Raw genomic sequence first — 49,345 nt, 5'->3', positions numbered from 1 at the left:
GGCATTTGTGGACGGCTACCGGGACGCTCCTGGCGTCGGTGACGTTCACGGGGGAAACGGACTCGGGCTGGCAGCAGGCGACGTTCTCCTCGCCGGTGCCGATCGCGGCGAACACCACGTATGTGGTGTCCTACTACGCCCCGAACGGTGCGTATTCGGCCAACAGCGGCTACTTCAGTTCCGCCGCGGACAAGGCGCCCCTGCATGGCCTCGCGTCCGGCACGGACGGATCAAACGGCGTGTACCGGTACGCCACCTCGACGGCGTTCCCCACGGACAGCTACAACAACACCAACTACTGGGTCGACGTCGTCGTCAGTCCACAGCCGTGAACGGGAAGAGTGGAACACAGAAGACAGCCGTCAAACGGTTCGCGGCCGCAGGGCTCGCCGGGTGCATGGCACTGATCACCGCGTGTTCGGGCAGCCCCGTGGGCGAACGGCGGGAAAGTGCGCCCCAACCCGCGTCAAGCGGCCCTGCTGTGTCCGTTGCCCCCAGTCCCGACGGTCCGGAACGCTTCCAGACGGTCTCGGGACTGGGGGTGAACGCTAACGTACACAGCTGGGACAACGGCCGGCTCCGGCCCGCGATCGACATGATTGCCGATCTGGGCGAGGTCAACTGGCGCGTGATCATCGACAAGGCCGACTGGGAAGCGGAAAAGGACCCGTCCGACCCCGCCACTATTGACTGGAGCCGCTACACACCCATCTACGAGCGCGGCAAAATGGCCGATCTGTGGAACACCATCGAGTACATCTCGGCCAAGCCCGGACAACAGGTCATGGTCAACGTCATGGGCGGCGTGCCGGAGTGGATGGGCGGCAACCACATCGACACGGCAGCCGAAGACCAATGGGTCCGCATGATTGCTTCCATGGTCGCCTACGGCCGGAATGTCCGGAAGCTGGACTTCACCTTGCTCAGCCCCATGAACGAGACCGACTGGAACGGGATCGAAGGGCCCCAGGTGGCGCCGGAACAATACGTGCGGCTCCTGCACAAACTTGTAGTCCGCCTGGACGGACTGGGCCTTCCCGATATGCGGCTCGTCGGACCGGACACGGCGTCCGCCGCCAGGGCCAGCTCCGAATATCTGCAGGCACTGAACGCGGATTCCTTGGTCATGTCCCGGATGGCGTATTTCGGGATCCACAGCTACGACGGAAGCTCCGGCGGCGCGGCGGAGGCACTGGCTAAGTCCTCCCATCCGGGGCTGGACTACTGGGTCACTGAATTCTCCGGGCCCTGTCCGGGCTGCGACACGGGATCACCGAACCCCGCCGACTGGTCATCCGCCGCGCAAACAGCCTCCCTGGCGATCAAGCTCCTCCAGGAGGGCGCCGCAGGACTCATGCAATATGACGCGTGGGACGGCTATTACGAGCACCACGAAAGCACCGGCTACTGGGGCCTCCTCGCCTACGACCCGGACAAGCGTACCTACAGCCCACGCAAAACCTACTACGTCCTCCGCCAACTGGTCCGCTACACGCCGCGGAATGCGGTCCGCATCGCGGCGTCCTCCAGTGACCAAAGCGTCGACGTAGTGGCCTTCCAGGACCCCGCGTCAGGACGAGTCTCGGTCTTCGGGCGGAACACGTCCGAGTCGCCGGTGAAAGTCACCGTACGCCTCGCCGGACTGGGCGGGACGATACCGCTCGCCATGTTCATCACCGATTCCGAGCGCGACATGAAGGCCGTCGACGACGTCCTGATGGCCGAAGGGACAACAAACCTGACGGCCGGACCGAACTCGGTCTTCACACTGACCGGAAGCGCAACGAAAGGATGAATGGCATGTCTGTGTCTGGTTCTCTGGGATTCAATGTGGATCACGTACTGCTGACCCGCTTCAACCTGCCTACTGCGGGCAGGGAGAGCCAGGTCCGCGCACAGGAGGGCTGGCTCAGGAGCAGGGTTGACCTCTTCGAGCGATTCTGCCTGCCGTCTGTCCGGGCCCAGACTTCCGGGGACTTCCACTGGATTGTCTATTTCGATCCCGAGAGTCCGTCATGGCTGAAGGAGAGGATCCCGCGGCTGGCCGGCGATGGCGGCTTTGTGCCGATCTTCAGGCCAAGCGTCAACCACGACGAGCTCGTGGCGGATCTGATCACGGTTGTGGGAAAACCGCGGAAGCGATTGGTAACGACAAATCTTGACAATGATGATGGACTGGCCGTGGATTTTGCCGAAAGACTTCAAATGCAGGCCAGTATCCCGACCGTCAGGACGGCGATTTACTTTTCTCGCGGCCTGATACTGACCGGGAAAGACCTCTACTCACTAATAGACCGCCGAAATGCGTTTTGTTCAGTGGCCGAATCTTGGGAGGAGCCTGTCACCTGCTGGGCGGACTGGCACAATCTCCTCGGAAAAAGCATGCCGGTCCGGGAAATTGCTGGATCCCCGGCCTGGTTGCAGGTAGTTCACGGAGGAAATGTGAGCAATCGGGTTCGCGGAAGAATGGTTTCATCCCTGGTTCATTTAAAAAGATTTCCGGTTATTCCACCCGATACGGGCTATCCTTCTGACAGAGCACTGCGCTGGGAAAACTTAGTGGTAGCTCCCGCTCGATATCTGGGCGAACGTGGCAGATCGACAGTTAAATGGCTCATGATAACGGTCTTGGGCAAGGATGGTCTCAGCAGGGTCAAGGAAGTGCTGTCTGCCGGAAAGGCTAGCACTGTGAGGGGGAAAGCAGATGCAACTGAAGGAACTTATTAAGAGCCTCGCAAGACGCTGGTACGTAGTGCTGGCCGGCCTCGCCCTGACTGCAGGGGTGTGTGCTGTGGTCTACGAGAAGGTTCCTGCCACATATGAAGCCAGCGGCAGCCTCGTGCTCATGCCTCCGTCCGCGACGGTGGGGACCACCGGTAACCCTTACCTCTACCTCGTCGGGATGTCGCAGGCACTTGACGTCCTGACACGACGGGCCAATGCGGCAGAGGTGCGCGGGCCCATCCTGGAGAATTTTCCAGCCATGACCTACAGCGTCGACGCCGACCGGTCCACCAGCGGGGCAGTCGTTGTTGTCAAGGTCTCCAGCCCTAGTCCCAGCGAGACGATGGGCGGGCTGAAGGCCGCTTTGGCGACAGTGCCGACCACACTCAAAGCCATGCAGGACGAACTGTCCGTCCCGGATTTCTCGAGGATCAACCTCAGGACCATCGTCGTGGCTCCCGAGTCCACCATGGAGAACAAGGCTCAGCTGCAGCTCATCATCGTCACCGCAGGAGCTGGAGTCGTAGGCACTGTGCTGTTGGCCAGAATGTTGGACGGGCTGCTGCTTGCCAGGCGAATGACGCGTGGAAGCCTGGAACGTCCGGGCCCTGGAAGTTCGGCCGAAACGCCGGATCCGGCCCCGGGGCGAAAGCAGCGGCGGCCGCGACGGTCGAAGTCACCGGAATCCCGGCCGCTCCCCCCGGACACCGGGGATGAGGGGTCCGCGGAACCAGCCCATAAGGCCAACGTTCGCGCCACGATCCCATGACCATGGCGCAGCTGCTCTCCCTGCTGATACGACGCTGGTACGTCGTCGCAGCAGGGGTTGCCTGCACGTGGCTCGTCTGCACGGCGCTCATGCTCACTCCCCGCGTCTATGCGGCGCAGATGGATGTCGTTTTTGTCGTGCCAGGCGGGGTGGCGTCGTCGAGAACGGACGATGCGTTTGCTGAACCCCTGATCAATTTCACCAGCGTGGTGGCAGTAAGGGTCAACGCGGTAAGACCCTCCGTGAAGCTTTCTTCGCCGACGGCCGAGCTGTATGGACTCGGTGTCCGGGAAGGAGTTTCCGTCACGATGGCTGATGCTGGTGGACAGTGGGAACGCATTTTCAACGCGCCCGTCATCCGAATCCAGGCGGTCGATTCAAGCCCCGAACGCGTGACTTCTGCCCTGGATGAAGTCGTTGCCGACATATCTTCGGCATCGACCGCTATTCAAGACGAAAGCGGGGTCGGGCAAAGCGTAAGGATAGGCATAGAGACCGTGCCACTGCGGCCGGAGGTCTTCGCGTACTCCCGCACACGGACGAGTGAAGCCAAAGCCGCCGCCGCCGCTTGGGTATTGGGCCTGAGTCTCACAGTATCCGCAGCGGCCCTCTCTGACAGATGGGCGCGAACACGTCGCCGCTCGGAAAGGACGAGGCACCGTGCCACCAAAACTACGGCGCAGTCTGCGACCACAGCCTGAGATTTTCCAGGTGAAGCGTCCCGGATGGGACGCTACATCATTCCTGACGGTTTACCTCCTGCTTGTCTGCGCCCTCCCCTCATACCTGACTATTCCGGTGTTGGGATCAGCAGGCCGGCCCTCCACGCTCTGGGGCCTGGTGGGCCTTCTCTGGTGGGTGTGGAACAGAGTGGGTGTGGTCGTTCCATATAAGGGAGGTTCCCGAGTTATACGGACGGCCTTGCTGGTGTTCGTCGGATGTGTTCTGGCCAGCTATGCCTATGCAAACTTCCGTGGTCTGCCCGGTGCAGAATCGAGTCCGGCCGACAGTGGGATGCTGCGGCTGGCGGGATGGGTCGGCATTGCCCTCATAGCCGCCGACGGGATTGAGACGCGGGAACGCCTGCAAACTCTTCTCGGGCGCATCGTGCTTGCGGGCACCCTGATGGCCTCGTTGGGACTCGCCCAGTTCTGGACAGGGCAATCGCTCATTGACTGGATCTCACTGCCTGGGTTTGCTGTGGATTCCTCCCTTTCCGGCGTCGAGGGCCGAGGCGGGTTCATCCGGCCCCAAGGTATGGCGGCCCACCCGCTGGAATATGGGGTAGTGCTATGCATGACATTGCCGATTGCGATCTCTTTGGCCATCACCGAAACCCGGCGCGCCATGTTCCTTCGCTGGCTTCCGGCGGCGGTGATCATGTTCGCCTCCATGCTTTCGGTTTCCCGCTCGGCGCTTCTTGGCGTTCTCGCCGGCATTCTGGTTCTTTCACCCCGCTGGTCGCCGCAAGTCCGCCTGTATGCAGTTTTTGCGGCAGCCGGCTTGGGGACCATCATGTATGCGGCTGTCCCCGGCATGGCGGGAACGCTGAAGGGAATGTTCCTTGGCGTCGCCGATGATTCCAGCACTGCTTCGAGAACGAATTCTTATGCCGCCGCTTTTGAAATAGCGCAGCGAAGCCCGTTCTTGGGCCGCGGATTCAGCACATTCCTGCCGCAGTATTTGATTCTTGATAATCAGTTTTTGGGTTTGCTGATCGAGGTCGGCGTGCTGGGTCTTGGAGCGTTCCTCGTTCTTGTGGTGATGTCAATCATCATTCCGTGGACTGCTACGCGCCGATCCACGGATGCCAGCCTCCGCCAGTCAGGCGCGGCGGTCTCCGCGTCCGTGGCGGCCATTGCCCTGACGTTCGCATTCTTCGACGGTCTGGGCTTCCCCATGTCAGCAGGGCTGCTGTTCATGATGTTCGGGGTATCAGCTTCAATGGTGCGATCGGCGCGGTAATATCGGACGTCCTGGACGCGGGGGCCATGCCCACCAAGCCCGCAGCTACCGTGTCGGCGCAATGCCCGAATAAGTGAAAGGCCCACGCGAAGGGCTACGCGGCGTTGCGGGTCCGCAGCAAGCCGAGAAGCAGGTCTGCGTGCCGCGCACTTACTCGGTCATAGGTAAAGGCCTCGGCGTCCACTGCGACCCGTCGTCCGAGGGTTTGCCGCAGCCGGTGGTCTGCAGCCAGCCGGCGCAGGGCCGCTGCCAGGCTGGCGGCATCGCCGGCCGGGACGATGAGCCCGTTGCGTTCGTGCTCGATGAGACGGGCCGCCCCCATCGGCGTTACCACTAAGGCCAACCCGAATCCGCCGGCCTCCAGCGTGACCTGCGGTCCCCCCTCCTCGTGGGTCGGCATGACGAACACGTCGCACGTCGCGTAAAAGGACCCCACGTCGTCCGTGAAGGGGACGTGGACTACCGACCCCCGGCCGACGGCGGCATCGAGGAGGTCGCGTATAGAGGGTTCGGCGTCACCGACGACGAACAGCTCACCGGGAGCCCCGGAGAGTTCCCAGGCCTCCAAGAGTTCGGGGACCCCCTTGCGCAGCCCGGCTCGCCCGACGAAGAGGAACCTGAGCGGCCGGGAGTCGTGGACGCGGCGGGTGCCATCCACGCGCCCGAAGCGCTCTGGCGACCAGCCGAAGCTCGTCGGCACGATCCGGTCCGCGGGGATCCCGATCTCGAGGAGCGACTGCGCCGTGAGAGCGTTCGGGGCAAGCACGTGGTCGTACATCGCGAGCTCGGTCATCTCGAGGGCAACGGCCTGCCGGGAGATGCCGTGCCCGGGCTCGAGCCCGCGCCCGGCATAGGCGCCGTCGAGGAGGCGCTTGGCCATGGCCTGGCCCGAGTTGATCATTTGCCGCACCACGAGGAAACCGCGTTCCTTGGCGGCCGCCACGTGCTCGAGCGAGATCCCCGGCCACGCGTAGACTACGGTGGCCGAGGGGTCGGCCCGCCGCAACTCCCGGCGGTAAGCGCGGTCGAGGGCGGCATCGCTCATCGGTTCGATCAGCCGCCACGGCAGCCGGGACGCCGGGTAGAGGATGCTTTCCACCACGTGCACGCCCGGAGCCATTGACCGGGTGGCGCGCGGGAGCACCACGGTGGGCGGGAGTCCCTGCCCGGGGAACCGGCTGACCATCAACGCGCAGGTCTGGGCCCAGCCGCGACCGTTGTAGGGCATCGAGCAGTGCACGATGCAGCCGAACCCGGAGTCCAACGCCGGCATCTTATTACGCTGCAAGGCTCAGCTCCGGCTCATTCTCTTGGCGAACGTCGCCCGCCAAAGCTCGGTGACCCGGGCCGGTTTTCGCGCAAAGCGCCAAAGAATATGGGCCGTGCCCTTGGACGTTTCCGCGACCAAGTCGATGAAACTGTCATTGAAGTCGAGACCGCAGTTAAAGAAGCGGGCAATACGATGCCCGGGGACCCGGAGTCCGACAATTTCGTTGAGAACATTCCCCCCATGGATGACCTGGAGCCACATGGGATGGGCGGTACGAATATTCCGCACTGGGCCGCGTTCATCGACACGGTAATGGTGTTCTACGAACACTGTCTCCGGCGCGGCCGTTCCTGCCGCTTCGACGAGGGACAGGAAAGGATTCTTGGTGTAAGGGCGCAAATATGCCCTTCCGTCGGCGTACTGGGCGCCGTTTACGAGGTTGATGAATTCAAAGTCCTGACGCTGGAAGCAGTTCTGGATCGTTTGAACGAAGTCCCGCGCGACGGCGTCGTCGTTGTCCACCCTGGTGGTCAGGATGTACGGGGCATCCGTTCGGGCCGCCACGGCTTCCGAAACGGTCTCCGACGTAAATGCTCCGGCGACGTAAACTGTTTCGAATCTTCCCCCGGCATCTTTTTCGATTTCGTGACGGAACCACTGTGGGCTTTGATCATCTACGAAGACCAGCCACAGAAACTGTACGGACGACTGATCGGCCAACGCGGGCAAACAGTACTGGCGGAAAAGCCGCAACCGCTCGCGGAGCCACTCATCAGTCGGTTCGGACGCATGGTAGAAAGAGCGCACGTTGAAGCGGGTAAGGACGAAATGCGACGCTTCGCCGCCGGCTATTTTGGGCGCTGTAGTGACATCACCGTTCACGTTGTTCACCTGCTCCTATTGGTTTTGAATGCGGCGAACCGGAGCCGTAGCAGGCGCGTTCGAGTTCGCCCGCGACAACATGCTGTGCTGGTTCCCACCCGGAGCGCACACTCGCCGCGATCATCGCCAGTCGGTGTGCCGACGGCGGTTCCTCCACCGCGCTACACAGGGCGGCAGCGAGGCCGGCGGGTGTCGGGTTGGCCCAGCTCACGTGCGAATTGCCGAGGCCCATCCGAGCCAGGGGCGAATCATTGACTACCGGGGTCATGCCGGCCGCGAGCATTTCCTCCGGAACAAGGGAAACGTTAGTGAAGGAGAGTGCGAGTCCGGCAGCGGACTGGTTGTAAAGCCTGTTGAGATCGGATGGCGAGAGCCTCCCTGCATGGATATGGGGTACATCCCAGTTCTCCGGGCGGTCCCCGTAACTCGTGATCAACTGCTCGGGATGCCTGGAGTGAAATTCCTCGAGCGCCAACTTGGCAAGAAGGAATCCTCGCCGGTCCACGTCCGGGCGCGCAAAGAAAACGACTCCAGTGCGTGGACCGGTATTCTCAAGGCGATACACGCCGGTATCGCAGCCAAAGGGGGCGACGACGGATGCCGCTCCGGTTTCGTCGCTGATCAGGTGCTGGACCATGTGTCCGACGGCGATGTGCCGGAAGCCGAACCTGTAGGTGTCCTCGGCCAACGCGTAGAGACTCCCGCGCGGATAGAAGTAGGGCTCGAAGTCTTGCACGAAGTAGAACCTGTGCTGCGCGGTCGTCCCCCTTGTGGCCAGTACGTGGGCTGTCTCCCACGAGCTGGCCACGGTCACGTCATATCCCTCGATTGCGGAAGGTACGTAGCGAACGTCTGCGCGGAGCCAGGGCCAATGCTTGCGTATCACGGCGGTGTGATACTCCAGTTCGGCTCCATGGCGGTTGTAGAGCAGCAGGGTGCAGGTGTGGCCCCGCCGTTCCAGCTCCTGCACCATGCGGAAGAGCGTCGTATGGCCTCCGCTCCCAGGCCCGGGAGGCGTGCATAGCCAAGCAATCCGGAGGGGTTCCTTAGGCGGGAGCGATTGAGGGGTCGGCAGCTGCAAGCCCGTCGAGTCGGCGATATCGGCATACAGCAGCGGGAAATCCAGCTCTGAGGTCCGGAACGTCGTCGAGATCTTCCTGGCCGTGCGTTTCGCAAGCCGCTGGGCAACGTCCCTGGCGCCATTGGCTCGCAACCGGGCACCCAAGCGTTGAATCGAAGTCCATTGCCGCTGCACGTTAGAACACCCCGTTCCTGTGCCATTTGCGCCAATTCACGGTGGTGCGGATGCGGGCCCTGACGCGGCGAAGGAAAGGCAGCATGCTGGCGCCCCCAGCGGGCGCGGGGCTTTTGATCCTTCGGGACAGTGTCTCCCACACGGCCGATCCCTCGATCTCGGGATCTACATCTTTCGCGAACGCGCGGTACGCCGCGAACAGGGCCGGATCGGGGAGGCCTCGATCGAGTTCCAAGCCCGCCGTGTAGAGTGCCTCGTTGACCAGCGCCGCCCGGGCTTCGCGAAAGAGCCCATCGGCCCCGGGTATCTCCCCGGCTACACCCCCGAAGAGGGTTTCGAAGACCTCATACCGCTCGCGAAGATCCAGGCAGCCGTCCACTTCCTTGGCAGACATGCTGTTCGGATGGTCCCGGTGCCAGGCCTGGTCTGCCCCGTGGATGTAGGCAATGTCCGCGAAGGCGGAAATGCGAAACCACAACTCCATATCCGGTGTATGGCGTAGCGGCGCCTGATACCCGATGCGTTCAACAACGGAACGGCGCATGAGCACCTCCGGCGAGGTGATGACGTTCTGCGCGGAGCGGCACCGGCCCCTCAGCCAGTCCTGTCCGGGCCAGACGGTCCACGCCGACGCCTGGTTGCGGGACTCCGGCAGGCTCTCGGTGGAAAAGTGGATCGGGTGACCGTAGACGAGTCCGACGGACGGGTACGCCCGGGCCAGTTGCGTTGCACGGGCAAGGGACCCGGGAGTGAGCAGATCGTCCGCGTCGAGCCGCACCAGGAACTCTCCCGTCGCTGTTTCGGCTCCGTCATTGAATGTCGCCACCATCCCCTTGTTGCTGGCGTGCGCCAGCACAGAGACGTTCGGGTTCGCTGCTGCGAGGTCTTTGGCGACTGACAGGCTGGAGTCGGTGGAGGCATCGTCGACGATGATCACGTCGACTTCAACTTCCTCCTGGGCAAGGCAGCTGTGCACGGCTTGGGGAAGGAAATTCGCGTAGTTGTAGCAAGGAACCACTACCGTCACAGTTGCCGGTGGCTCCGGTACGACCCGGGGCTTGACCCGGATCCGTCGATCAACGCTTTGCACCGTATTCTCCATTTTTCTCACTTCTCCAAGGACGTACGCAGTTGCTCCGCGACGAATTCCTGCTGGGACGCCGTGATTCCCGGGTAGAGGGGAAGGGACAGTATTTGCTGTGAGTGCTTCTCTGCCTCGGGAAAGGATCCCCGACGGTGACCCAGGAACCCATAGGCCGGCAGCAGATGGATAGGGAGGGGATAGTGGACCCCGGCTCCAACACCGCTTGCGTTCAGCCGGGCGACAATACGGTCGCGGTCGCGCCCTGGGACACGGACGACGTACAGGTGGAACACGTGTTCGTTGCCCGGCGCCGTCGCCGGCAGCACGACGTCGCCAAGACCTTCCAGAAGCGTGGCGTATAGTCCCGCAGCCTCCGCCCGCTGCTGGTTCCATTGATCCAGGAGTGCGAGCTTGGCAGACAGGACCACCGCCTGAAGGGTATCCATCCGCGAGTTGAAGCCGATGTCGCCATGTTCATAGCGGGTTGTCCCGCCGTGGTTGCGAAGCCTGCGGAGTTGATCGGCAATTGCGGCCGAACTCGTCATGACGGCTCCGGCATCCCCGTATGCTCCGAGATTCTTTCCCGGATAGAAGCTGGTGGCTGCGACGTCGCCCAACGTTCCTGCGCGGGCGCCGAAGCGCTGTGCGCCCTGGGCTTGGGCCATGTCTTCAACGAGAGTCACGTCCGCGTTCGTTGCAACGCGAAGCAATTCCATGGGAGCCGCCTGGCCGAACAAGTGAACGCCTATGACAGCTTTGGTCCGCGGTGTCAGCTTTTCCGCGACGCTCCCGGGGTCCACCAGGAAATCGGCGTCGCAGTCCGCCAGGACAAGTTTGGCGCCCGCACGCATGACGGCGCCGGCCGTGGCAACGAACGTATTGGCCGGCACAATCACCTCATCTCCGGGCCCGACGCCCGTCGCCCGAAGCGCGAGCTCGATGGCGTCGGTCCCGTTTCCCACGCCGACGGCGAACTGCGTGCCGCAGTAACTTGCCCAGGCCTCTTCGAACTCCCCGACCTGGGGTCCGAGGACGAAGCTGCTTTCCGCGATGACCCGGTTGAAGCCCTCACGAATCGTGTCGTCGATCTGCCGCTGCTGTTGGGCCAAGTCGACCAGTGGCACGCGATGAGTAGTCATGATGTTCCTTTTCAGCTCGTCGATGCTGGAGTTTCCGATGCTTCTTCGCCGCGGTCCGGCGTTTCGGTGTCTGTTACCCACCGCGCCGCGGCACGGACTTGCCTGCTGAACCACCGGGCCAGCAGCAGAATGTAGACACCTGCGCCGGCGGCGCCCCCGGCAAGCAGTTGGGCCAGCGGCGTCGGCAGGAGGGAAATCGTGAACATTGCGGCCGCGGCCGCCGGGACGGCCGCGGCCAGGGGCGGCCAGAGCCGTGAGACCACGGCCCGTAGGTCTGCCCCGCTGCGGCTCAGGGACACGGCGTAGGCCGGACACACCACAAGAACGGCGGTTGCCAGGTGGGCTGCGGCCACTCCGGCCGTCCCGTCCAGGCTGATGCCGAGCAGGACGGCAGGTATGAGGCCGGCAATCCAGGCAACCTGAACGAACAGCGTGACCCGGGCTGCTCCCCGCGCGAGGAGATACGAAGCTGAGAGGTCGAAGAGCGTCCGCAGCGCCCCGAAAATTCCGAGCCAGCCCAGGATCAGCGACGCGGGCAGCCATTTGGGCCCGTAGACGAGTTCGACCACAGGTCCGGCCAACACCGCCAACATGAGTCCGGCCAGCAAGGAGACGGCCCACACCGGGCCAAGCATCGCCGCGAAGCTCGTATCCGACCGTCCCCGTGCCAGCCTGGCGAACGCCGGAATCGAAACGGAACGAACCACCTGGCCGAGCGCGCTCATCGGCCAGTTCGAGATATTGAACGCCAGGAAATAGAACCCGAGCGCTACGGGCCCGGCAAGTCGTGAAATGGCGACGGTGTCAACGTTCAACAGCGCCCAGGACAACATGTTGGCACCCGCCACAGGCAGACCGTAGTCCAGAACCCCAGGGGCCACGTGCCGGTCAAAACCGAATCGCGGGCGCTCCCCGGACAGGACAAATTGAAGGACCACCGAAACCGCCTGGGAGCAGAGCCGGGCAATGGCAAGGCCCATGACCCCCCACCCGGCAAGCACGAGCGCGATAGTCAGAGAGGTCCCAACAACAAATTCAACGCACGAGATGACAAACAGCTTCTTCTGGGCGAATTGCCGTTGCAGGGCCGCATACGGCACCACACCGAGGCTGGCGAACAACAGGGAGAGAGACATGACCGCGATGACGGGTCCGGCGTCGTGGCTGCCCAGAAGATCCGCCAGCCCCTGGGCCGACGCCGCCATCGTCACCGTCAGCACGGTTCCGGAGACCGCAGCAAGGGTAGCGACGGTAGGCGCCTTACGGGCCGGATCCTCCGAGCGGACGAGGTCGGCGCTCATTCCGAGATCGGCCAGTGATATCAACACCGCCTGAACGCTTAGGGCCACGGCAAAAACCCCGAATTGAGCAGGCGCCAGGAGCCACGCAAGGACAATGCCCACAGCGAAACTGCTCAGGCGGAGGACGAGGCTGTTGACGCTGCTCCAGGCGAGTCCGTGACCGATGCGCTGCCTGAGTCCGGGGGATGCGGTTGCCGTCATACGCCAAATCGCCTCCAGCGGCGCCACCGCAAGGACCAGCGCCAGCTATCCACCTTGCCGGAGAGCCGGCGCTGATAGACAGGCATGCGGCCGTTCTTGCGGGTGCGGTATGCCTTCCACGGCGCGGTGCCCGTAACGCTGGCGTCTGTCTTTACGGCGAACTCAGCCAGGTCCTTTTCGATACTTGCGTTTATGCCGCCCCTGTCGAGAGCCTGGTTGGCAGCGCGGACTGCTTCAACTGCCAGGGCACGCCGGGCCATGCGGAGGAGCCCGGGGTGCCGGTTCAGAGCGGAGCCCGGTACACTGGCAAGATCCTCGAAAACGTGCCGTCGGGCCTGGATGTCCGCGAGTCCGCCTCCGAAATCCGTCAGGTGCATGTTCGTTCCATGGACCCGGTAGAAGGCTTGGACGCTTCCGTTGGTTCGTCCGACTGAACCGAGATCGGCCGCTCGCAGCCAGAGCTCCATGTCCGCCGCGTGCGGCATGTCTGGCCGGTAGCCGCCGAGACGTTCCATGATGGAACGGCGCAACACCGCCTCTGGATTAACGATGATGTTGGACCCTCGCCGGGACATGATCCGGATCCACTCTTCGCCCGTCCAGACCGACCACGACGGCCTTGTCTCGGGGGTAGGAGGCACCGTGTCGTGAAATTCCTGGGCATAGCCGTAGACCAGCCCGACTTCGGGATGGGCTTCCATCAGGGCGGTGGACCGCGCCAGTGATCCTGGCGCCAGCAAGTCGTCCGCCGACAGCAGGACGACATACTCGCCTTGGACCCGCGACAGGCCGTCGTTGTAGCTCGCAATATGCCCCTGGTTTTGACTGTGCAAAACCACGCTGATTCGCTCGTCTCCGGCGGCAAGCTCCCGCGCAATCTGGGGACTGCCGTCGGTGGAGGCGTCATCGACAATGATGATGTCCAAATCAACGCCGCCTTGGCTCATGACGGATGCCACAGCCTCTGGCAGGTAGCGGGCGTAGTTATAACAGGGGATGACAACCGAAACCAACGGGCGTCGCGTGAGCTTCTTCGGTCGTTCGGGATTTCCGAACCCAAGCCGGATTGACGCGCGGTTCACAGCTGGCCCGCCGCTCCGTTGCGGCCCGCGTGGTCGACCGGTTGTGCCGGGACACCCACCCACGTTTCGCCGTCGGGGACATCGCTCAGGACTGCGGCACCCATGCCGACCGTCGCGTACGCGCCGATCGACGTCCGTTCCCGAACACTGGAATTCATGCCGAGGTGGGCGGCACGGCCTATCCGGACCCCTCCGCCAAGAGTGGTCCCGGCGGCAAACGTCGCGAAGTCCGCCACGACGTCGTCGTGCGTGAACGTGACCCCGGGCATGGCCACCACGTGCGCACCCAAGGTCACAGAGGCGGTCAGTGTTACGTTCTGCAGCAGGATGCTGCCCCGCCCGATCCGGCACCCTTCGGGCATTCGGACCGATGGGTCCAGCACCGTGGCGTAGCGGTTGCGGCCAATGCCGAGGGCACTCAGCCGTTCAACTACGGCCTCGCGGGGTCGGCCGGCATCCAGACAGACCAGAAAGAAAGCGTGCGTGTAGTGGACCGAGTCATCGATGGTTCCCAGGACTGGCGCTCCGTCCACGTCGGTCCCGGCCAGCTCGTCGTCGTCAAGGAAACCAACGACGTCGTAGCGTCCGCCGCTGCGAACGGTCGCCAGCACCTCACGGCCCAGGCCGGTGGCGGCGATCAGCAGGAGCTCACTCACCTGGTCACACCCGCCCGCTGCTTAGGACGCCGGCGCGGGGATGCGGAGCCTGCGCGGTGGACACGGTCGTGAAGTTGGCTGGCAGCATCCGGACGCGGGTTCCGTCAGCTCCGGACGCCGCCAGCTCCTGTTCGCGGGTCCGTTGTGCAGCAACGGACCCGGCAATCCGGCCGGTAGGGGCCGGATTGAATCTGAGATGGGCGGCTGCGGCCCGTGCAAAGCGGCGTTCCGCGCCGGAAACCGGTCGATTTCCGCCGGGTTGCCTGTCCCGACGCGCCGCTGTCCAAACCGCCATCCCCCACCTTCTCTCTCACCGGACCTACGCGGCGCGGCGCCGATTCTTTGCGGATCCAGCCGGCGGTTGCCGGTCTCATGGACCCGGTTCAGCAATTCACTCTGTGTGCCTAGGGAAAAACTAGCGCTGACGGACCGGAAGAAACCGGAATCGGCGGCTTCATGTGGTCCGGGCGGGAGAAGTATGCGGGATCTGCGGGATTGTGGATGTGGCGATCCCTCGGTCGGCTGCGAGCCCGCTCCGGGCAGGACAGGGGCTCCGAGCAGGCGCATCCCTAGACGGCCAGGACGGACGCCTCACGGGCTGGCTCCGGTAATGGAACTGTTCCTCCGGTAGACACAAGGCACGTCAGTTGGGAACGTGACTGGACCCCCAGCTTCCGATATATCGCGGTGAGGCGCACTTCGACCGTCCTGACGGAGACGAACAGCGAGGCTGCAATTTCCTTGTTGCGCCGGCCGCGGGCGACGAGCTGGACCAGTTCGCGTTCCTGGTCCGAGAGCAGCGGCAGCGCCGGGCCGTGGATCTCCGGGACATCCTGCAGGTGGTCGCCGAGAAGCATTGCGTCCACGGTCTGTGTCCACGACGCGGCTCCCGCCTCTTCGAACAGCGCTTTTGCCTTCAGCAGGGCGTTCTTGGCGTCTTTGTGCCTGCCGGAAGTCTCCAGCCGCTCGGCGTAGCAGAGATGCGTCCTGGCACGTTCGAACAAGGAATCATCCTTCTGCCAGGAATTCAGGGCCTGGACGAAGAGTTCCAGGGAGTGGTCTCCTTCCGCGACCAAGGCCCGGGAGCGGGAGACCGCCATCCGCAACCATTGGGACCTCAGGCCGGCGGCCCGGTACTCCATCCCGGTGAGGGCCCGGGCGGCCTCGCGTCGGTGGCCCGTCCGGGCCAGCACCTCCACCAGGTCGGCCTCGCAGCGCAGAAGGGCCGGATTGTTGAAACCGACTCCAATTTCGACAGCCCTCGACAGGAAGGTGCAGGCCTCCTCAAGGTCGCCCCGCATCAGCGCAAAATGCCCTTGGCACGCAAAGAGCTGCGCCGCCGCCGGCGCTGGCGCGTCGGCGCTGACAAACGTTTGAGCCTCGGCGAGGCAATCGTGGGCCGCCACCTGGTCCCCGACCGAATAGGCCCGCCAGAGCAGAAAATTGTTGCGCATCCCGCGGTGGTACTGCTGGCTTGTCGCTGAACTCGCAATTTCATCTATGAGTGCAATGGCGGAGCGAAAGTTTCCGGCGCGGATTTCATTGTCCGCTGCGAAGTATCGCGCCGTCTCACTCCAGTTCGCATCGCTGGCCGCGCTTAAGTTCCGGACAAGGGAAAAGAGGTCGCGGGCTCCCTCGTAATTCTCGGCATATGTCAGAGCGCGCCCCTTGAGTAGTAGCGATGCCGGGGAACTGTTGGCGTCGCCGTCGGCTGCTCGGGATATCTGTTCAACGCTCCCTTTTACGGCGCCGGCCAGTAGTCTTGCGCGCTGGTTCACGGCCAGGGCCTCGCTGGACGCTTCGCCCAGGAAATGTTCCGCGTGCTCCAACAGTTGCTCGGCATCCTCGACCTGCCAGCGCTCGGCCATGTGCAGGGCGCCGATGGAGAGGAGGCAGGCGGAGAGCCCCGGATCATGATGCCCGAATTCCTTAATGAGCCGAAGCATCATGCTCGGCCGCACGGAATTGCCCTTCATCAGCTCCATCTGGAAATCGAGCCCGGTGAGGCGCAGCGTCAGCGCACGGTTTTTCGTGATCCGTTGTGCCCAGTCCAAGTAGCGTTTCGCATAGACGAATTCCCCCCTGCTGAACAGCACTTCCGCGACTGTGCCTAGCCTGGCAGCCGTCTCTGCCTCCCAGGGATTGATGGTGAGGGCCCGCTCGATGTACTCGACCGCAGATTGCGTCTCCTCCGCCCGCACAAGTTCAATGGCGTGGCGGAGCAAGGTGAATGATGTGTCCCGGCGCACGGCCGGGGTGTAGCTCAAGTGCCACGGCCAGGCCTGTCGATCCGCTTTTTCGGCGACCGCAGCCAACGCGTGGTGATGTGCGGTTCTTTCCGCAGGTTGCATAGCCGAGAAAACGTGCGCGCGTAGCATTTGATTCTGAATGCTGAGGTGCGAACCGGTTTGGACGGCTATTCCGGCGGAGACAATTTCATCCACGCCTGCCCATAGGTCCCCGGGCATTTCCTCCAGAAGAGCGGCGCTGCTCCGGTAAGAAAGGGAAAGGAGGTCAAGTGCCCGCCGTCCTCGTGGCGAAAACGCCGAAATCGATGCCGCCAGATCAGGCTCGAAGCTTCCGTTCCAGTGCAAGGGGACAGGGAGGGCGTATTGCCCCTGCAGTTGGCGCTGCATCAGCTGATTGTAGAGGTTGATCGATGCCAACGGATTGCCGTGAGTAGCCGCTGCAACAGCGTGGATTACTGCTGTGCTGCCCACTCCGGGCGTTATGGCTTCGAGCATTCGTACAGCGTCGCTGAGGCTCAAATTCTCCAAGTGAAGAGTGGCCAGCCGGGCAAACGGACTCTCCGGCGCCTCGCCGCGCATGCTTGCAATGAGCACCAGTCCTGTTCCTGCAAGGCGGCGAGCCAGGAAGCCGAAGACAATCTGGCTGGCAGGGTCGAGTTGCTCGGCGTCGTCAATCACCACAACCGTCCGGTCCGCGGACCATTGCCGGAGAGCGGAGAGGAGCATCGTTGAAATGTCCGCGGCGTCGAGGTTTCCGCGCGGTGACGTGGCCACATAGTCGGTGAGGGGCGCCAGCGCGGGGTCGTCAATTCCGTTGAGCAGCGCGGTAAGGCCGGAAAAGGGCCAACTTGACTCTGAAGGATTAGCGCGGAGGAGGACCGTCCGGTACTCATCCCACTTGGCAATTTCCGCGAGCAGCGACGACTTGCCGCTTCCATGACCTCCCGTAACCGTCATCGCGGACTCGCGGGGGCTTCGGATCAACGCAAGGACGCGGGCGATTTCCTTGTCTCGGCCAAACAAAACCATGTGCCCCCCATTTCATCCCTCGAGACCGTTCAGAACTGGCATCATCTCCTTCTGGGAAAAGAAATAATGAAGCCAATCTGAGCTGCTAATCCTCACAGTCCAATGCTTCTTCCAAAGCAAAGGTCCGAAATCGTGCTCCGGGGCGGGAGCGGAATCCCTGACCAAATGGCCGTGCTGAAGCAAATATAGCTTTGGGCCTGCCGGACTACTATGGCGCACGAATAATCGAGTAGTGGTTCGGGCGAATTCGAGTAGTGCGACCGCAATGTATGCGGACCATTTGAAGCGGACCCCGCCTGCCCCCCGCCGGCCCCAACCGGCACGAGGGTTAGGCGGTCAGACCGACCACGAGGTTGAGTGTGGCGGCCAGGATGATGGTCCCAAAAACGTAGGACAACAGGCTGTGCTTGAGCGCCTCGGCACGCACGCCATGGTTTTTCAGCGCGGTATCCGAGACCTGGTAGGTCATCCCGAGGCTCGTCGCGAGGTACGCGAAATCCGTGTACTGCGGGGGTCCGTCCTGATTGAAGTCGATCCCGCCAACGGCCCCGCCCGCACGTGGCTCCGTGCCGTAGTAGAGCTCCGCGTACCGCAGTGTGAACAGGGTCTGGACCAGCAGCCAGGACAGCGCCACCGATGCCAGGGCCAGCACCCCGCCGCCGAGGCGCGCCACGTTGTCGCTGCTGTGTGAATCGATGACGACGGCGACCACCGCCACAAGGCTCGCCGCATTCGTGGCCAGGATCAGCAGGTCGGTGACGCTGCGGGACGGGTCCTCCGCCGTGGCGTGGGCCCGGGTTTCGGCGGGGCCCAGCCGGCCCACGACCAGCCAGACCCAGATCACATAGCAGGCCGCGGCGCAGCCCCATCCGACCGCCGGGGCTTCCACCCAGTGCCCTGCCATCCCTGTTGCCGCGGCGGCGAGGAGTCCTACCAGCACCATGACGGCGAAGCGAAGCCGGCTGCGGCGGACCGGCGGCAGCGCGGTGTCGGTGTCGGTGTCCATTTTCAGATCATGACACAGACCGCCGGCGGGCTCCCCGACCCCCGCCCGCGCGGCGGTTTTCCACATGAGGGTCCTACCCTGTTCCCGCCGCCGGGCGCCCGGGCTAGCGTTGACCCATTAGGAATCGCCGAAACAAGCCACGATGCACTAAGATATTGAAGTCTGTGCTGCGCCCTGCCTCCGTTCCGGTGGTCGGGCATCGCACGGCACCGCAAATGAACCTCCTGTTACGGAAATGCCGTAACCGCTTAGCCCAAAGGAGGTGGGTTCACATATGCGTCCTTACGAATTGATGGTAATCATCGACCCCGAGGTCGAAGAGCGTGCCGTTGAGCCGTCGCTTCAGAAGTTCCTGAACGTCATCACCAACGATGGTGGAACCATCGAAAAGGTTGACATCTGGGGCCGTCGTCGCCTGGCTTACGAAATCCAGAAGAAGTCCGAAGGTATCTACGCCGTGGTGAACTTCACCGCTGAGCCGGCTACCGCCAAGGAACTTGACCGCCAGCTGAGTCTCAACGAGACCATCATGCGCACCAAGATCACCCGCCCTGAAGAGCAGAAAGTTGTTGCTGAGTAATTCAGCGGTCAACCTTCAATCTTCATCCCCGCAGGAACGCACAAGGAGGCAGTAGATGGCAGGCGAAACCACTATCACGGTCATCGGTAATCTCACCAGTGACCCCGAACTCAGGTTCACACCGTCCGGTTCGGCCGTAGCGAATTTCACCATCGCTTCTACTCCCCGTACCTTCGATCGGCAGTCCAATGAGTGGAAGGACGGGGAAACCCTGTTCCTCCGCGCGTCGGTCTGGCGTGAAGCAGCCGAAAACGTCGCCGAATCCCTGACCAAGGGCATGCGCGTGATCGTCTCCGGCCGGCTGAAGAGCCGTTCCTACGAAACCAAAGAAGGCGAGAAGCGCACCGTTATCGAGCTCGAGGTCGATGAAATCGGCCCGAGCCTGCGCTACGCCAATGCCAAGGTCAACCGCACCCAGCGCTCCGGCGCTGGGGGTGCCGGAAACGGCAGTCAGGGCGGCTTCGGCGGCGGCAACAGCGGCGGTTTCGGTGGCAACTCTGGTGGAAACCAGGGTGGCAACGCCGGTGGAAACTGGGGCGGCAACCAGCCCGCAGCGCAGGAAGACCCCTGGGCCACGCCCGGGGTCAGCAATGCAGGCGGCGGCTGGGGCAACGGCCCGGATTCCGAACCTCCCTTCTAAACAACATTTAAGGTCCGGCAACGAAAGCCGCCGGGACGCCGCAAGGCGGCCGGGTGCAGACTGCGCCGGATCACCACCATCCCGTGGATCAATATCCACGGGCTCCATCGAATAGGAGCTCCACGATGGCTAAGGCTGAACTCCGTAAGCCCAAACCAAAGTCCAACCCCTTGAAGGCCGCTGACATCACTGTCATCGACTACAAGGACGTAGCATTGCTGCGCAAGTTCATCTCCGACCGCGGAAAGATCCGCGCCCGTCGCGTCACTGGCGTCACGGTGCAGGAACAGCGCAAGATCGCCCAGGCAATCAAGAACGCCCGCGAAGTTGCTCTGCTGCCTTACTCCGGCGCTGGCCGCGGCTAAGGAAGGGATTAACTAACATGGCAAAGCTCATTCTGACCCACGAAGTAACCGGTCTCGGTGCTGCTGGCGATGTTGTCGAGGTCAAGGACGGTTACGCACGTAACTACCTGCTGCCCCGCAACTTCGCCCTGACCTGGTCCAAGGGTGGCGAGAAGCAGGTTGAGTCCATCAAGGCTGCCCGCGTTGCCCGCGAGCACGCTTCCCTGGAAGACGCTCAGAAGCAGGCCGCTGCACTCTCCGCCAAGCCGGTCAAGCTGGTCGTCAAGGCTGGCGCAACCGGACGCCTGTTCGGCACCGTCAAGCAGGGCGACGTGGCCGACGCTGTTGAGGCCGCTGGCCTGGGCCGCATCGACAAGCGCAAGGTTGAACTGCCGGCACACATCAAGTCGACCGGTTCCTACCAGGCAAACGTCCGTCTGCACGACGACGTTTCCGCTGTGATCGAACTAGACGTCGTCGCAGGCAAGTAGTCCTTTCGACTACTCGCCTCCCCGGCTAGGCAGTCCTGGACTGCTGGAAGGCCCCCGCCGTCGGATCCCTCTGAGGATCCGACAGTTGGGGCCTTCTGCTTTAACGTCAACGCGGGTCCCTCACGGCCCATATTGGGCGGCGCTGCTGCTAGCCTGCTGCGGTGAACCCCGATCCCGCCGCGGCGCCCCGCCTTCGTCCCTTCAACCAGGTCGACGTCTTCTCCGCCGAGCCCTACCGCGGAAACCCGCTGGCCGTCGTCGTCGACGCCGAGGGGCTCGCGGCAGGGACGATGCAGCAGTTCGCCAACTGGACCAATCTTGCGGAGACCGCGTTTCTGCTGCCGCCCACGCACCCCGACGCCGACTACCGGGTGCGGATCTTCACCGGCAGCGAAGAGTTTCCCTTTGCCGGCCATCCCACCCTGGGCTCGGCGCACGCCTGGCTTGAGGCGGGCGGCATCCCGCAGCAGGACGATGTGGTGGTCCAGGAATGCGGTGCCGGGCTGGTGAGGGTGAAGCGCGACGCCGGACGCCTCGCGTTCGCGGCCCCGCCGCTGACCCGCTCGGGAGCGGTGGCGGAGGAAGACCTGGGGCGTATCGCCGCCGGCCTGGGGCTGCCCCTGGAAGACCTGCTGGATGCGTCGTGGCTGGTCAACGGCCCGGACTGGATCGGTGTGCTGCTGGAATCGGCGGAACAGGTGCTGAGCGTCCGCCCGGACTATGCGGCTATGACCGGGCTCAAGGTGGGCGTCATCGGGCGGCACCCGGCCGGATCCGCCGTCGACTTCGAGGTGCGCACCTTCGTTCCGGGGGACGCCGCCGCGGAAGACCCCGTCACGGGCAGCTTCAACGCCGGCGCGGCCCAGTGGCTGATCCGCAGCGGACGTGCTCCGGAGGCCTACGTCGCGGCGCAGGGGACAGTCTTGGGTCGCGCTGGCCGGATCTACGTCGAGGCCGCCGGTGAGGACATCTGGGTGGGCGGAGATTCCACGAGCTGCATCGAGGGATGGGTCATGCTCTGAGCCGTTGCGCCATCTGCTGTGGTTGTTATTCCCGCCTCTTAGGGACCAGGAATGATGGCGCAACGGCGGCGGGAATAAATCCACGCGGCCGGCTCTTGAGTAGGTAGATGCAAACGCATGTATTGGCGTTGCTGACCTGGATTCAACTTAGGAGCACTCCGTGGAAACCCGCCGTATCACCGTTATCTCCGCCGGACTCGGCGTCCCCTCGTCGAGCCGCCTGCTGGCGGATCAGCTGGCAGCTTCGGCCGAGCGGCAGCTTGCTGCGGCCGGCTACGCCGTTGACATCGAGGTCGTGGAACTGCGGGACCTCGCCGTGGACATCGCCAACAACTTCGTGACCGGCTACGCAGCTCCGCGGCTGGCCGACGTGATCTCCGGCGTCGAGGCCTCTGACGGCGTCATCGCCGTCAGCCCGGTGTTCAGCGCGTCCTACAGCGGGTTATTCAAGTCCTTCATCGACGTGCTCGATCCCAAGGCGCTGGAGGGCAAGGCGGTTCTCCTCGGTGCCACCGCCGGCACGGACCGGCACCAGATGGTGCTGGACTTCGCGATGCGGCCGCTCTTCACCTACCTTCGGACCCGGATCGCGGCCACCGCGGTCTTCGCCGGTCCCCAGGATTGGGGAAACAACGACGACGGCGGCTCGCCGCTGTCCGTGCGTGTGGATCGGGCAGCGGGGGAGTTCGTCCGCCTGCTCCAGGACGCAGGGTCGCAACAGAAGCCGGCCGTGCTGGAGTCCCTGCCGTTTGAGCAGCTGCTCGCCGGGATCTCCGGCCAGCGGTAGCGTCTGCAGGCCGGGCAACCCGGGCCTCTTCGAGCTGTCCGTGATCAGTCGTCGAGCAGAGCGATAAACTCTCTGGCCTGCTTCATGGAAATATCCGAGTGGCGGGTCAGTGCGGTCGCCGCCGCCTCGGTGTCTCCGCTCTTGGCCAGGGTGCGGATTCTCCCGTAGATCTCGTCATTGAGCATGTTGCTGCTCACCTCGCGCGTGACGTCGCCCTTGCTCGCGATCGCGCGGTAGCGGTACGAAAACCGCTGCGGCACCTCGTCCTCGTCCGGGGCCGGCTCCTTGACGGCCTCTGGGGCACGGAACGGCTGGGGGTGGGCCGCTAGAGCCGCGACAGCGTCGCGGGACGCGCGGAGGCCCTCTCCCGTGGCTTCGAGGTACACCTTGATGGCAGCCATGGCCTGTCCCTGCGCGATCAGTGCGTACAGCCGCCGGTGTTGCTCCTGATTGAGCTTGGCGGCCACCGCCCGGGCGAGCTCCGCGGAGTCAGGGTCCGGCCGTGGCATGGCCTCCGGTCGGGAGCGTTGGCCGCGGCGGCTCCATGCCCGGACCGCCAGCAGCACGCCGGCGGCCACGAGCACCAGGATCAGTACGGGAATGAGCAGTGCTTCCATGTGCTACAGCCGATCTACATAATTCTTAGCGGTCTTGAAGTCTGAGTGCGTCGACTGCCGCAGCAGCCGGGTGGCCTTGATCTTATGGCCGCTGCGGGCCAGCGCCTGCAGCTCCTGGAGGAGCTGGGGACTGAGGTGTCCGACGGCGAGCAGGGGGTCTCCGTGCCGCGTCCCTGCAGGGGCCGAGGCGTTCCGGGAGAGCAGCGCTGAGCGGGCATGGTCCTCTTGTTGCGACTGCTGCTGGGAGTTCTGGCTGGGGCGCGTGGTGGCTTCAATCCGGGCTCGCGCGGCCACGGCAGCCTCGACTTGCGCGGCATAGTGGGCCTGGGACTTTACTGCCAGTTCCCGCTGGTAGCGCTCGGCGTCCGAGATGCCGAAATTCCGCGGCTTCAGGGCCGTGGCGACCGTCCAGAGCACAGCCGCCAGAATGAGGCCAGGCAACATGACTATCAGTACATCGCCCATGGTTAGAGCTTATGCCAGATTGCGGTTATCCACAGCATGTTCCGCACCGCGCCTACAGTGCGCAGCGGCCCGCGTCAACTCCACCTCAATCCTCCCCACTGGCGTGAGTCCGCTCACAAAATGCGCGTATCGGGCCGCGAATGTGGCCTCCCAAGCCGCGGCGTATCCCCAGCCACAAGGTGCAGGCTGTGGATGAACCTTGGCGAAAATTGTTTTGTGTCCACAAGATGAATCCAATGTTTCCGCAGGTCAAGAATGGATTACGGACTCAACTTTTTTTCTATCCACAGCTCTACCCACAGACTGTGCACAAGCATCTGCCACTAGTGCACAGGTTATCCACAGGGGGGCGCGCCGTCCGGGTTGGTGCCTGCCCGATCGGGGGATAACGTTGCAGGATATCGGGCTTTGGAAGCGGAAATCCTTCGGTCGCCGGGCGGTGCCCACTGAGGAAACCCGCCCCCGGGATCCCGGCGGCGTACGGCCGCACCAGCGCTGTGGATAACCGCGGCAGGGAGGACCGGCGGCGAATTGTCGGAGCTGACTGATACGAATTGGGTGGCCCGGTGGCGCCAAGCCGTGATGTTGGGCATCACAGCCGTTGGGATTCACCGCAGCTGGCACCACAGCGGGTAGGCACCGCAGCTGGCACCACGGCGGGTAGGCACCGCAGCAGTTAGGCATCAGGGCAGCTGGGCATCACCGCACAGCGCTTACGCGCCGCGGCGAAAGGATATCCGCCGCGGCACACAATGAAGGACGGCAGTTTTGTCAGTTACGCATCTGGACTCAGTCGAGGGTACGCGGGGAGCCGAGGGCAGCCGCAAGCCCCCGCAGGACATTCCCGCGGAGCAGTCAGTCCTGGGTGGCATGATGCTGTCCAAGGACGCCATCGCCGACGTCGTCGAGATCCTGCGCGGCCAGGACTTCTACCGTCCGGCACACGAAACCATCTACGAGGCCATCATTGACCTCTACGGCCGCGGTGAGCCTGCCGATGCCGTGACGGTCTCGGACGAGCTGACCAAACGCGGTGAAATCAACAGGATCGGCGGACCCGCCTACCTGCACGAACTCATCCAGACGGTCCCCACCGCCGCCAACGCCGGGTACTACGCCGAAATCGTGGGCGAACGCGCGGTGCTGCGCCGCCTTGTGAACGCCGGCACCAAGATAGTCCAGCTCGGCTACGGACAGGACGGCGAGGTGGAGGACCTCGTCAACCAGGCCCAGGCCGAGGTCTACGCCGTCGCCGAACGCCGCACCGCTGAGGACTATGTGGTCCTCAAGGACGTCATGGAGTCCACGGTGGACGAGATCGAGGCCTCCGGACACCGCGGGGAGGGCATGGTGGGTGTCCCCACCGGCTTCTACGAGCTCGATGAACTGACCCACGGCCTGCATCCCGGCCAGATGATCGTCATCGCCGCGCGCCCCGCCGTCGGTAAATCCACATTCGCGCTGGACTTCGCCCGCTCGGCCGCCATCAAGAATAACCTCACCACCGTCATGTTTTCCCTCGAAATGGGCCGCAACGAGATCGCCATGCGCCTGCTGTCCGCCGAGGCCACGATCGGCCTTCAGGACCTCCGCAAGGGCACCATCAAAGACGAGCAGTGGTCCAAAATCGCCACCACGATGGGCCGGATGAACGATGCCCCGCTGTTCATCGATGACAGCCCCAACATGTCGCTTATGGAAATCCGCGCCAAGTGCCGGCGCCTGAAACAGCAGCATGACCTCAAGCTCGTGATCCTGGACTACCTGCAGCTGATGAGCTCGGGCAAGAAGGTGGAATCCCGTCAGCAGGAAGTCTCCGAGTTCTCCCGTGCGCTGAAGCTCCTGGCCAAGGAACTCCAGGTCCCTGTGATTGCACTGTCGCAGCTGAACCGTGGCTCGGAGCAGCGCCAGGACAAGCGGCCCATGGTCTCGGATCTGCGTGAATCCGGCTCCATCGAGCAGGATGCCGACATGGTGATCTTGCTGCACCGTGAAGACGTTTACGACAAAGAGTCCCCGCGCGCCGGTGAGGCGGACATCCTGATCGCCAAGCACCGTAACGGCCCCACGAAGGACATTGTTGTGGCCTTCCAGGGCCACTACTCACGGTTTGCCAACATGGCGGCCGACGCCGGCGGTGGCGGCGGCTTCTAGCCGCCCCGCCCGGCCAGGACCAACCCGCCCCGCCCGGCCAGGACCAACCCGGCCCGGACCTAGCGGCCGCCTGCCGCGAGCAGATGGTTGGGCAGCCGGTTCCCCGGGGCCCGGCCGCGGATTTCCAGCAGTTCGCGGGCATGGGCGTGCAGCCGCTTGTCTTCCTCGGAGACCGGAACCCACTGCGGGATCGGGACCGACGTTCCCGTCTCGTCGCGGGCCACCATGACCGTCAGGCAGTACGTGGTGAGGTTCAGCTCGCGTCCCTTGGGGTCTCCCGAACGGACGTGCACGGCGATGTGCATGCCTTTCGTGCCGGTGTACACCAGCCGGGCCTCCACTTCCACCACGTGGCCGATCAGCAACGGACGGTAGAACCGCACGCCGCCGGAGAACACGGCCACCGTGTCCTTTCCGCAGTACCGGGAGGCGCAGACGTACGCGGCCTCGTCGATCCATTTCATAACGATTCCGCCGTGGACCTTGCCGCCCCAGTTCACGTCAGTGGGCGCCGCCATGAACCGCAGCACCACGCGTTCGGCCGTGCCGGCATCGGTATATTCCTGCTCGCTCATGGCTTGGACGATTTCTTCGCGGACCTTGATCCGGGCCAGCGCGTCGTCCCGCTGGTCGATTTCTGCCGGCGTCGCGGGTTCAAACTGAGGCACCGGTATGGGTTTGCCGTCTGCGCCCACGGCCACGAAGATCACGATGCACTGACTGCGCATGGTGGCGGGTCCGCCCTTGGGATCGCTCGAGGACACCACGGTGCGGATGTGCATCGAGGACCGCCCGGTGTAGACGATCGTGGCCTCGACCTCCACCATGTCACCGCTGTTGACCGGATCTGCGAAGTGGATGTTTCCCACGTAGGCCGTCACGCAATAGGACTTTGACCAGCCGACGGCGGCCGCGTAGGCCGCCTTGTCCACCCACTCCAGCACGGTGCCGGCGTCGACCGAACCGCTGTGGCCGACGTCGGTGGGTGCCGCCAGGAAGCGCAGGGTCACGGAATTGGGCGCGTTCTCGCTCATGCTGTGAGTTTACTGAAGGGCCGGCCGGGAGCCGTGGGCCGGCGACACAATCGCTGTCCGGGACGCCATAACCCGCGCCATAGGAACCCGGTGACATGCGACGGCGGGCGGCCACCGCGAGGTGACCGCCCGCCGGGAGCGCTGGAAGGTGCCGGGACAAACGCCTCAGGCGAGGACGCGGAGCCTGGATCCGCTACGGCCAAAGAGCGCCTTGTCCACGGAGACCGTGCCGGCGCCAACGAGGGCCACGGCCAGGGCGGCGCCCGCCAGGATCAGCACCAGCTCGTAGCCGCCGGTGGCCACGAAGACGCCGGCGGAGGCGTGGACCAGGAAGAGGGCGCCCAGCATGTCCAGTGCGAGGAGGGCGGCGAAAACGCGGGTGAGCACGCCCAGGATCAGTGCGACGCCGCCGACGAGTTCGAGGGTCGCGACGACGGGGGCCACCGCCTGGGCCGCCGGGACGCCCATCTGGGTGAAGGCAGCCTGGGTGCCGGCGATGGTGAATTCGTTGAATTTCTGCCAGCCGTGGGCCGCGAACAGGAATCCCGTAATAACGCGCAGGATGGTTCGGGCGGAGGTGGTCAGTGCGGGCTGGTTCATGGGGGCCTTTTCTCGAGTGGACCGCCGCTTCGGCCGGGGCGAAACGATGGGATCCCCAAGAAGCGGAATCCCCAAACCGCGGAACGGGCCGAAACAGCGAGGAAGTTGTACTTTCAACTTTAAAGGTTCCCCGGTTTTGTTGAAATGTCAACTAAATGACGCCGGGCGACGTCGTGTTCACCCCGCTAGGGTTAAGCCGTGCCTGCCTCCCCTTCCCTGCCCAAGACCCTGCCGCCGTCCGTGGGGCATCGTCGGGAAATCCTCCGCCTGGCGGTGCCGGCGTTCGGCGCCCTCATTGCCGAACCGCTGTTCCTGCTCGCGGATTCGGCAATCGTGGGTCACCTCGGAGTTGCCGAACTGGCCGGCGTCGGGCTCGCGTCGGCGGTCCTCCACACGGCCGTGGGTCTCATGGTGTTCCTCGCGTACTCCACGACGCCGGCGGTCGCACGGGCCATCGGCAACGGCCAGCTCGCAAAGGCCCTCGCTGCCGGACGGGACGGCATCTGGCTGGCGCTTCTGCTGGGCATCGTCCTGGCGATCGCCGGGTTCCTGGCCGCCGGGCCCCTCCTGGACCTTATGGGTGCCCGCGGCGAGGTGCATGGGTATGCCATGGACTACTTGCGCGGGTCCATGCCGGGCCTGGTGGCGATGCTGCTCATCTTCGCGGGCACCGGCGTGCTGCGCGGACTTCAGGACACCCGGACCCCGTTGGCCGTCGCCGCTGCCGGATTCACGCTGAACATCTTGCTGAACCTGTTCCTCGTCTACGGGCTGGGCTGGTCCGTGACAGGTTCCGCCGTGGGCACGAGCATCGCGCAATGGGCCATGGCGGCCGTGTACGTGCTGATCGTCCGGCGCAACGCGCGCAACCACGGGGTGTCCCTGCTGCCGGACTGGCGCGGGATCCCGGCCCTGACCAAGGTCGGCTCCTGGCTCATGCTGCGCACGCTCAGCCTGCGCATCGCGATTCTTGCCACGGTAGTGGCGGTGACGGCCCAGGGTCCCGTCAATCTTGCTGCGCACCAGCTGGCAACGACCATCTTCACGTTCTTCGCCTTCGCCCTGGACGCCCTGGCGATCGCGGCCCAGGCTCTGATCGGCAAGGAACTCGGGGCGGCCCGGCCCGGCGCCGTCCGGGCGCTGACGCGCACCATGACGCGGTGGGGACTCGGCTTCGGTGCCCTGACCGGGATCCTCCTCGCGGCGGCCGCGCCGTGGGCGGGCGCCCTCTTCACGTCCGACGCCGAGGTCCGGGCGGCGCTTACGCTCGCCCTGTGGGTCCTCGCCGCGGGCCAGCCGATCGCCGGCTACGTCTTCGTCCTCGACGGCGTCCTCATTGGAGCGGGCGACGCCCGGTATCTTGCGATCGCCGGCGTCGTGAATCTCGCGGCCTATCTTCCCCTGCTGCTGGCCGTGTGGCACTCCGGCATCGGCGGCGGCGCGGGGCTGCTGTGGCTCTGGGCCGCCTTTTCCCTGGGCTACATGGCGGCGCGGGCGTTGACGCTGGGCCTCCGGGCGCGGACGGACCGCTGGATGGTCCTCGGCGCGCGGTGAGCCGGCCCGGCCGGGGGCCGTCGGACTCTGCCGGACCTCCGCCGGCTGGCGTCCCGCTCCCGGCGCGCGCAGTGCCGCCTTCGCACTAAACTGGACAGGTGACTCTTCCCGCAGCGCCTGACGCGACCCCTGCCATCCGCGCCGCGGCCGACCTCTGGAAGCCCGTGCTGGTCAGGGCAGCCGTTGCGCTCGTGTTTGGTGCGGTGACCGTTTTCTGGGCCGCGCCATCCGAGGCGGGCATGGGCTGGGCCGGCGGCCTGTACCTGCTGGCCACCGGTGTAGTGCTGATCTGGACCGTGACCAAGTCCGGGTACCGTCCGCGGGAACGTGCGGGCAGGATCCTCTCCGCCGGCGGGGCCGTCCTGGCCGGGGCCGGTGCAGCCGTGGCCATGATCCCCGGCTCCCTCGTCTTCGGAACGATCGCCGCAATCGGTCTCGGCGGTGCCGGTGTTGCGGAGCTGCTCGCGGGCATTCCGAGCCGCGGCCGGTCCGTACTGGCCCGGGACTGGATCGCCTCCGGCGTGATCGGGCTGGGCACGGCGATCGCGCTGCCGTTCTTCATCGGCCTTGGTGCGCACGCGCTCCTCGGCGTGGCCGGCGGCGGGGCCATCATCAGTGGCGTGCTGTGGATGTTGTCCGGGCTGACCCTGCGGCATGATGCTCGGGGCGATTCCGCGGAGGCCGTAAACTAGTACCGACAGGTTCTACCCGGCGTAGAACAATTGCGGTAACAAGACAGCCACGCTTCCCGCGCAGGCTGCAGGAGGAAAACACCTTGGCACAGCAGAAATCCGGAGCGTCCCGCAACGTGCGGACCTCGGTCAAGGGAACGCTCATGTTCTCCGCGTTCTGGGCCGTCGTGGTGTTCTTCGGCGTCCTGATCTTCGCCTCGGGCGGCAGCGCCCGTTCGCCCCGCTTTGACCTGGCCTTCATCGGCGCCGGGATCGCCTTCATTGTGATCCTCGTGGTGGCCGCCATGCTCTCGATGAGCTACAAGGACAACGCCGAGCACCTGGGGAAGGGCTCCGGCGTCAACCTCAGCTCCAAGCGGTCCCCTTCCGGCCACGGCGGCCCCTCCGTGCAGCCCGGGCCCGAAACTGGTGGCCCCGTCGATTCGGCCGATTCCGGCGACAACGGACCGCACGCCTGACGCCGCAGGCCTAACCACGCAACACCGGGACCCCTCAGGTCAGGACACCGCCTTGCGGGCCCGGTATGCCGCCACATGCGCGCGGTTGGCGCAGTTTCCCGTGTCGCAGTAGCGCTTCGAGCGGTTGCGGCTCAGATCGAGCACGACGGCGTCGCAGTCTTCCGCCGCGCACACCAGCAGGCGGTCCATTTCCTTGCTGCGGATCACGTCCACGATCGCCATGGCCGCCTCCGTGCTCATGCGGTCGGCCAGCGGGGCCTCGGGCGTGGTGGCGTGCAAGTGCCAGTCCCACGGATGGTGCTTGACCAGTTGGGGGAGTGCCCGGGCCTCGCGGAGCAGCCGGTTCACGGTCTCCGCGGCAGCGGCCTCCTCCGCCACCCAGAGCTCGGCGAGTTCGCCGCGGAGCCGCCGTATGCTTTCCAGCTCGGCCTGGTCCCGGGCCCGGGAGCCAGTGAAGCCCTCAGCCGCCAGGAAGCCGTCCAGGTCCTTGACCGTGGCCAGATGTTCCTGGCCGTTCGCGGCGGTGTTGATGAGGTTGACCACGGAACGCAGGGCAACTTCTGTGTCAGGGGCAAAGACCATCTTGACTCCTTACCTTGCGGGGGCGTAATGTCATGACCATAACCCCACTTTACTCCTGACAGGAGAATGCCGTGTCTGCCCCCCGCCGCACCGTCGCCGCCCCGGTCCAAGACCTTGCCGCCCTGCGGCCTGCCTCGGAACCGGCCGGCAGCGCAATGGGGGCGACGACGGGCACGGCGCGGGGCGCCACGGCCGGCACCAGGCGGGCCGGTGTCGCGTCCAGCTTCATGGCCTCTGGCCTGGGCATCGCGTTGTTCTCCTCGGCGGTCTTTGGCATCTCCGGATCGTTCGCCAAGGCCCTCCTCGAAACGGGCTGGACGCCCGGGGCCGCCGTTACGGGCCGCCTCACCGGCGCCGCGCTGATCCTCGCGGTTCCCGCCATCCCGGCGCTGCGCGGCCGCTGGCACCAACTCAAGGACAACTGGCTGACCATCCTGCTTTTCGGCGTCATTGGGGTCGCCGCGTGCCAGCTGTTCTATTTCAATGCGGTGTCCCGGCTGTCGGTGGGCGTCGCCCTCCTGCTGGAGTACCTCGCGCCCGTCATCATCGTGCTGTGGCTGTGGGCCGCGAGCCGGAAGCGTCCCCGGCCGCTGACCATCGCCGGCACCCTGCTGTCGCTGGGCGGACTGGTCCTGGTCCTGGACCTGACGGGTGCCGTGAAGATTGACCTGATCGGCGTGCTGTGGGGGATTGCGGCCGCGGTCTGCCTTGCGATCTACTTCTTCATCACGGCCAAGGAAAACGACACCCTCCCGCCGATTGTCCTGGCCTCAGGCGGCCTGATGGTCGGAGCCGTCGTGATGTGGCTCGCGGCCGCCACCGGTTTGGTGCCGATGGCGTTCGGCACGGCCGATACGCGGCTGGGACCCTGGATCACCCCTTGGTGGGTCGCCCTTGGCGGCCTAGTGGTCCTGGCGACGGTCCTGGCGTACGTGTCCGGAATTGTCGCCGCGCGGGCCCTCGGATCCAAGGTGGCGTCCTTCGTGTCGCTGACCGAAGTCCTCTTCGCCGTCATCTGGGCCTGGCTGTTGCTCGGCGAGCTGCCCGGCACGATTCAGCTGCTCGGCGGTCTCCTGATCGTCGGCGGCGTGGTTCTGGTCCGGCTGGACGAACTGCGCGCCGCCCCGCTGCCGGCCCCGTTGAACCACGCGAACGACGTCGAACCCGTACCGTAGGCGCGTTCTGCCAGAGCCGGCCCCAATGCGGGTCCGGCACCGTGCAGCGGGTGCGCTCGTTCCCGGGCCCCGGGACACCTAGCATGGAGCTATGTGCCGAAATATCCGGACCCTCCATAACTTTGAACCCCACGCGACCACCGCCGAGGTGGAGGCCGCCGCGCTGCAGTACGTGCGCAAGATCAGTGGCAGCACCAGGCCCTCCAAGGCGAACGAAGAGGCCTTCAACCGTGCTGTGCATGAGATTGCCCACGCCACCCAGCACCTGCTCGACTCCCTCGTGACCCACGCGCCGGCAAAGGACCGCGGGGAGGAAGCTGCCAAGGCGAAAGCCAAGGCGGCCGCCCGCTTTGGCGCGGCCTGAGGGAAGGACCCGGGCGAAAGCTGGCCTACCTGCCGAAGCTGCGCAGCCGCAGCGAATTGGCCACCACCAGCACGGAACTCGCGGCCATGGCGCCCCCTGCGATCATTGGATTCAGGAGTCCCAGGGCCGCTATGGGAATGCCGATGGCGTTGTAGAAAAAGGCCCAGAAGAGGTTCGTTTTGATGGTCGCCAGGGTCCGGCGGGAGAGCTCGATGGCCTGGGCGACCTGCCCCAGATCGTTGCCCATGACCGTCAGGTCGGCGGCCTCGATCGCAACATCGGTGCCGGAGCCCATCGCGATGCCCAGATCCGACTGGGCCAGCGCCGCGGCGTCATTGACGCCGTCACCGGCCATGGCGACAGTGGCGCCGTCGGACTGCAGCTTCCGCACCGCCTCGACCTTGCCCTCCGGTAGCACCCCTGCGAACACATCCTCCGGAGCAATGCCGACGGCGGCTGCCACCTGCGCGGCCACGGCGGCGTTGTCCCCAGTCAGGAGGATCGGCCGGAGACCCAGCCCGCGCAGCCGCGAGATCGCGGCTGCAGAGCCCGGCTTGAGCGTATCCCGCAGGCTGATGATGCCCGCGGGCTCCCCGTCGACGGCGAGCCAGATCGCTGTGGCGCCCGAGGCTTCGCCGGTGCGGAGGGCCTCCAGCTGCGCGGCGGCGGGCGCGATGCTGTTCTGCTCCAGCCAGCCCGTACGGCCTGCCGTCAGGAGCCGGCCCTCCACGGTTCCCTGGACCCCGCCGCCGGGCGCGGAGCGGAAACCGGCGACGGCGGCCAGGCCGGCGCCGTCGTTCGCGACCTCGGGGGTCCCTGAACCCGGCGCCCCTGCCGCGGCGTCCGGTGTTGAAACCGGTGCCGTAACCAGTGCCGCGTCCCGTGCCGCGGCAGCGATGGCGCGGGCGATGGGGTGTTCAGACGCGGCCTCCAGGGCTCCGGCCAGACGCAGAACCTCAGCAGGGGTGAACGCTCCGAAGGCCTCCGTGCCGTCGACGGCGAGGTGGCCGGTGGTCACGGTGCCGGTCTTGTCCAGCAGGATGGTGTCCACGGTCCGGGTGTCCTCGAGGACCTGGGGGCCCCGGATCAGGATGCCCAGCTGGGCGCCCCGGCCGGTTCCGGTGAGCAGCCCCACCGGGGTGGCCAGGCCCAGGGCGCAGGGGCAGGCAATGACCAGTACGGCGACGGCGGCCGTAAACGCTGCCCGGAGTTCGGCGTCGCTGATCTCCGGGACGGCCGCGAGCAGCCAGGCGCCAAACGTCACCACGGCGATGGCGAGGACCACCGGCACGAAGACGGCGCTGATCCGGTCCGCGAGGCGCGCGATCTGCGCCTTGCCGGTCTGCGCCTCGGAGACCAACCGGCCCATCTGGGCCAAGGTGGTTTCGGCGCCGACGCGCGTGGCGCGGACCAGCAGCCGGCCGGAGGTGTTGATGGTGGCGCCCGTGACCGGGCTGTCCGGGCCGACTTCCACCGGCACCGATTCACCCGTGACCAGCGACGCGTCGACCGCGGAGGACCCCTCGACGACGATGCCGTCAGCCGCGATCTTCTCGCCGGGGCGGACCACAATGAGGTCGCCTACTCCCAGCCGATCGGCGGGAATCTGCTGCTCCTGGCCGTCGCGGAGCACCGTGGCATCCTTGGCACCCAGATTCAGCAGTGCCTTGAGGGCGTCCCCGGCTTTTTGCTTGGCATTCGCCTCCAGATACCGGCCCAGCAGCAGGAACGTGGTGACGACCGAGGCAACCTCGAAGTAGAGGCCGCCGGAGTCCATCCCCGTTCCGTCCATCCCCGGGTGGGCGGTCATTAGCGGGTCAGCGAAGAGTTGCCAGGCTGAGAAGACGTAGGCCGCTGTCACGCCAATGGAGACGAGCGTGTCCATCGTGGAGGAGAGGTGCCGGGCGTTGACGGCGGCTGCCCGGTGGAATGGCCACGCCGCCCAGGTAACCACGGGCAGGGCCAGGATGGCTGCTGCCCAGCCCCAGTTGGCGAAGTGGAAGGCCGGGAACATCGAAATGAGGAACACCGGGACGGTGAGGACGGCTGCCCCGACGAGCCGCGGGCCGAGCTTGGGGCTTTCGGCGGGGCCGCTCACGTCAGTCGGGTGTTTGGGGGGCCGGATCGTGGCCTTGTAGCCTGCTGCGGCGACGGTGGCGGTGATTTGTTCGTCTGTGATGGCCGCCGGGACGGTGACGTGGGCGGTCTCAAGGGGCAGATTGACGGAGGCTTCGACGCCGTCGAGCTTTCCGAGTTTGCGTTCGATCCGGTTGACGCAGGAGGCGCACGTCATGCCCTCGATATCTAGGTCAATGACACGGCTTCCGGATTGGTGCAGCAGCTGCTCGTTACGCACGGCGCCCTTCTGTTCTCATCGTTCGGTCCGTTCTGGGCCGTCCGCCGGCCCGTGAGGGCGCTCAGGCTTCGGTGGCGACCACGAGGTAGCCTGCTTCAGCGACCGCCTCGCCGATCTCGGCAAACGACAATGCTTCGCTGGAGGTGATCGTGACAGTGGAAATGCCGCCGGCCTTGAGGTCGACGTCGACCTTTTCGACGCCTGAGAGCGCCTCAAGTTCTTCGCTGACGGAGGACACGCAGTGGCCGCAGGTCATTCCGGAAACGTTGACGGTGGTGGAAACGGTGCCCATGGGGTGCTCCTTGTCGCTGGGCAGGGGATGGTTCCCCGGCCCGGTGGTGGGGTGGGTGGTGCAGTTCTTAGCGCAGGAGGCGGCCGATGGCATCGGCGGCCTCTTTGACTTTGAAATCGATGGCTTCGGCGCGCAGTTCCGGATCCGGCTCCGAGGCGGCGCCGACGACGCAGTGGCCGATGTGCTCCTCCACGAGCCCCAGGCTCACGGCGTGCAGGGCCTTGGTGACGGCGGCAACCTGGGTGAGGATGTCGATGCAGTATTTGTCCTCGTCAACCATGCGGGCGATGCCTCGCACCTGGCCTTCGATCCGCTTGAGCCGGCGCAGGTAGGCCTCCTTGTTGGAGGTGTAGCCGTGCTGCTCGTGGGGCGCCAGGGGGGATGTGACGGGATCTTCGGACTCGCTCATGCCCTCAACATATACCCCCTAGGGGTATGTTTCAAGCGTCCGGGGCGGCCCGGCGGTGAATTCGGCGCTTGGCGGAAATTAAAGAGCTCCGGAGTGCGTTATTGGGGGATACGCACTCCGGAGCAGCTATTGGGTAGGCGGTTCATCCGGCCTACGTATCGAGCTTACTTGGCGGTAGTGGGATAGCGCCAGCACCCCGAATAACTACTTTCGCTTTATTTTCCTGCCGCCGGAACGATCAGGATCGGATGCTGCTGATGGTGGCTCAGCCATGCCGCCACGGAGCCGTTGAGCGCCGCGGAAATGCGGTGGCCGAGTCCGGGTTCCGGGGTCCCCACCACGATCATGAGAGCGTCAGTCTCGGCGGCCAGTCTGCCGATCGCCCGGGCCGGGTCGCCCGCCAGGGTGCGCAGGGTCCAGTCGATGCCCAGGCCTCCGCAGCGTGCCTCAATGACGGAGCGCAGCTCCTGGGTTGTCGCCCGGATCTCGTCGTTGTCCGTGTCCGGGTGCAGCGACAGTCGGTGCGCGGACCTCTCCGGGTCCCACTCCACGAGGTAGCTGGCCTCGTCCACATACGCGCAGACCAGAGGCACGGCGAGGCGCTTGGCAAGCGCGCCGGCGGTCTGCAGCACCTCGGGATGCTGTCCCGGAAGCACGGCCACCACGACGGGCGAGGGCCCGGCGGCGGACTCGGCGGACTCGGCGGACATACTTCATTCTTGCCCGGCGGTGTCGCCCTGAACAGGGACTTACTTCCCGGTCCCGGCGCCGGACCCGTTGCGGCGCCGGTCCCGGCGCATCCCTTGTACACCCCGGTGGCGGGGCCTACGGTTGAAGAACACAGGAGGAGGTGGCTGCCGTGGAGATCTACATGTGGTGGCTGGATCTGGATTTGGCGAGTAAGGAATGGCTCCGGGAAAACCTCCGGACCATCGAGCTGCCCGAGACCGTCAAGCGGGGGATCTTCGACGCCGGCGGCGCCGGGTCATTGACGGACGCGGACTGGGACTTTATTGAGACGCAGTCGGAGTTCGTCGACTGACGGCGGGGCCCGGCACGCCGGCGCACCGTCCCGGGACCACTGCGGCATCGCAAAAAACCATTGCGGCCTTCCGGCGCGGGTGGTTGCATGGGGGGCATGGCTACTGCAGAGAGTTATGTCCTGGCGATCGGCACCAAGAAGGGTCTGTGGCTGGCGACCAGCCCGGACCGGAGGGAATGGTCCCTGTCCGGGCCGCATTTTCTGATGAGTGAAGTGCCCAGCATCGGCATCGACAGCCGCGGCGGGCGGACCCGGATCCTGGTGGGGGTCCGCTCCGAGCACTGGGGTCCCACCGTCTTTCACTCGGATGACCTGGGCGGGACGTGGGAGGAGCCCGAAAACGGCGCCATCACGTTCCCCGACGGCGCGGACGCCGCCTTGGAACGAATCTGGCAGATCCACCCCGATGCCGAGTCCCGGCCCGGCGTCGTTTGGGCAGGGTGCGAACCGATCTCCGTCTGGAAATCGACCGACGGCGGGGAGCACTTCGAGCTCAACCGCGGCCTCTGGGACCATCCGCACCGCAGCGAATGGGGAGCCGGCTATGGCGGCGCCGCGGCCCACTCGATCGTCGTTGACCCCACGGGCGAGAAAGTCCACGTCGCCATGAGCACAGGCGGGGTCTACCGCTCGCTCGACGGCGGAGCTTCCTGGGAACCCCGCAACAGGGGGATCTCCGCTTACTTCATGCCGGACCCCAACCCTGAATTCGGCCAGTGCGTCCACAAGATCGCGGCGGACGCCGCCGTCGACGGCCGCCTGTATGCGCAGAACCACCACGGCGTGTACCGCAGCGACGACGACGCCGAATCGTGGGAATCGATCGCCGAAGGGCTCCCGGCGGACTTCGGCTTTGTGATGCTGACGCACCCGCGCCGGGCCGGTACGGCCTGGGTGATCCCGCTGAAGGCCGACGGCGAGCGGATTCCGCCTGACGGCAAGCTGGCGGTGCACCGGACGGACGACGCCGGTGCCAGCTGGAAACGGCTCGACTCCGGTCTGCCGGACCCCGAGTACAACGCCGTGCTGCGCGATGCTGCGTGCGTCGACGAGGCCGAGCCCGCGGGCGTCTACTTCGGAACGCGGGGCGGCAGCGTCTATGCCAGTGCCGACGAGGGGGAGCACTTCAGCGAAGTGGCCTCGCACCTGCCGGACGTGCTGTGCGTGCGGGCTGCTACGGTTTCCGCTGCCCTGCTCCCGATGCAGCTGTGAACCAGTGCAGCCGTGAAGGGCTGGAAACGCATGAACGGCGTCGTGACTAACGGCATGCCCGTGCCGGCGGATTCCGCGATCAGTGTGGTCCTGCCGAGCGTCCTCCAACCGCTGGCCGGCGGGCAGTCCATCCTGACTGCGCCCGCGGAGGAAGCGGTGACGGTGGAGTGGGTGCTGGATACGGTGACCGGGGATTATCCGGCGCTGTCGCGGCGGTTGCGGGATGAAACCGGAACCGTTCGCCGTTACGTGAATATATACGTCAACGGGAATGAGATCCGGCGGCTGCAGGGCTTGGTGACGACGGTGGCACCGGGCCAGGAAGTCCTGATCATCCAGTCCGTGGCGGGAGGCTGACGCCTCAGGCGACCCGCCAGACGGTGCATTCGTCCGCGTTGATGGCCTTCCGCATGCCGGAATGGCGGTCCATGATCCAGACGACGCCGATTCCGGGAGCCGTCTCCTGGACGCGGCCGCGGCGGATCACGACATCGTCGTAGTTCGGGCCGACGCGCAAACGGGCCTCGATCTCGTCGCCGCGGTGCAGCTGGTCGAGGGCGCGGATACGGGTTACATGGGCTTTCGCTTCCTTCAACATGGCGGGGCCTCCTGGACTGGAGTTGGTGCCTGCTCTTGCCGGCCCTTCCAGTGTCCTGCGCCAATGTTGCGTCCGCGTTTCAGCACGGTAAGGGGACGGTTAGTTTTCGGCGGCGGCCCGATTTCCTGCCCCGGCTCCGGTCCGATTCCTGCTCCGCTGGCCGCCTGCGCACGTCTTTGACCGCTTGCACGCACAACGGCGGCCCGCCCCCGAAGGGACGGGCCGCCGTCGCAGGTGCGGAACTGGCGGTTGAGCGCGGTGTCCGGTCAGGAGCGCCGCGGCCGGGCTACTTGACGCCGAGCTGCTTGGTGGGCACCTTGAAGGTTTCCTTGGCCGTCAGGGCCGCGATGGTGGCGATCAGGCAGATGACTGCGGTGAAAATGCTGATCTGGACCCAGCCGCCCGGCTGGATGCCGCCCATGGCCGCCACGATCGCCGGGGCGAAACCCGCCATGAGGAAGCCCAGCTGTGTGCCGATTGCGAGGCCGGAGAAGCGGACGTTGGTGCTGAACATCTCGGCGTAGAAGGAGGGCCAGACAGCGTTGGCCGCAGCGTAACCGAAGGAGAAGAACGCGATTGCCGTGAGGAACATCAGCGGAACGCTGCCGGACTCGAGGCTCAGCAGGAAGACCGGGGTCAGGGCTGCGCTGGACAGTGCGCCGTAGATGAAGACCGGCTTCCGCCCGATCTTGTCGGCGAGCATGCCGAAGAGCGGCTGGGTGCCCAAGGCCATGAAGTTGGCGCCGACGACGAGCCAGAGGGTGGTGGTGCCGTCCACGCCGGCGACGTTCTTGGCGTAGCTTATGGCCAGGGTCCCGAAGACGGTGGACACGGCGGCGATAAAAGCACAGGCGATCACGCGGAGGACATCGCGCCAGTGGCTCTTGAGGAGGTCGGCCACCGGGAGCTTGGAGATCTGCGCGGTCTTCCGGGCTTCCTCGAATGCCGGCGGTTCGTGCAGGGTGCGGCGGATGAAGAACGCGACCAGCACCACCACGGCGCTCAGCCAGAACGGGATGCGCCAGCCGATGCTGTACTTGATCTCATCGGGCAGGGCGAGGACCGGGATGAAGACGAGGGCCGCGAGGATCTGGCCGCCCTGGGTGCCCGTGAGCGTCCAGGAGGTGAAGAAGGAGCGGCGGTTGTCCGGGGCGTGCTCCAGCGTCATGGATGACGCGCCGGCCTGCTCGCCGGCCGCGGAAAAGCCCTGGCAAAGACGCGCCAGCACCAGCAGGACAGGAGCCCACCAGCCCACCGTCTTGAAGTCCGGCAGGCAGCCGATGGCAAAGGTGGAGGCGCCCATCAGCAGCAGCGTGAACATGAGGACCTTTCGGCGGCCTATCCGGTCGCCGAAGTGGCCGAGGACGACGGCGCCGATCGGGCGGGCAATGTAGGCGAAGCCGAAGGTGGCGAATGACATGATCGCCGCGTTGGTGTCGGCATCAGGGAAGAAAACATGCGGGAAGATCAGTGCCGCTGCCGAACCGAAGATGAAGAAGTCGTAGTACTCGACGGCGCTGCCCAGGAAGCTGGCAAGGGCCGCCTTCTTCGGCGTCCCTCCCGTGGTGGTGCCCGTCGCGGACGGGAGAGTCTGGCTCATGGTGTTCCTTTGGTGTGACGACGTTGTCGCGGATGGATCAGGAATGTCTCGACTGCCGCTTGCTTAAGTTTGGTGCAGCCGGAGGTCCGTGGAAAGACCCGGACTAGTAGCCACATGGTGGAAGCTACTTGTGCGATGTAGCAATCATGACTGTGAGCGCAGTCACCTGTCAAGAAAAATAATCACCATCTAGAAATAGCTCTCACTATGTGGGAACATCCTTGTATGAGTGTGAATCAAGCCACAGAAGAGTCCGCCGCTCCCGCCGCCCCGGGGGAAGCCCTGGTGAAGCCTGCCAAGGCCGCCAAGGAGGACTCTCGAACCGACATGGTGGGGAAAGCCCTGGGCCTGCTGGTCCTCCTGGGCGACGAGCCGCGCGGCGCCAGCGCCGCGGAGATCTCCCGCCGGGCCGATCTGCCGTTCAGCACCACGTACCGCCTGCTCGGCTCGCTGACGCGGGACGGCTTTGTGGACTACGAGCCCGACGGGCGCCGTTACCACCTGGGCCTGCGCGTCTTCCAGCTTGGCCAGCGGGTTTCCAATCATCACGGTTTCGCAGGCACGGCACTTCCCATCCTGCGCCGGGTGACCGAGGAAACGGGCGAGGCCACCATTCTTTCCGTGCGTGACGGCATCCACCATCTGACGGTGAACAAGGTGGACGGCCCGCGGACCTTCCGCGTCACAAGCGATCCCGGCCATCTGGGAGCGCTGCACACCACCTCGGTAGGTAAGGCGCTGGTGGCGTTCGCCGATGACGCCACCCGCGCCCAGCTTCTCGATGAACTGCCCCTCGATCCGCTGACGGAGCATTCCATTACCGATCGCGACGCGTTCCGGGCGGAGATTGAACTGGTCCGCCGGCGTGGCTACGCCACGATGGACGAGGAAAACGAGGCCGGCATGCGCGCCGTCGCGGTGCCGGTGTTCAACGCCCAAGGTCACGCGTTTGCCTCCCTCGCCACGGCCGTGCCGGTGTTCCGGCTCAGCATGGAGGATCTGGTGGCCTGCGTGCCCCTGCTCCAGTCGGCCGCAGCTGAGCTGTCGGCCCGGCTGCCCCAGCGGTGACGTGCTCCACCCGCCGCCCTGGGGCGCCCCGGGGCGGCAGGCGCCGTCGTAACAATATGTTCGCCATACGAACAAGTGTGCAACATGTGAACAATGTCTGTAGTGTAATCCCTATCACCCGGCCCGCCGCGGACGCCTCAAGCGCCACGGCCCGCCGAGTGCAGTTGTCAAAGGAGCTAACCGGATGAGCAATCGAGCAGAATCCTTCCTCGTGGGACTCGTGGGAGACGGTGTCATGCCGTCCCTCACGCCCTACATGCATGAACGCGAAGGTGACGTCCAGGGCCTCCGGTACCTCTACCGCCCCATCGACCTGATCGAACTTGGCCTGCCCGGTCAGGCCGTGGGGGATCTGCTGTCCGGTGCCCGGAGCCTCGGGTTCAACGGATTGAACATCACCCACCCCTGCAAGCAGCTCGTGCTGGACTACCTTGACGAGGTCTCCGCCGACGCCCGGCGACTCGGCGCCGTCAACACCGTGGTCATCCGGGACGGCCGCTTCATCGGGCATAACACCGACTTTTCCGGCTTCGCGTCGGCACTTGCCTCCGGTCTCCCCAGGGCCGCCCTGGACCGCGTGGTCCAGCTGGGAGCCGGCGGCGCCGGATCCGCCGTCGCCTACGCCCTGCTCACGGCGGGTGTCCGGGAACTGGACCTCGTGGACACGGATGCGGCGCGCTGCGCCGCCCGGGCTGCCGAACTCGCCGGATTCTTCCCGGACCGCACGGTCACGGCCCGCACGACGGCGGAGCTGCCGCAGCTCATGCCCCGGGCCGACGGCCTGGTGCACTGCACCCCGGTCGGCATGGCCGCCCATCCGGGCCTTCCGCTGGACATGTCCCTCGTGGAGTCCCGGCACTGGGTCGCCGACATCGTGTACCGGCCGATCGAAACCGAGCTCGTCCGCGCGGCCCGGGCCAAGGGCTGCGAGGTCCTTGACGGCGGCCGGATGGCCGTGGGGCAGGCCGCGGACGCGTTCCGGATCTTCACCGGGCGTGAGCCCGACGCGGACCGCATGCGCTCCCACTTCCTGGAACTCGTGGCCGCGGAAGAGGTGGCAGCCTGATGCGCACCGGAATCGCGACCGTCTGCCTCTCCGGCACCCTGCGGGAAAAAATGCAGGCCTGTGCGGTTGCCGGCTTTGACGGCATTGAAATCTTCGAACAGGACCTCGTCACGTCATCGCTGAGCCCGGAGGATGTCCGGAAGCTGGCCGCCGACCTCGGACTCACGCTGGACCTCTACCAGCCGTTCCGCGACTTCGACAGCGTTCCCGAGGACCTGCTCGCCGCCAATCTGCGCCGCGCGGACGCCAAGTTCCGGCTCATGTCCCGGCTGGGCATGGACACCATGCTGCTGTGCTCCAACGTGGGAACGGCCACGATCGACGACGACGAACTCCGGGCCACCCAGCTCTCCCGGCTCGCGGACCTCGCGGGCGAACACGGCGTCAAGGTCGCCTACGAGGCCCTGGCCTGGGGCAAGTACGTCAGCGACTACGAGCACGCCCACCGACTGGTTGACATGGTGGACCACCCCCACCTGGGCACCTGCCTGGACTCCTTCCATATCCTCTCCCGCGGCTGGGACACCGCGCGGATTGAGGCCTTCAACCCGGCGAAAATCTTCTTCGTCCAGGTGGCCGATGCCCCCAAGCTGACCATGGACGTGCTGTCCTGGAGCCGGCACTACCGGGTGTTCCCGGGCGAGGGCCAGTTCGACCTCGCCAAGTTCATGGGCCACGTGGTCCGCGCCGGCTATACCGGACCGGTATCGCTGGAAGTGTTCAACGACGTCTTCCGCCAGTCCGACGTCGAACGCACGGCCGTCGATGCCATGCGGTCGCTGATCTGGCTCGAAGAGCAGAGCGCCCGCTGGCTCGAGGCCAACCCGGCCGCGGCTGAAAGCGGTGCGGCCGGCACTGCGGCCCGGCGCCGCTACCCGATGGAGCTTGCCACGCTTCCCCGGGTGGCCGAGCCCGCCGGCTTCAACTTCGCCGAAGTCCGGGCCGGGGACACCGCCGGCCTGGAGACGCTGCTCGGCCAGCTGGGATTCGCGTTCAACGGGCGCCATCGCACCAAGAACGTGCAATTGTGGACCATGGGCCGCGCCCGCTTGATCATCAACGAGGAACCCGCCGCCGGTCAGCAGGCATCTGCCGCCGCGGCCCTTTCCACTGCTATTTCGGCCGTGGGGTTCGACGTCGACTCTCCCGTCATCGCCGCCGCCCGCGCCCAGCAGCTCAAGGCCCCCGCGGTGCCGCGCAAGAGCCAGGCCAACGAGGAAGTCTTCCAGGGCTTCGCAGCGCCGGACTCCACCGAGATCTTCCTCTGCCAGGGCAGCCCGGACGGCACGGCGGCCTGGGTCGGTGAATTCGGGGAGCCCCACGAACCCGGCGACGGACTGCCTCACGTTGTTCCAGCCGGTGGCACCGCTCCCGCCGCGGGCCCCGCAGCCGGTGCCGTGATTGACCACGTGAACCTCGCCCAGCCGTGGCAGCACTTCGACGAGGCCGTGCTGTTCTACACGAGCGCCCTCGCGCTGGAACCGCAGCCGTATGCCGAGGTGGCGAGCCCCACCGGGCTGGTCCGCTCCCAGGTGATGCTCACCGAGGACCGGGGCGTCCGCCTGGTGCTGAACCTGGCACCGCTGCTGCAGCAGGAGGCCGCCGGAACAAAAGAACCCGGCGAGTCCGGGACCGGCCACCGCCGCACCTACCAGGAGCACGTGGCCTTCGCGGTGACTGACCTCGTGGCCACGGCCCGTGCCGCCCGGGACCGCGGCCTGGACTTCCTGCAGATTCCGGCGAACTACTACGAGGACCTCGACGCCCGGTTCGCCCTGGACCCGGACTTCCTGGCTACGCTCCGCGAGCTCAACCTGCTCTATGACCGTGATGCCGACGGCGAATTCCTGCATTTCTACACAGCCACGGTAGGCAGCGTGTTTTTCGAAATGGTGGAACGCCGCGGCGCCTACGACGGCTACGGCGCTCCGAACGCACCCGTGCGGCACGCCGTCCAGTACGACCACCTGCACCAGCTGACCCGCAGTTCCTGATCCCCACCCGAACAACAATCACACCCATGAAAGGAGGCGGCTGTGCCTGAAGAATTGAACCTTGAGATCTTCAACGCCGACCCGATCACCGAATACGTGTCCGACGAAGCCACGGAGGCCGCACCCAAGACGTACGCGCCGCTCGATGCCGCCGCAGAGTCGCAGGCGGACCTCAGCGCCGAGATGAAGGCGATCGGCGAGGCCTACGCGCAGGCTCTCAAGAACGGGGCCCCGGCCGAAACCCAGCCGCGGCTCGACTACGCGCCCTACCGCAGCAGCGTCCTGCGGCACCCCACCAAGGACCTGCACCACGCGGACCCGGAAACCATCGAGCTCTACTCTCCGGCGTTCGGGCACATGGACGTGCACGCGCTGGAGGCGGACCTGACCATCCAGCACAACGGTGAACCGCTGGGCGAACGCATCGTGGTCTCCGGCCGCGTGCTCGACGGCGACGGCCGTCCCGTCGCCGGCCAGCTCGTGGAGATCTGGCAGGCGAACTCCGCCGGACGCTACATCCACAAACGGGACCAGCACCCGGCACCGCTGGACCCCAACTTCACCGGCGTCGGACGCTGTATCACGGGCGCGGACGGCTCCTACAGCTTCACCACCATCAAGCCCGGCGCGTACCCCTGGAAGAACCACCTCAATGCCTGGCGACCGGCCCACATCCACTTCTCCCTGTTCGGGCAGGAGTTCACCCAGCGGATTATCACCCAGATGTACTTCCCCGGTGACCAGCTCTTCCCGCTGGACCCGATCTACCAGTCGATCGTGGACCAGGACGCCCGCGACCGGCTCGTGGCCACCTACAACCACGAGCAGACCAGGCCTGAATGGGCTCTGGCATACAACTGGGACATTGTCCTGACCGGGCCCAAACGGACCTGGACCGAGAACGAGGCATTAGGTGCAGCAGGCGACGAGAATGAATAGGCGCATCATGAGTAAACTCACCCCGACGCCGGGCCAGACCGTGGGCCCGTTCTACGGCTACGCCCTGCCCTACGCCAAGGACCGCGAGCTGCTCGCCCCCGGGTCCCCGGGCTCCATCCGGCTCCAGGGCACCGTGTACGACGGCGCCGGCCACCCGATTCCGGACGCCATCCTGGAAATCTGGCAGGCCGACGCGGACGGCAGGGTTCCGCACCACACGGGCTCCCTGGTCCGCGACGGCTATACCTTCACCGGGTTCGGCCGCAGCACGGTGGGCAACACCGGCGTCTTCACGTTCACGACCGTGAACCCGGGACCCACCGAAGAGGGCGCGGCGCCGTTCATCGCTGTTGCGGTCTTCGCCCGCGGCCTCATGAACCGCCTGTTCACCCGGATCTACCTGCCGGAGAACGAGGAGGCCCTGGCCAAGGATCCGCTGCTGTCCTCCCTGGAGCCGGACCGCCGCGAGACCCTGATCGCTCGCCGGGATCCCGACGGCGGCCTGACCTGGGACATCAGGCTCCAAGGTGAAGGCGAGACTGTCTTCCTGGACTTCGAGAGTTCCGCGGCTTCGGGTGCCGAGGGCGCCGCGCAGTGACCGACTCCCACTTGTCCGACGGCGACGTCGGCCTCCTCAGCCCCGTGTCGGCGTCGCCTGTTGTGGCGGCGCTGACCGGGGACCGGGCGGTGCTCGCGGCGATTCTCGCCGTCGAGTCCGGTTGGGCCGCCGTGCTGGAGAAGGCTGGCATGGCCCCGGCCGGATCGGCCGCGATCGTGGCCTCCGCTGCCGACGCCAGCCGTTACGACGCGAGGGACATCGCAATTCGCGGGCAGGGCGGCGCCAACCCGGTCATCCCGCTCCTGGCGGATCTCCGTGCCGAGGTGAAGGCCCTGGACACCGAAAACGTTGGTGCACTGCGTGCCGTTCACACCTCACTGACCAGCCAGGATGTGCTGGATTCGGCCTTGATGCTGCTGGCCCGGAACGCCGTCGCTGCCCTCCTGACGGACCTGGAAGCCACCACGACGGCGCTGGCCGCTCTTGCGGATCAGCACGCGGACACGCTGTGCGTGGGCCGCAGCCTCACGCAGCATTCCCTGCCGTTCACGTTCGGGCTCAAGGCCGCGCAGTGGTTCCACGGACTGGCCGCCGCCGCACGGCGCCTCGAGGCCCTTGAACTTCCGCTGCAGACCGGCGGGGCCGCAGGAACATTGGCGGCCGGGACCGTGCTGACCTCGGCTTCGGTGGACACGCCCTTTGACCTGTCGGAAAACCTTGCCGCGCATCTGGGCCTGGCGGCAACGCCTGGCCCGTGGCACACCAACCGGCTGGCCGTCACGTCGCTGGGGGATGCCCTGGCGGCGGTGACGGATGCGATGGGAAAGATCGCCAGCGACGTGCTGTTCCTGAGCCGTCCTGAGGTGGGCGAACTTGCGGAGCCCCGCGCGGCCGGCCGGGGCGTTTCCTCGGCTATGCCGCAAAAGCAGAACCCTGTGCTTTCAGTGCTGGTCCGCAGCGCGGCGCTCCAGGCCCCGGGTCTGGCCGCCCAGCTGCATCTGGCCGCCGCCAACTTCAACGACGAGCGGCCCGACGGCGCCTGGCACAGCGAATGGCCCGCGTTCCGGCAGCTTCTCCGGCTGGCGCTCGGGGCTGCCGGACACCTGCGGGAACTCGTTGAGGGCCTGCAGGCCTTTCCCGAGGCGATGCAACGCAACCTGGCACTGTCCGGGCCGCTGCTGCTGAGCGAAGGGGTGTCGGCCGCCGTGGCGCCCCTCCTGGCCGAGCACTCCGGCCTGACTGGCAAGCAACAACTGCAGGCCGTTGTGGACCAGACGTTGCAGGCCCCGCCCGCGGAGCAGTCCGCAACGTACCGGCGCCTGCTGCGGGAAGCCGTGCCCGCGGACCTGCTTCCGGACGCCCGGCTGGAGGAACTCGTGGATCCTGCCAGCTACCTGGGGCAGGCCGCCGAGATTGCCCGCCGCATCCTGGCGGCATTCCCGGAGTACGCGCGCCCCGCCACAACACAAGACCCAACTGATCCGAACGGAGATTCCCGTGGCTAGACCCACTGTCAAGGCCGTACTGCTCTCTCCCCAGCGCGTGCTCGGCGACAAGCCCCTCCTGATCGTGGGGCCCTCGCTCGGGACGTCCTCGCTGCTGTGGAGCCAGGCCGGCACCCTGCTGGGGCCCGATGTCGACGTCGTCGCCTGGGACCTGCCCGGCCACGGCGTCTCGCCCGCGGCGCAAGAGACGTTCACTGTCGCTGAACTGGCCGACGCCGTGATCGGCCTGGTCGATTCGATCGCCCCCGGCGCACGCTTCCACTACGCCGGGGTGTCGCTGGGCGGAGCCACCGGCCTGCAACTGGGCATTAAGCACGGCGACCGGCTCAAGAGCCTCTCAGTGCAGTGCTCCGGCGCGAAGCTCGGCACTCCCGAGGGCTGGCTGGAACGGGCCGAGACCGTGCGCACCCAGGGAACCCCGGTGATGATCCAGGGATCCGCTCAGCGCTGGTTCGCCCCGGGGTTCATGGACCGCCAGCCGGAGCTCAGCGGCCGGCTCCTGCACACCCTCCGTGACGCCGACCGCTTCAGCTACGCCTTCTGCTGCGAGGCCCTGGCGGGCTTTGACGTCCGGGACCAGCTCGGCACCATCCGCGTCCCCACCCAGGTGATTGCCGGCGCCCTGGACTCCGTGGCTCCGCCCTCGATGGCCGAGGAAGTGGCCGCGGGCATCACCGCCGGCGGCGGCACCGCCACGGCCGTCAGCCTGGAGGGCGTGGCACACCTGGCCCCGTTCGAGGCACCTGCCCACGTTGCCGAACTTCTCAAGAGCCTCATCACCTGGACCGAGACCCTAGGAGCGGGCGAATGAGCGGCTCCGAGCTCGACGGGCCCGAGCGAAACGGCGTAGTCCAGCCCGGCGCGACAAGCCAGGAAATCTACGACGGCGGCATGAAAGTCCGCCGTGAAGTCCTCGGCGCCGCGCACGTTGACCGTGCCAACGCTAACAAGGATTCCTTCACCGAGGACTTCCAGGACATGATCACCAGGATCGCCTGGGGCGGCATCTGGACCCGGCCGGGGATCAGCCGGCAGATGCGTTCCGCCGTCACCATCACCGCCATGGTGGCGCACGGGCACTGGGAAGAACTGGCCATGCATATCCGCGCCGCCATCACCAACGGCCTGAGCCGGGATGAGATCAAGGAAATCCTGCTCCAGACCGCCATCTACTGCGGAGTACCCTCCGCCAACACCGCCTTCAAGACGGCGCAGCAAGTCTTTGCTGAGCTCGACGAAACCCCCACCCCACCCAACTAGCTGGCAGCAGATGTCGTTATGAGCCCTCATAACGACATTAACTGCGACCTAGTTGGGATTATCAGACTGAATCAGAGGAATGGTTATGAATCAGGCTTTTGTTTACGATGCCGTGCGGACGCCGTTCGGGAAGTTCGGCGGCGGGCTCGCGGCCGTGCGTCCGGATGATCTTGCCGCGCACGTGATCCGGGAAGCGATGACGCGTGCCCCGGGCCTCGATGTGGAGCGGATCGATGAGGTGGTGTTCGGCAACGCGAACGGTGCGGGCGAGGAAAACCGCAATGTGGCCCGGATGGGGACGTTGCTGGCCGGGCTGCCGGTCTCGATCCCGGGGACCACGGTGAACCGGTTGTGCGGGTCCTCTTTGGATGCGGCGATCATCGCGTCCCGGCAGATCAATACCGGGGACGCGGAGCTGATGCTGGTCGGCGGGGCGGAGTCGATGTCCCGGGCGCCGTGGGTGCTGCCGAAGACGGAGAAGCCCTACCCGGCTGGGGACCTGACCCTGGCCTCGACCACGCTGGGCTGGCGCCTGGTGAACCCGGCGATGCGCCCGGAGTGGACGATTTCCCTGGGCGAGGCCACCGAACGGCTGGCGGAGAAGTACGGGATCACCCGGGCCGCGCAGGACGAGTTCTCCGCCGCCTCGCACAACCTTGCCGCGGCGGCGTGGGACGAGGGCTTCTATGACAGCCTCGTCGCGCCGGTCCCGGGCACGGGACTGGTCCGGGACGAGGGGATCCGTCCGGGGTCCTCGGCGGAGAAGCTCGCCGGGCTCAAGACGGTGTTCCGGGCCGAGAACGGCACCGTGACAGCCGGGAACGCGTCCCCGCTCTCGGACGGCGCCTCCGCGGCCTGGCTCGGATCCGAGACGGCCGCCGGGATCCTGGGGATGGATCCGCTGGCCCGCATCGCCGGGCGCGGCGCGCACGCGAACGACCCGCAGTACTTCGGCTACGCCCCGGTCGAGGCCGCGAACAAGGCCCTCGCGAAGGCCGGGATCGGCTGGGACCAGGTCGGCGCCGTGGAACTGAACGAGGCGTTCGCCGCGCAGTCCCTGGCCTGCATCACCGCCTGGGGCATTGATGCCTCGATCGTGAACCGGCATGGCGGCGCGATCGCGATGGGCCACCCGCTGGGCGCCTCGGGCGGGCGGATCCTGGGCACCCTGGCCCGCACCCTGCAGGCCACCGGTCAGCGCTGGGGCGTCGCCGCGATCTGCATCGGCGTCGGCCAGGGCCTGGCCGTCGTCCTCGAAAACGTCACCACCGCCG

The 49,345-nt window shown here is 65.9% G+C and carries 51 protein-coding genes; 30 read left to right on the top strand and 21 right to left on the bottom strand.

The window, feature by feature from the left end:
* The 6 genes from AC1DBQ_RS04295 to AC1DBQ_RS04270 form a co-directional block, all read left to right on the top strand.
* On the top strand, window positions 1-332 hold a 332-nt coding region (locus AC1DBQ_RS04295; RefSeq protein WP_476927317.1), incomplete at its 5' end, for a DUF4082 domain-containing protein.
* A gap of 209 nt (window positions 333-541) precedes the next feature.
* Complete coding sequence (locus AC1DBQ_RS04290; protein WP_476927316.1) at window positions 542-1,795, top strand: glycosyl hydrolase; 1,254 nt, start codon at window positions 542-544, stop codon at window positions 1,793-1,795.
* A gap of 5 nt (window positions 1,796-1,800) precedes the next feature.
* Window positions 1,801-2,727, top strand: a complete 927-nt coding sequence (locus AC1DBQ_RS04285; RefSeq protein WP_476927315.1) for a glycosyltransferase — start codon at window positions 1,801-1,803, stop codon at window positions 2,725-2,727.
* Window positions 2,705-3,493 carry a hypothetical protein gene (locus AC1DBQ_RS04280; protein ID WP_476927314.1) on the top strand — a complete coding sequence of 263 codons (789 nt, stop codon included), beginning with the start codon at window positions 2,705-2,707 and terminating at the stop codon, window positions 3,491-3,493. Before AC1DBQ_RS04285 ends, AC1DBQ_RS04280 begins: the two co-directional genes overlap by 23 nt.
* On the top strand, window positions 3,490-4,194 hold the full coding sequence (locus AC1DBQ_RS04275) for a hypothetical protein (protein ID WP_476927313.1): 705 nt from the start codon (window positions 3,490-3,492) through the stop codon (window positions 4,192-4,194). Before AC1DBQ_RS04280 ends, AC1DBQ_RS04275 begins: the two co-directional genes overlap by 4 nt.
* A 226-nt stretch (window positions 4,195-4,420) precedes the next feature.
* Window positions 4,421-5,458: an O-antigen ligase family protein gene (locus AC1DBQ_RS04270; RefSeq protein ID WP_476927321.1), complete on the top strand. Its 1,038-nt coding sequence runs from the start codon at window positions 4,421-4,423 to the stop codon at window positions 5,456-5,458.
* Between the two features lie 94 nt (window positions 5,459-5,552).
* Here the strand turns inward: AC1DBQ_RS04270 and AC1DBQ_RS04265 are convergent, their stop codons facing one another.
* The 10 genes from AC1DBQ_RS04265 to AC1DBQ_RS04220 all read right to left on the bottom strand — a co-directional run bounded on the left by AC1DBQ_RS04265 (window position 5,553) and on the right by AC1DBQ_RS04220 (window position 18,612).
* Complete coding sequence (locus AC1DBQ_RS04265; RefSeq protein WP_476927312.1) at window positions 5,553-6,746, bottom strand: glycosyltransferase family 4 protein; 1,194 nt, start codon at window positions 6,744-6,746, stop codon at window positions 5,553-5,555.
* A gap of 3 nt (window positions 6,747-6,749) precedes the next feature.
* The gene (locus AC1DBQ_RS04260) at window positions 6,750-7,619 is read right to left on the bottom strand and encodes a glycosyltransferase (protein WP_476927311.1); all 870 of its coding nucleotides are present in this window, start codon (window positions 7,617-7,619) and stop codon (window positions 6,750-6,752) included.
* Window positions 7,600-8,583: a rhamnosyltransferase WsaF family glycosyltransferase gene (locus AC1DBQ_RS04255; protein WP_476927310.1), complete on the bottom strand. Its 984-nt coding sequence runs from the start codon at window positions 8,581-8,583 to the stop codon at window positions 7,600-7,602. Before AC1DBQ_RS04255 ends, AC1DBQ_RS04260 begins: the two co-directional genes overlap by 20 nt.
* A gap of 283 nt (window positions 8,584-8,866) precedes the next feature.
* On the bottom strand, window positions 8,867-9,955 hold the full coding sequence (locus tag AC1DBQ_RS04250) for a glycosyltransferase family 2 protein (protein ID WP_476927309.1): 1,089 nt from the start codon (window positions 9,953-9,955) through the stop codon (window positions 8,867-8,869).
* Window positions 9,956-9,972: 17 nt separating this feature from the next.
* Entirely contained in the window at window positions 9,973-11,088 is a 1,116-nt protein-coding gene (locus AC1DBQ_RS04245; protein ID WP_476927308.1) for a DegT/DnrJ/EryC1/StrS family aminotransferase, read from the bottom strand.
* 11 nt (window positions 11,089-11,099) lie between these two features.
* Window positions 11,100-12,590 (bottom strand): lipopolysaccharide biosynthesis protein, encoded by a 1,491-nt coding sequence (locus tag AC1DBQ_RS04240; protein WP_476927307.1) that lies wholly within the window; start codon window positions 12,588-12,590, stop codon window positions 11,100-11,102.
* The gene (locus tag AC1DBQ_RS04235) at window positions 12,587-13,672 is read right to left on the bottom strand and encodes a glycosyltransferase family 2 protein (RefSeq protein ID WP_476927306.1); all 1,086 of its coding nucleotides are present in this window, start codon (window positions 13,670-13,672) and stop codon (window positions 12,587-12,589) included. The genes AC1DBQ_RS04240 and AC1DBQ_RS04235 overlap by 4 nt, the downstream gene beginning before the upstream one ends.
* Complete coding sequence (locus tag AC1DBQ_RS04230; protein ID WP_476927305.1) at window positions 13,669-14,328, bottom strand: NeuD/PglB/VioB family sugar acetyltransferase; 660 nt, start codon at window positions 14,326-14,328, stop codon at window positions 13,669-13,671. The genes AC1DBQ_RS04235 and AC1DBQ_RS04230 overlap by 4 nt, the downstream gene beginning before the upstream one ends.
* A gap of 569 nt (window positions 14,329-14,897) precedes the next feature.
* On the bottom strand, window positions 14,898-17,606 hold the full coding sequence (locus tag AC1DBQ_RS04225) for a helix-turn-helix transcriptional regulator (protein ID WP_476927304.1): 2,709 nt from the start codon (window positions 17,604-17,606) through the stop codon (window positions 14,898-14,900).
* Window positions 17,607-17,934: 328 nt separating this feature from the next.
* Entirely contained in the window at window positions 17,935-18,612 is a 678-nt protein-coding gene (locus AC1DBQ_RS04220; protein WP_476927303.1) for a DUF1345 domain-containing protein, read from the bottom strand.
* 274 nt (window positions 18,613-18,886) lie between these two features.
* Between AC1DBQ_RS04220 and rpsF the strand changes: the two genes are divergently transcribed.
* The 6 genes from rpsF (at window position 18,887) to AC1DBQ_RS04190 (ending at window position 22,476) form a co-directional block, all read left to right on the top strand.
* Complete coding sequence (gene rpsF, locus AC1DBQ_RS04215) at window positions 18,887-19,192, top strand: 30S ribosomal protein S6 (RefSeq protein WP_026266755.1); 306 nt, start codon at window positions 18,887-18,889, stop codon at window positions 19,190-19,192.
* 55 nt (window positions 19,193-19,247) lie between these two features.
* Window positions 19,248-19,832: a single-stranded DNA-binding protein gene (locus AC1DBQ_RS04210; protein WP_476927302.1), complete on the top strand. Its 585-nt coding sequence runs from the start codon at window positions 19,248-19,250 to the stop codon at window positions 19,830-19,832.
* Window positions 19,833-19,957: 125 nt separating this feature from the next.
* Entirely contained in the window at window positions 19,958-20,197 is a 240-nt protein-coding gene (gene rpsR, locus AC1DBQ_RS04205; RefSeq protein WP_003800144.1) for a 30S ribosomal protein S18, read from the top strand.
* A 17-nt stretch (window positions 20,198-20,214) separates the two neighbouring features.
* Window positions 20,215-20,667, top strand: a complete 453-nt coding sequence (gene rplI / locus AC1DBQ_RS04200; protein WP_018775331.1) for a 50S ribosomal protein L9 — start codon at window positions 20,215-20,217, stop codon at window positions 20,665-20,667.
* A 161-nt stretch (window positions 20,668-20,828) separates the two neighbouring features.
* Window positions 20,829-21,689 (top strand): PhzF family phenazine biosynthesis protein, encoded by an 861-nt coding sequence (locus tag AC1DBQ_RS04195; protein WP_476927301.1) that lies wholly within the window; start codon window positions 20,829-20,831, stop codon window positions 21,687-21,689.
* A gap of 160 nt (window positions 21,690-21,849) precedes the next feature.
* Complete coding sequence (locus AC1DBQ_RS04190; RefSeq protein WP_476927300.1) at window positions 21,850-22,476, top strand: FMN reductase; 627 nt, start codon at window positions 21,850-21,852, stop codon at window positions 22,474-22,476.
* A gap of 44 nt (window positions 22,477-22,520) precedes the next feature.
* Here AC1DBQ_RS04190 and AC1DBQ_RS04185 read toward each other — a convergent pair whose 3' ends face one another.
* Both AC1DBQ_RS04185 and AC1DBQ_RS04180 read right to left on the bottom strand, forming a co-directional pair.
* The gene (locus tag AC1DBQ_RS04185; protein ID WP_476927299.1) at window positions 22,521-23,093 is read right to left on the bottom strand and encodes a hypothetical protein; all 573 of its coding nucleotides are present in this window, start codon (window positions 23,091-23,093) and stop codon (window positions 22,521-22,523) included.
* Between the two features lie 3 nt (window positions 23,094-23,096).
* The gene (locus AC1DBQ_RS04180; protein WP_476927298.1) at window positions 23,097-23,558 is read right to left on the bottom strand and encodes a hypothetical protein; all 462 of its coding nucleotides are present in this window, start codon (window positions 23,556-23,558) and stop codon (window positions 23,097-23,099) included.
* A gap of 768 nt (window positions 23,559-24,326) precedes the next feature.
* Between AC1DBQ_RS04180 and dnaB the strand changes: the two genes are divergently transcribed.
* A complete protein-coding gene (gene dnaB / locus AC1DBQ_RS04175) occupies window positions 24,327-25,712 on the top strand; it encodes a replicative DNA helicase (protein WP_091248443.1) in 1,386 nt (461 codons plus the stop codon).
* 59 nt (window positions 25,713-25,771) lie between these two features.
* Here the strand turns inward: dnaB and AC1DBQ_RS04170 are convergent, their stop codons facing one another.
* Together AC1DBQ_RS04170 and AC1DBQ_RS04165 are read right to left on the bottom strand one after the other, a co-directional pair.
* On the bottom strand, window positions 25,772-26,746 hold the full coding sequence (locus tag AC1DBQ_RS04170) for an acyl-CoA thioesterase (protein WP_476927297.1): 975 nt from the start codon (window positions 26,744-26,746) through the stop codon (window positions 25,772-25,774).
* A gap of 165 nt (window positions 26,747-26,911) precedes the next feature.
* Entirely contained in the window at window positions 26,912-27,346 is a 435-nt protein-coding gene (locus tag AC1DBQ_RS04165; protein WP_476927296.1) for a DoxX family protein, read from the bottom strand.
* 198 nt (window positions 27,347-27,544) lie between these two features.
* On the opposite strand from AC1DBQ_RS04165, the gene AC1DBQ_RS04160 reads away from it, so the two are divergent.
* The 3 genes from AC1DBQ_RS04160 (at window position 27,545) to AC1DBQ_RS04150 (ending at window position 30,050) form a co-directional block, all read left to right on the top strand.
* Complete coding sequence (locus tag AC1DBQ_RS04160) at window positions 27,545-28,900, top strand: MATE family efflux transporter (protein ID WP_476927295.1); 1,356 nt, start codon at window positions 27,545-27,547, stop codon at window positions 28,898-28,900.
* Between the two features lie 98 nt (window positions 28,901-28,998).
* Entirely contained in the window at window positions 28,999-29,592 is a 594-nt protein-coding gene (locus tag AC1DBQ_RS04155; protein ID WP_476927294.1) for a hypothetical protein, read from the top strand.
* 83 nt (window positions 29,593-29,675) lie between these two features.
* Window positions 29,676-30,050, top strand: a complete 375-nt coding sequence (locus AC1DBQ_RS04150) for a hypothetical protein (protein ID WP_091248436.1) — start codon at window positions 29,676-29,678, stop codon at window positions 30,048-30,050.
* 39 nt (window positions 30,051-30,089) lie between these two features.
* On the opposite strand, the gene AC1DBQ_RS04145 is transcribed toward AC1DBQ_RS04150, so the two are convergent.
* Window positions 30,090-30,632 carry a CGNR zinc finger domain-containing protein gene (locus AC1DBQ_RS04145; protein ID WP_476927293.1) on the bottom strand — a complete coding sequence of 181 codons (543 nt, stop codon included), beginning with the start codon at window positions 30,630-30,632 and terminating at the stop codon, window positions 30,090-30,092.
* Between the two features lie 227 nt (window positions 30,633-30,859).
* Here AC1DBQ_RS04145 and AC1DBQ_RS04140 point away from each other — a divergent pair, with 227 nt between their 5' ends.
* Both AC1DBQ_RS04140 and AC1DBQ_RS04135 read left to right on the top strand, forming a co-directional pair.
* Window positions 30,860-31,807 (top strand): EamA family transporter, encoded by a 948-nt coding sequence (locus tag AC1DBQ_RS04140; RefSeq protein ID WP_476927320.1) that lies wholly within the window; start codon window positions 30,860-30,862, stop codon window positions 31,805-31,807.
* Window positions 31,808-31,898: 91 nt separating this feature from the next.
* Complete coding sequence (locus tag AC1DBQ_RS04135; protein ID WP_116766764.1) at window positions 31,899-32,171, top strand: DUF2277 domain-containing protein; 273 nt, start codon at window positions 31,899-31,901, stop codon at window positions 32,169-32,171.
* Window positions 32,172-32,196: 25 nt separating this feature from the next.
* Here the strand turns inward: AC1DBQ_RS04135 and AC1DBQ_RS04130 are convergent, their stop codons facing one another.
* From AC1DBQ_RS04130 to AC1DBQ_RS04115, 4 genes are all read right to left on the bottom strand, one after another.
* Window positions 32,197-34,464 (bottom strand): heavy metal translocating P-type ATPase, encoded by a 2,268-nt coding sequence (locus AC1DBQ_RS04130; protein WP_476927319.1) that lies wholly within the window; start codon window positions 34,462-34,464, stop codon window positions 32,197-32,199.
* A 124-nt stretch (window positions 34,465-34,588) separates the two neighbouring features.
* Window positions 34,589-34,819 (bottom strand): heavy-metal-associated domain-containing protein, encoded by a 231-nt coding sequence (locus AC1DBQ_RS04125; RefSeq protein WP_116766762.1) that lies wholly within the window; start codon window positions 34,817-34,819, stop codon window positions 34,589-34,591.
* A 67-nt stretch (window positions 34,820-34,886) separates the two neighbouring features.
* Window positions 34,887-35,228 (bottom strand): metal-sensitive transcriptional regulator, encoded by a 342-nt coding sequence (locus AC1DBQ_RS04120; RefSeq protein ID WP_476927292.1) that lies wholly within the window; start codon window positions 35,226-35,228, stop codon window positions 34,887-34,889.
* 215 nt (window positions 35,229-35,443) lie between these two features.
* A complete protein-coding gene (locus AC1DBQ_RS04115; RefSeq protein WP_476927291.1) occupies window positions 35,444-35,938 on the bottom strand; it encodes a universal stress protein in 495 nt (164 codons plus the stop codon).
* Between the two features lie 149 nt (window positions 35,939-36,087).
* Between AC1DBQ_RS04115 and AC1DBQ_RS04110 the strand changes: the two genes are divergently transcribed.
* From AC1DBQ_RS04110 to AC1DBQ_RS04100, 3 genes are all read left to right on the top strand, one after another.
* Window positions 36,088-36,270: a hypothetical protein gene (locus AC1DBQ_RS04110; RefSeq protein WP_091248826.1), complete on the top strand. Its 183-nt coding sequence runs from the start codon at window positions 36,088-36,090 to the stop codon at window positions 36,268-36,270.
* 87 nt (window positions 36,271-36,357) lie between these two features.
* Complete coding sequence (locus AC1DBQ_RS04105; RefSeq protein ID WP_476927290.1) at window positions 36,358-37,482, top strand: WD40/YVTN/BNR-like repeat-containing protein; 1,125 nt, start codon at window positions 36,358-36,360, stop codon at window positions 37,480-37,482.
* Between the two features lie 54 nt (window positions 37,483-37,536).
* Window positions 37,537-37,839 carry a MoaD/ThiS family protein gene (locus AC1DBQ_RS04100; protein WP_091248824.1) on the top strand — a complete coding sequence of 101 codons (303 nt, stop codon included), beginning with the start codon at window positions 37,537-37,539 and terminating at the stop codon, window positions 37,837-37,839.
* 4 nt (window positions 37,840-37,843) lie between these two features.
* Here AC1DBQ_RS04100 and AC1DBQ_RS04095 read toward each other — a convergent pair whose 3' ends face one another.
* Window positions 37,844-38,080 carry a hypothetical protein gene (locus AC1DBQ_RS04095; RefSeq protein WP_116766757.1) on the bottom strand — a complete coding sequence of 79 codons (237 nt, stop codon included), beginning with the start codon at window positions 38,078-38,080 and terminating at the stop codon, window positions 37,844-37,846.
* Window positions 38,081-38,366: 286 nt separating this feature from the next.
* Window positions 38,367-39,680: an MFS transporter gene (locus AC1DBQ_RS04090; protein ID WP_091248417.1), complete on the bottom strand. Its 1,314-nt coding sequence runs from the start codon at window positions 39,678-39,680 to the stop codon at window positions 38,367-38,369.
* A gap of 225 nt (window positions 39,681-39,905) precedes the next feature.
* Between AC1DBQ_RS04090 and AC1DBQ_RS04085 the strand changes: the two genes are divergently transcribed.
* The 9 genes from AC1DBQ_RS04085 to AC1DBQ_RS04045 all read left to right on the top strand — a co-directional run.
* Complete coding sequence (locus AC1DBQ_RS04085) at window positions 39,906-40,748, top strand: IclR family transcriptional regulator (RefSeq protein WP_476927289.1); 843 nt, start codon at window positions 39,906-39,908, stop codon at window positions 40,746-40,748.
* A gap of 184 nt (window positions 40,749-40,932) precedes the next feature.
* Window positions 40,933-41,814, top strand: a complete 882-nt coding sequence (locus AC1DBQ_RS04080; RefSeq protein WP_476927288.1) for a shikimate dehydrogenase — start codon at window positions 40,933-40,935, stop codon at window positions 41,812-41,814.
* The gene (locus AC1DBQ_RS04075) at window positions 41,814-43,808 is read left to right on the top strand and encodes a TIM barrel protein (RefSeq protein WP_476927287.1); all 1,995 of its coding nucleotides are present in this window, start codon (window positions 41,814-41,816) and stop codon (window positions 43,806-43,808) included. The genes AC1DBQ_RS04080 and AC1DBQ_RS04075 overlap by 1 nt, the downstream gene beginning before the upstream one ends.
* Before the next feature lie 42 nt (window positions 43,809-43,850).
* The gene (gene pcaH, locus AC1DBQ_RS04070) at window positions 43,851-44,747 is read left to right on the top strand and encodes a protocatechuate 3,4-dioxygenase subunit beta (protein WP_476927286.1); all 897 of its coding nucleotides are present in this window, start codon (window positions 43,851-43,853) and stop codon (window positions 44,745-44,747) included.
* A 7-nt stretch (window positions 44,748-44,754) separates the two neighbouring features.
* A complete protein-coding gene (gene pcaG, locus AC1DBQ_RS04065; RefSeq protein ID WP_476927285.1) occupies window positions 44,755-45,345 on the top strand; it encodes a protocatechuate 3,4-dioxygenase subunit alpha in 591 nt (196 codons plus the stop codon).
* Between the two features lie 11 nt (window positions 45,346-45,356).
* Window positions 45,357-46,811 (top strand): lyase family protein, encoded by a 1,455-nt coding sequence (locus AC1DBQ_RS04060; RefSeq protein ID WP_476927318.1) that lies wholly within the window; start codon window positions 45,357-45,359, stop codon window positions 46,809-46,811.
* Entirely contained in the window at window positions 46,804-47,622 is an 819-nt protein-coding gene (locus AC1DBQ_RS04055) for an alpha/beta fold hydrolase (RefSeq protein WP_476927284.1), read from the top strand. Before AC1DBQ_RS04060 ends, AC1DBQ_RS04055 begins: the two co-directional genes overlap by 8 nt.
* Window positions 47,619-48,071 (top strand): 4-carboxymuconolactone decarboxylase, encoded by a 453-nt coding sequence (gene pcaC, locus AC1DBQ_RS04050; protein ID WP_476927283.1) that lies wholly within the window; start codon window positions 47,619-47,621, stop codon window positions 48,069-48,071. The genes AC1DBQ_RS04055 and pcaC overlap by 4 nt, the downstream gene beginning before the upstream one ends.
* 85 nt (window positions 48,072-48,156) lie before the next feature.
* Window positions 48,157-49,345 (top strand): thiolase family protein (locus AC1DBQ_RS04045; protein ID WP_476927282.1); only part of this gene is annotated, 1,189 nt, incomplete at its 3' end.

Source organism: Arthrobacter sp. 10T413_2 (genome assembly GCF_056394205.1).
Note: the sequence above shows the minus strand (reverse complement) of the source record. Positions and strands in the feature narration are given on the sequence as shown.

Excerpts from the sequence above, each read along its gene's own strand:
- AC1DBQ_RS04285 (WP_476927315.1), top strand. The coding sequence starts at position 1,801 with ATGTCTGTGTCTGGTTCTCTGGGATTCAATGTGGATCACGTACTGCTG.
- AC1DBQ_RS04280 (WP_476927314.1), top strand. The coding sequence starts at position 2,705 with ATGCAACTGAAGGAACTTATTAAGAGCCTCGCAAGACGCTGGTACGTA.
- AC1DBQ_RS04275 (WP_476927313.1), top strand. The coding sequence starts at position 3,490 with ATGACCATGGCGCAGCTGCTCTCCCTGCTGATACGACGCTGGTACGTC.
- AC1DBQ_RS04255 (WP_476927310.1), bottom strand. The coding sequence starts at position 8,583 with ATGGTGCAGGAGCTGGAACGGCGGGGCCACACCTGCACCCTGCTGCTC.
- AC1DBQ_RS04245 (WP_476927308.1), bottom strand. The coding sequence starts at position 11,088 with ATGACTACTCATCGCGTGCCACTGGTCGACTTGGCCCAACAGCAGCGG.
- AC1DBQ_RS04240 (WP_476927307.1), bottom strand. The coding sequence starts at position 12,590 with ATGACGGCAACCGCATCCCCCGGACTCAGGCAGCGCATCGGTCACGGA.
- AC1DBQ_RS04225 (WP_476927304.1), bottom strand. The coding sequence starts at position 17,606 with ATGGTTTTGTTTGGCCGAGACAAGGAAATCGCCCGCGTCCTTGCGTTG.
- AC1DBQ_RS04220 (WP_476927303.1), bottom strand. The coding sequence starts at position 18,612 with ATGGACACCGACACCGACACCGCGCTGCCGCCGGTCCGCCGCAGCCGG.
- rpsF (WP_026266755.1), top strand. The coding sequence starts at position 18,887 with ATGCGTCCTTACGAATTGATGGTAATCATCGACCCCGAGGTCGAAGAG.
- AC1DBQ_RS04210 (WP_476927302.1), top strand. The coding sequence starts at position 19,248 with ATGGCAGGCGAAACCACTATCACGGTCATCGGTAATCTCACCAGTGAC.
- rpsR (WP_003800144.1), top strand. The coding sequence starts at position 19,958 with ATGGCTAAGGCTGAACTCCGTAAGCCCAAACCAAAGTCCAACCCCTTG.
- rplI (WP_018775331.1), top strand. The coding sequence starts at position 20,215 with ATGGCAAAGCTCATTCTGACCCACGAAGTAACCGGTCTCGGTGCTGCT.
- AC1DBQ_RS04185 (WP_476927299.1), bottom strand. The coding sequence starts at position 23,093 with ATGGAAGCACTGCTCATTCCCGTACTGATCCTGGTGCTCGTGGCCGCC.
- AC1DBQ_RS04180 (WP_476927298.1), bottom strand. The coding sequence starts at position 23,558 with ATGGGCGATGTACTGATAGTCATGTTGCCTGGCCTCATTCTGGCGGCT.
- AC1DBQ_RS04170 (WP_476927297.1), bottom strand. The coding sequence starts at position 26,746 with ATGAGCGAGAACGCGCCCAATTCCGTGACCCTGCGCTTCCTGGCGGCA.
- AC1DBQ_RS04165 (WP_476927296.1), bottom strand. The coding sequence starts at position 27,346 with ATGAACCAGCCCGCACTGACCACCTCCGCCCGAACCATCCTGCGCGTT.
- AC1DBQ_RS04145 (WP_476927293.1), bottom strand. The coding sequence starts at position 30,632 with ATGGTCTTTGCCCCTGACACAGAAGTTGCCCTGCGTTCCGTGGTCAAC.
- AC1DBQ_RS04140 (WP_476927320.1), top strand. The coding sequence starts at position 30,860 with ATGGCCTCTGGCCTGGGCATCGCGTTGTTCTCCTCGGCGGTCTTTGGC.
- AC1DBQ_RS04135 (WP_116766764.1), top strand. The coding sequence starts at position 31,899 with ATGTGCCGAAATATCCGGACCCTCCATAACTTTGAACCCCACGCGACC.
- AC1DBQ_RS04130 (WP_476927319.1), bottom strand. The coding sequence starts at position 34,464 with ATGACGTGCGCCTCCTGCGTCAACCGGATCGAACGCAAACTCGGAAAG.
- AC1DBQ_RS04125 (WP_116766762.1), bottom strand. The coding sequence starts at position 34,819 with ATGGGCACCGTTTCCACCACCGTCAACGTTTCCGGAATGACCTGCGGC.
- AC1DBQ_RS04120 (WP_476927292.1), bottom strand. The coding sequence starts at position 35,228 with ATGAGCGAGTCCGAAGATCCCGTCACATCCCCCCTGGCGCCCCACGAG.
- AC1DBQ_RS04115 (WP_476927291.1), bottom strand. The coding sequence starts at position 35,938 with ATGTCCGCCGAGTCCGCCGAGTCCGCCGCCGGGCCCTCGCCCGTCGTG.
- AC1DBQ_RS04105 (WP_476927290.1), top strand. The coding sequence starts at position 36,358 with ATGGGGGGCATGGCTACTGCAGAGAGTTATGTCCTGGCGATCGGCACC.
- AC1DBQ_RS04100 (WP_091248824.1), top strand. The coding sequence starts at position 37,537 with ATGCCCGTGCCGGCGGATTCCGCGATCAGTGTGGTCCTGCCGAGCGTC.
- AC1DBQ_RS04095 (WP_116766757.1), bottom strand. The coding sequence starts at position 38,080 with ATGTTGAAGGAAGCGAAAGCCCATGTAACCCGTATCCGCGCCCTCGAC.
- AC1DBQ_RS04090 (WP_091248417.1), bottom strand. The coding sequence starts at position 39,680 with ATGAGCCAGACTCTCCCGTCCGCGACGGGCACCACCACGGGAGGGACG.
- AC1DBQ_RS04085 (WP_476927289.1), top strand. The coding sequence starts at position 39,906 with ATGAGTGTGAATCAAGCCACAGAAGAGTCCGCCGCTCCCGCCGCCCCG.
- AC1DBQ_RS04080 (WP_476927288.1), top strand. The coding sequence starts at position 40,933 with ATGAGCAATCGAGCAGAATCCTTCCTCGTGGGACTCGTGGGAGACGGT.
- AC1DBQ_RS04075 (WP_476927287.1), top strand. The coding sequence starts at position 41,814 with ATGCGCACCGGAATCGCGACCGTCTGCCTCTCCGGCACCCTGCGGGAA.
- pcaG (WP_476927285.1), top strand. The coding sequence starts at position 44,755 with ATGAGTAAACTCACCCCGACGCCGGGCCAGACCGTGGGCCCGTTCTAC.
- pcaC (WP_476927283.1), top strand. The coding sequence starts at position 47,619 with ATGAGCGGCTCCGAGCTCGACGGGCCCGAGCGAAACGGCGTAGTCCAG.